The organism is Dyadobacter pollutisoli, from assembly GCF_026625565.1.
Lineage (GTDB): Bacteria > Bacteroidota > Bacteroidia > Cytophagales > Spirosomataceae > Dyadobacter > Dyadobacter pollutisoli.
In genome coordinates this window covers 4,904,576-4,962,246 of the sequence record NZ_CP112998.1, presented here as the reverse complement: position 1 = coordinate 4,962,246, position 57,671 = coordinate 4,904,576, and the positions used below count along the sequence as shown (strand labels likewise).

The following is a 57,671-nucleotide window of genomic DNA, read 5'->3' as shown; positions in this document are numbered from 1 at the left end:
TGCTCTAACCGAATGAGCTATAGGCCCTTATTATATCTACTTCACGTTCAGTAGCTCTAAGCGATCGGCAGACGTTCTGAGGGTAGACGCTTTGTGAGCTATAGGCCCTCGCACCGAAGGCGTGATCGGAGTGCAAAATTAGTGAATCGCGGCAAATCTCCAAATCATAATGATAAGAATAAGTTCTTTTGTCCGTTGGTAGTTTATTACTTTTGGCAAAAAATCAGACTTTGAATAAAAGGAAAATCATTAACGATCCGGTCTACGGGTTTATATCCATATCCTCTGATCTGCTTTACGACCTTGTTGATCACCCCTATTTTCAACGGTTAAGAAGGATCAAACAACTCGGACTTGCGGATATAGTATACCCTGGCGCGTTGCATACCCGCTTTCACCATGCACTCGGTGCCATGCACCTCATGAGCCAGGCATTGAAAGCTTTGCAGGAAAAGGGGCACATGATCTGGGAGCCGGAACTCGAAGCGGCGCAGGCTGCTATCCTGCTGCACGACCTCGGCCACGGGCCTTTTTCACACGTTCTGGAAAGCGTTTTGCTGACCGGCGTCGCGCACGAATCCATTACATTGGTGATGATGAAGGACCTGAACCGGCAAATGAATGGCAGGTTGGATATTGCCATTCAAATGTTTGAAGGGACTTACCCGAGGCGCTTCTTTCACCAGATGATTTCCAGTCAGCTTGATATGGACCGGATGGATTACCTGAACCGGGATAGTTTCTATACAGGCGTTATTGAAGGTTCGATAGGTGCCGACCGGCTGATCAAGATGCTGGATATCAGTAAAGATCAGCTGGTAGTGGAGGAAAAAGGGCTGTTAAGTATTGAGAATTTTCTTCATGCGCGCAGACTGATGTACTGGCAGGTGTACCTGCATAAGACGCTGCTGAGCGCCCAGGCGATGCTTACCCAGATATTACATCGTGCCCGTGAGCTGTCCGTTGCCGGAGAAAAGCTGTTTGCGACACCTGACTTTGCAAGGTTTCTGCAAAATGAATATTCCCTCTCCGATTTCGATACGCAACCCGATTTGTTGCGGGCCTTCAACGGTTTGGATGATAATGACGTATGGGCATCAGTAAAGGGGTGGAAGTCGCATCCTGATCCTGTTCTCTCAACATTGTGTGAAATGCTGCTCAACCGGAATTTGTTCAAAATCAGCTTTTATAGTGCTCCTCCGGGAGAAGAAATCCTCGCGCCGCTGAGAAATCGGCTTCTGGACAATGGAATAGCTGAAAATCAGTTATCCTATTTTATGGTCACCGGCGAGACTACCAATTGGGCCTATGCAAAAGAACAGGACCCGATCCGTGTAAAAATGAAGAATGGGAACTTACTCGACATTGCCGATGCATCCGACATTCCTACCATTGAAGCACTGACTAAGATTGTACGCAAGTACTATGTATGTTGGGGTAAAAATGTATCTTTGCGTGGTTAGTCAGGATCATAACAAGAAAAAGCTTTTTTAAGAATTTGCACTACTTACTCGAATTACATTACCCGAAATTAGCCGAAAAAATATGAAATTTACTGTCAGCGAGATTGCTCAAATGCTTGATGGAACTATTGTTGGAGATGAAAAAATTACAATTAATTCGGCTGCTAAAATAGAAGAAGGGCGTCCGGGGTGTATTTCTTTTTTGGCCAATAGTAAATACGAACCCTTTATTTATACCACACAATCGTCGGCAGTAATTGTTAATCACGACTTTGCCCCGAAAAAAGAAATTGCCGCCACCCTTATATATGTAAACAACGCCTATACTGCCTTCACGATTCTGCTGGAAGAGTATCAGAAACGTCTTTCCAATGAAAAAACCGGAGTAGAACAACCGAGTTTTATCGGTGAAAACAGCCAGGTAGGGCAGCATTGTTATCGCGGAGCATTCTCATATATTGGAAAGAACTGCTCCATCGGCGAAAGCGTTAAAATTTATCCTAATACATATCTTGGAGACAATATCACCATCGGCGATTATTCTGTAATCCACCCGGGTGTAAGGATTTATGATAATACGGTCATTGGTAAAAACTGTACTATTTTTGCGAACACGGTGATCGGAGGTGACGGTTTCGGCTTTGCCCCACAGGCTGACGGAACTTATAAAACCATTCCACAACTGGGTAATGTGGTGATAGAGGACGATGTGAGCATTGGGTCTAATTCAACCATTGATTGCGCTACGATGGGTTCCACCATTATCCGGAAAGGTGTGAAGATTGATAATCTTGTACAGATTGCACATAATGTAGAGATTGGAAAAAATACCGTTATTGCAGCGCAGTCAGGAGTGTCGGGCTCAACGACGGTAGGTGAACAATGCATTATAGCAGGTCAGGTTGGGATTACCGGACATATAACGATTGCAAATAATACCAAAATAGGTGCCCAGAGTGGTCTTGGCAAATCAATAAAAAAAGAAGGCCTTTCGCTTTCAGGCTCGCCGGCAAGGGATTTGACCGAACATTTGCGTTCGATGGCCCTGGTTAGAAGGGTTCCTGCTATTGAGGAAAGACTGAAAGACCTGGAAAGCAAAAGGGAAATATCCGATTTTCAGGAAGAAAATTAACCGCAAAATACCCCATTACGCCTTTAAGTAGAAGAGGATAATATATAATGAACGAAAAACAACAAACCATTTCTAAGTCTGTATCCGTTACGGGAGTGGGTTTACATACGGGTGTAGTTGCAACAATGACATTTGTTCCAGCGCCCGCGAATCATGGATATAAGTTTCAGCGTGTCGATTTACCTGACCAACCCATTGTAGATGCAGATGTTGATAATGTAGTAGATCTCTCACGGGGCACGACCATTGAACAGAATGGCGCCAGGATTCACACCGTGGAGCACACACTTGCAGCATTGGTTGGCTTGCAGATTGATAATGTACTGATCCAGCTGGATGGCCCCGAGCCTCCAATCATGGACGGTAGCTCTATCAATTTTGTAGATGCGCTGCTTGATGCCGGAATTGAAGAACAGAACGCATATCGTAACTACTTTGAGGTTTCGGAATATGTTCATTATATCAATAAAGAAAAAGATACCGAGCTGGCCGCATTGCCGCTCTCGGATTACCGGTTGACAGTCATGGTGGATTACAATTCTACCGTAATCAGCAGCCAGCATGCTTCTTTGAATGACATTACTTTGTTCAAAGATGATATCGCCAAGTGCCGGACATTTGTTTTTCTGCATGAGCTGGAAGCTTTGTACCGACAAAACCTGATCAAAGGTGGTGATTTGACTAACGCGATCGTGATCGTGGACAGGGAGGTGCAGGACGGAGAACTCGATCATTTGTCACAACTTTTAAATAAGCCGAAAGTCAGTGTCAATAAATCAAGAGGCGTGCTGAACAACATTGATCTGCATTACCCGAATGAAATGGCACGCCACAAGCTGCTCGATCTGATCGGGGACCTTGCACTGGTAGGTCGTCCCATCAAAGCGCAGATCCTGGCAGCGAGGCCCGGGCACGCAGCTAATGTAGCGCTTGCGAAAAAAATCAAGAAGCTAATCAAGTCGGGCAAAGGAGATATTCCACAATACGATCCTAACAAAGCCCCAGTTTTTGACATTAACCAGATCGGACAGTTACTAGCCCACCGTTATCCTTTCCAAATGATCGACAAGATCATTGCATTGGACGAAAATAGCGTAGTAGGGGTGAAGAATGTGACTATCAACGAACAGTTTTTCCTGGGCCACTTTCCCGGAAATCCTGTAATGCCCGGCGTCCTGCAATTGGAAGCAATGGCGCAGACGGGCGGTATCCTGGTTCTGACAAGTGTACCTGACCCGGATAATTACTGGCCTTACCTGATCGGTATTGATGCCTGCCGCTTCCGGCGCAATGTTTTCCCCGGAGACACAGTTATTTTCAAATGCGAGTTCACCTCCCCGATGAAAAGGGGGATCGTCAAAATGAGTGGCCGGGGGTATGTGGCCGGACAATTGGTGTGTGAAGCGGACATGATAGCAAGCCTGGTAAAGAAAAAATGACTCAATCATTAGCATATATCCATCCTGACGCTAAGATCGCTCAGAATGTGGAAATCGAACCATTCGCAATGATCCACTCCGACGTAGAAATCGGTGAAGGGACTTGGATTGGATCACACGCTGTTATCAATTCAGGTGCACGCATTGGCAAAAACTGCCGGATATTTCCTGGTGTCGTTATTTCAGCGACCCCGCAGGATTTAAAATATAACAACGAGTATACGCTCACGATCATTGGTGACAATACCACGATCCGTGAGTACGCGACCATCAGCCGGGGAACGGAAGAGCATTGGAAAACAGTGGTTGGTTCCGACTGCCTGATCATGGCATACGCCCACGTAGCGCACGACTGCCGGGTTGGAAACAATTGCATCATTGGAAACAATGTGCAGATGGCCGGCCACGTTCACGTTGGCGACTGGGCGATTGTGAGTGCATTAAGTGCTGTGCATCAGTTTGTTAAAATCGGGCCGCATTCATTTGTATCAGGAGCTTCTTTGGTGCGCAAAGACGTGCCGCCGTTTACGAAAGCCGCACGTGAGCCTATTTCTTACGTAGGTATCAATTCGGTTGGACTAAGACGCAGGGGTTATAGCAATGAGAAAATTGTTGATATCCAGAACGTTTACCGCTACATCTACATGAAAGGGCTGAACAATGCTGAGGCTCTTCAAAAAATAGAACTGGAATTGCCTCCGTCCAATGAAAGGGATGAGATCATTAACTTCATCCGTAACTCGGAAAGAGGAATTATGAAAAGCCCATTCCAGACCAATGGTACTACCGATACAGAGGCTCAGCCCTGATCTGAAAAATATCTGATAAACGAAAAAAGCTCCAAAATTTGGAGCTTTTTTCGTTTGCAATGTCTCAGTAAACAACCAGCTGGTCGCCTTCCTTAATAGTGCCAATGTCCTTTACAACCATATTCTGACCAAACATGACCTTGTTATTGACCCTTCTGTATGAAGCCAGGGTTTTCAGAGGCTCAGACCCTTTTTCAGCTGTTTCAGGATTGATGGTAGTCAAAACACAACGCGCGCACGGCTTTACTATCTCAAAATTCAGATCACCGATCATGACGTTTTTCCATTGATCTTCTGCAAAAGCTTCGGTTCCGGTAACAACGAAATTCGGCCTGAAACGCCTCATGGAAATAGGTTCCGCTAGTCGGGAATTGAGATCATCCAGCGATGCCTGGGAAATGATCAGGTAGGGGAATGCATCGGCGAAACTAACATTCTCCTCATGTTTGGCATATTTTGTATCAGCCTTTCGGAATGAACTATCCGGCATCATCACCAACCGCAAATTTTGATTTAATGTGCTGCTGAGCCACGCGTCGGCCTCTTCACAAACTGTAACTGCTTCCACCACATCGTCCCAGACTGTAACGGTCACGGGTTTCGAAGACACTGGTTTATAGGGTACTATGACTGGGTTTTTCGGTTCGGGCCGGTAGGAAATTCTCAGTCCGTCAGAAAGCAGCTCAACGTCGATCAGCGCCATTTTGGTAAAAACACGTTGGGTAATGAAAACATCGTTTTCGTCGATGATCATCCAGCGACGGTCGTATTGCAAGCCGCGTTCTTCGGTTTTGGCCTCGGCTAACCGGATTCCGCCAAGCGACTTTACCGGATAAACCCATATTTCTGACAATATCATTTTGAAACGTTTTTTTACTCAATAGTTAGTTTACGGATACGGTTATTGAAGGAATCGGTAACAAACAGATTTTCATCCTTATCAAGCGTACTGCCCTGCGGATGCCAAAACCTGGCCACATTACCTGTTCCCTCCACATAACCAGGTACAGTCGGCTGGCCTGCTAGTGTCGTGACCATGCCGTCAGGATAGACGAGCCGGATACAATGGTTGTACAGATCCGTCACATACAAGTTTCCAAGCTTGTCAATCTGGACATTACTCGGTTGATTGAACATAGCTTCGGTAGCCTTTCCGTCCATAAATCCAGCCTTGCCCGGTGTTCCTGCAAAAGTAGTTACCATTCCGTCCGGTGATATCCGGCGAATGCAATGATTATGCTTATCCGCTACAAAAGCATTGCCTGTTTCATCAAAAGTCAGGTGTGCCGGAAAGTAAAATTTGGCCTCCCGAAGTTTCCCATCGGCATGTCCCGGGGTGCTTCCCGCAAAAGTGGTCACCTGCCCGTTCGCGGAGATTTTTCTTATCACCCCATTTTCTGTGTCGCAAACCCATAATGTGCCTGATTTGTCAATTTTTACACCATAGGGTCTCTTAAACTGTGCAGTTGCCAGGTCTCCATCTAAAAGCCCTTCACGTTCAGGACTGCCCGTGATGGTAGTTAAAGTGCCATCGGTCGCTATTTTTCTGATTGCGTTATTTTGATGGTCTGCCACATATATGATACCGTCCGGGCCAACGTCCACGCCGATTGGAAATTTCATAAGTGCCTGGTCACCTTTGCCGTCTTTGAAACCGGAATGCGGGGTACCTACAATGGTTGAAGTGGTTCCGTCAGCTTCTATTTTACGGACCATGCAATTGCCCAGATCGGCGACATACAGAAGTCCCTTGTCGTAAACAATGTTGTAAGGCCCCTCAAATTTAACCGTTTGGGGAGCGCCGTCAGCGTATCCTTTTGTGCCGCCAGCGAAGAAGCTGGTGGTCGCAACATACTGGTAACGAAATTTCTCAGCGGACGTAAATGCTTTTCCTTTTACCGTTAAATCTATCGCTCCCAGGCCGCATTTGTCGGGAACAACAGCTGCTATCTCGCTGTCCCTGACAGATTGAATGGTGGCAGAAAGGCCATTGATTTTAACAGAAATATCTGACACGACCGTGCCAAAGTTTTTACCCTGAATCTTTATCAATGTTCCTTTGCCGCCACTTAATGGGCTGAATCCTTGCAGTTCCGCGATTGGGTCGGGAGTTTTCACAGGATTGTCGCTGCTACATGCCAGCCAGGAAGCAGATATCGCGAGAATCAATGTAAAAATGATACTGGTCCTCATGGATTTACCAGAAATTTGGTTGCTAAATGTAACGACTGAGACTCCACTTTGAGCATATAGATACCACTTTTCAAGGTCGAAATGTCCAGCTCTGTTTTTCCGTCTTTCGCCTTTCGCTCTTCTTTGATCAACAACTTGCCGGCTATATCCAATACCGAAATAACCACTGCTTGTTGCTGCGCTGGAACTTCAATCTGCATTTTGCTTTGGCTTGGATTAGGATAGGCCTTTAATGAACCGGGCTGTGAGATTTGGGTTGAAGTGACAATCTCTTTGGGGAATGTAAGCTCCCAGATCTGACCTCTTCCTTCCAGGACATAGAGCTTGCTATCGACAATTTTCGCGTCCGTTGGCTCCCAGAAATCCATCGCGATACGATGGGCATGGAGAGTGTAGTCATCCCCGGCTGCATTCTTTTTCAAATCCAGCATGAGCAGGTCACGACCTGAATCTTGCATAGGGCCGTAGGATGCGGTTCCTTCCTGAAAGTTTAATACAAAACCTTTTCCTTTATATTCTCCTCCCAAACCTTCTTTCGTGTCAAATACAAGCCCCAATGGAGAACGATGTGCTGTAAAAGTACTGATCGTTTTTCCGTTCTCACTGGCGTCCATGATCTTTCCAGTCACCGCGTCTCTGTACATGTCGGCATCGGGCCCGGCATTTTGAATGGGCTTGCGAAAAGTCAGGTTCTTTGGCTTCGGAGGATATTTGCTGTCATCGTAAAAGGCTCCGATCTGGTAGCCGGTGTAAGCATGGTTAAGTAGTTTGTCATCATCCTGCTTGTACCCGGCAAATTGCATAGGCGTATCGTTACCACCCATTTCCCAGGGAAAGCCGTAATGTGCTCCCGGCCTGATCCAGTTCATTTCCTCAGGATCGTCGCGGTCACCGGAATTTTCTACACTAAAAAGATCACCGTTCGCAGCAAAAGCCAGACTGAATGCATTTCTTACGCCTCTCACATAAATGTAGGGCGCCAGCGCAGAGGAGTCATTTGGTAAAATAAGATTTTCAGTAGATGCAGGAATTTTGAAAATGGCGCTGGTGAGCGCTATCTCACGAAGATTGGGGTAAAGACCATCATTGTCCTTCACTTCGCCGTGGTCTGTCCGGGAGCCGCTGGCGATGAAAATATCCTTCCCATCGGGCGAAAAACAAATGGCGCTGAATGCGTGATCATACAATGTTTTGGAAGAAGCATGCTCAGCGGTCCTGAAAATTTCTGTCCATATAAGCTTGTGATCAGCTGTTATTTTTGCCTTTACAGCCTTGCCGTAACCCGAAACTCCTTGTTTGAGCACGACATTGCCCAGCAGGTAGAGGCTACCCTCGTGCAATGCAAGGCCCTGCAAATAGTTAATGGCATGATCTTCCGCAGTAGCAAGCCGCTGAATGGAATAACTTCCGGAAACTTCTGGCTTCAAATGGTACAATTCACCATTCCAGGCGATGGTGTAAAAAGATTTGTCGGACGGGTCGTAAACAATTCTTGTCTGGGTATCGGTATTTTCAATTTTGACAACCGGACGGATGGTCACATCGTTGCGCAAAACTTTCGGCGTTTGACTGCGGCAAGCTTCACCTGTTGTCATCAATAACAATGTACAAATTAAACAGAGGAGGAAGTGCTTCATGCGCGGCGGTAATATTGTGAATACCTTTTAAAATTCCATTCTGGCCAGCGGACTTACGGTTTGATCACAAAAATCGTTTGCTAAAAATTTGTAATGTGCTGCAATGGCGATCATTGCAGCATTGTCTGTGCAATATTCAAAGGCAGGAATGTACACTTTCCAATCCAGTTTTTCGCCTAATTCTATAATTGATTTGCGTAATCCTGAGTTAGCGGAAACACCGCCTGCGATTGCAATTTCTTTGATACCGGTTTCTCTGGATGCTTTTTTGAGTTTTTTTAACAAAATATCAACCAAAGTGTATTGAATGCTGGCACAAATGTCCTCCTTATTCTGAGCGATAAAATCCGGGTTTTCCCTCACCTGTTTTTGTAAAAAATACATAAACGAAGTTTTGATACCACTGAAAGAAAAATCAAGTCCGGGCATCTCAGGCAGCGGAAAAGGATAAGCGGAAGGGTTGCCCAGAGCTGCATATTTATCGATCAATGGTCCGCCGGGGTAGGGTAAGTCCATGAGCTTCGCCGTTTTATCAAACGCTTCTCCCACCGCGTCATCCCTCGTTTCGCCGATGATCTCCATTTCCAGTGGGCTGGTCACTTTCACGATCTGTGTGTGTCCGCCGCTTACGGTCAGACAAAGGAATGGAAACGCAGGCTTGGGATCGTCGATGAAGTGCGCAAGCACGTGGGCCTGCATGTGATTGATCTCGATTAAAGGGATGTCGAGCCCCAGCGCCATGGACTTTGCAAACGACGTGCCAACCAGCAAAGCGCCCAATAAACCCGGTCCTTTGGTAAAAGCAATGGCTTCCAGGTCTTTTTTTGTTACTTTTGCATCATTCAATGCTTTATCTACTACCGGCAGAATATGTTGTTGATGAGCCCGCGAGGCAAGTTCAGGGACAACACCGCCGTATTGTGTGTGAATGAGCTGCGTAGCAACAACATTGGAGCGGATTTTCCCGTTAGTTATTACGGCTGCGGAGGTTTCGTCGCAAGACGATTCAATGGCGAGAATGTTCATATTGATGAAATATTCGCAAAATTAAGCATTAACAATAAGATAAGCAGTATCCCGCTGCGAAGCTATATATGTTAAAATTCCTGAAGGCGTTTGGCAATGGTCTGATTGTGGTTATTATCTTCGCGCTGCTTGCGCTTGGGATCGCCACCATTGCGCTGCAACTTCCTTCAGTCCAGACCTGGGCCGTCCGCCTCGCTACCAGCAACATTTCAGGAAAGCTGGGTTATCCCATTACCATTCAAAAAGTCAATATCAAGTGGTTCGATGTCGTTTCGTTGGAAGGAATTTCCGTGAAGGATACCAGCAGAAAAGACATGATCGACGTTGGCAGGATCGATGTGAATTTGAATGTCAACAACATCATTGAGAATTCTTCAAAGGAAATATACCTCGACGAAGTAAATATTTTCCAGCCTAATGTACACCTGGTGGTCATTCCCGAGTCCGGATCGCTGAACATCGATGGTTTTATTGAAAAGATCAACGAGCTTACCAGGCCCACAATTCCCCGACCGGCCAATGCGCCTGAAAACAATACGCCGTTTATCATTGGGAAATCAAAAGTCATTGACGGCACATTCCGGTACGATGATCCGCGTCGGGCAAGAGACAAAGGTGCCAGGGTTTTCGACTATTCCCATTTTGAACTGAACAAGCTGTATGGCGATCTGAAAAATTTCCTGGTTCAGGGAGATACCATTTCTTTTTTAGCCAAAAACCTGAAAACGGTAGATAAGCAAACAGGCCTGAACATGCACGACCTGGATACCCGGTTTTTGTTCTGTCAAAAAAAGATGGAGCTGAAAGAACTGGACGCCAGGATCGGGAATTCCCACCTGAAAGACGAAGTCATTTTCTATTACAACCGTTCCGGCGAGCTGGGTGATTTTAACCATAAGATCCGGATGAAAGGACATTTGGTCGGTAGTCATGTGGATTCGAGGGATCTTGGGTTATTCTCCGGCTATGTCGACAGGCTGCATGAAACCTGGCGGATTTCGGGTGATTTTAATGGTAAGGTGGACGATTTTATGCTTTCCAATACGGACCTGCATTTTGGAAAAGGAAGCAGGCTGGTTGGAAATATTGGTTTCAAAGGCTTGCCGACCATTGAAGGCGTTCAAATGGATATCAGTCTATCATTGTCCAGGGTCGATCCGGCCGACATTGTTCAATACTATCCTGAATGGGACATGCATCCGACCATGCAAAAATTCGGGCTGACATTGCTGGATGGTACATTCAAGGGAACGTTGGAGGATTTTGCTGTGAATGCTTCCGCGTCTTCGGCGCTGGGAGAGCTGGCTGGCGACCTTGTTTTTCATATCGCGGACCAGAAAACGACAACCTATTCCGGCGAGGTCAAAACATCTGCATTTGAACTGGGTAAGCTTATTGATAATGAAGAAACATGGCAACAGCTTGATTTTGACGGAAAAATATACGGGAAGGGTTTAGAGCTCCAATATGCTTCCACTGATTTGAATGCGCTGGTTGGTAAAATAGGTTTCCGACACTACGATTATCGTAATATCCGGCTGAAAGGCAATTTACAAAATCAGTATTTCAATGGGCATGTTAGCACGAGGGACAGCAATTTTGTGGTAGATCTGGAAGGAGAATTTGACCTTTCCAAGCCTAAAAATTCATTTGATCTTCAGGGGGTCATTGAAAAGGCAAACTTGAAAGAGCTTGGCTATACCGAAGACCAGATCACACTGCGGACCCAATTGAATGTGAATGTGACCGGAAACACGGTCGATGAGCTGACGGGCGATGCCAAGTTGTTGAATACCTACCTGTTGATGACTAATAAAGAACGTAACCTGGTCATTGATACGCTGGTGTTTTCGTCAAGGCAGCAGCTGGACAGGCGTAGTCTGCATCTTGAAAGTGAGTTTTTGTCCGCAAAGTTGGAAGGTAACTTTCTCCCGACCCAAACCTGGAAAGATGTCAGTCGCGTACTGGAAGAGTATAAGCTGTATTTCTTCGAGAATGCTGCGAACCGTACTGAGTATTATGCCAAAAAGCCGATACAGTCGATTCAAAACCGATATCAGATTGACTATGAAGTTCAGACGAGGAATCTGTCCCGATTTCTCGCGTTCCTGAGCCCGGATATTTACGTGTCCAGAGGCGCCCGCGCTGAGGGTGTTTTTAAAATGGACAATACCGCATTTTTGACTTTAAATGCGATTTCCGACACGGTGCGCTATGGTACCAATCAGTTTGTCAACTCTGAGGTGGATGTGACGACTTCAAAATTTGTCAACAGTGCCGAAGTACTGGCGTCGATATTGGTCACTTCTGATCAGCAGCAAATGAGTGTGCTGGTACCGACTGAAAAACTCGAATTGGAAGGTACGTGGGACGTGGACCACATTGATTTTAACGGTGCTGTGCATCAGGTCAAAAGTACTAATATGGCGAACCTGGCAGGAGAGATCCGGTTCTTGCCTGCCGGGCTGGACATTGGCTTTAAAAACTCAAAACTGAATTTGCTGGACGAGGAATGGAACGTGCCGTCCGAAAGCCTGATATCTATTGTCGGCAAGAACATTACCATGTCGAATGTGGGGCTGGTCAGTGGAAAGCAGCGTATTTTCCTGAGTGGTATGGCTTCGGATGACCCGGATAAGAGCTTGTTGCTGGATATCAGGAATTTTAAATTGGGTAGCCTTAACCCGGTACTAAACACGAAGCTGGCCGGTATTATGGATGGCTCAGCAAAGATGAAGGACATTTATAAAAGTGTGGTACTGGATGCGAATTTCAATATAGAAAGCTTAGGCTACGGCAAGTATGAGTTTGGAAACCTGTCGGGGACCGGAGACTGGGACCAGGTTACCAGTGAGCTTGAAATTGACGCCCAGCTTAACAAAAATGCCAGGCGCGTCTTTAATCTGACGGGATCCTATCGTCCGAAACTGAAAACAAATACTTTGAACCTTCGCGCGATTTTTAATCAGATGGATTTCAAAGCACTCGAACCATTTGCAGAGGGGCTGATTTCTGACGTCGGCGGAACTGCGCAGGGTACGGTGCTCATCAAAGGTGTGGTGAACGCGCCGGTGCTGGAAGGGTCATTAATGGTGGAGAAAGGAAGGATGAAATTCGATTATCTGCAATCTGTATTCACATTCAGCGACAGGGTCAATTTTACGGAAAGTGAAATTACTGCGAACAATATCCTGGTGACTGATGCTGATGGTAATACAGCAACGGTGCGAGGAGGTGTTTTTCATGATGGCTTCAAATACTTTTCGCTGGGTTTCAATGCGGACCTGCACAATTTTAAAATCCTGAATACCACGGCAAGAGACAATACTACCTTTTACGGTACGGCTTATGTTACCGGGCCTGTCGCTGTTTTCGGACCGATTGATAATCTTAACATCGAAGCCAATGTAACCAGTAACAAAGGCACGAGGATTCATATTCCCCTGGATGGAGCGACTGAGGTTGCGACGCAGGATTACATTCAGTTTGTGAGTAAAATGGCGCCGGTCGATAGCACGACTATGAGTTCAACGGATTCACTGAACCGCAGCCAGCTGGCGAGCAGCATCAAAATGGATTTCAATTTCAACCTGACGCCGGACGCGACTTGTGAAATTATTTTCGATAGACAAACTGGCGACATTATCAGAGGAAACGGAAGCGGGCGTTTGAACCTCAACATTGATACCAAAGGCGATTTCACGATGGCCGGTACCTACGAAATTGAAAGAGGGGAGTACAATTTTACCCTTCAAAATATCATTAACAAGAAATTCAACATTAAACCCGGCAGTCGCATCGTTTGGTCCGGCGATCCTTACGGTGCGCAGCTGGACGTGAAAGCAGGGTATACACAAATGGTATCGCTGGCCGGCGTGTTGCCGAACACCAGTAATCTTGGTAGCGCTGGCGGGGACGCATTGTCGCGGAGATATCCTGTGGAAGTGACGATAGGGCTGTCCGAGCGGCTGATGTCGCCGCTGATACGCTATGATCTTAAAATTCTGGATAATCCTTCATTGAGTGCATACCGTGGTCAGCTGGAGGCTTTTCAGAACAAACTGAAATCGGATGAGCAGGAGCTGAGCCGCCAGGTGAGCAGTTTGCTCGTCGTGAATCAATTACTCCCCGAGACCAGTTTGGCGACGGTAGGAAGCCAGAATTTCCTGGGCAGCAGTATCAGCGAACTGGTTTCGAACCAGATCAGCCGGTGGGCTTCGGGGATCAATGAAAATCTGGAAGTAGGTGTGTCCGGTCTTTCTCTGGATCAGAATGCATTGAACAACTTGCAGCTCAGGTTCTCATACCGTTTTCTGAATGACCGTTTCCGGGTGACCAGGGATGGACGTTTCACGTCCGGCACACAAAGCCAGACTGGCGCTACGCAGTACGATGCCGCAAGTCTTCTCGGGGAATGGACGCTCGAGTATTGGCTCAATCCCAATGGTTCAGTGAGGGTCAAGGCTTATAACCGTAACATCCAGAATGGGTTATATCCCAGCACTTTTACTACTGGCGGTGTGAGTATGCAGTTTACCCACAGTTTCAACCGGTTTACGCCAATGCCAAAACCAGTCGTGAAAATCCCGTACCTTATCCCGGTTGACTCCACCCGCCAGGATACGACGAGTGGCAAAAAACTACTCTCAGAAAAGCAATCTACACGTTAGTACCTTCAGACAGCCCATGCTTAATGGTATGAATGCGGTCATTGAATTGCAGATTAGGAAATTCAATGTTAGGTACGCAAGTTGCGGCCAGATAATCCATCACTTCCTTCGGATGGGGAACGCGCTTGCCGGTAGTAATGCTAATGTGCTTTGAAGTTGTCCAAAGCATGGTTTTCAATTCATTCCGGTGATCATTGGTCATGAAATATTCGGTCACCATCGTATCTTCATTGTAATAGATCACCCTGGAAGTGATCCTTACCCATTCGCTGATAAGCGCCGGGCGTACGTATGCGATCTGGTGCTGGTACACAACCCAGCTGGTGCGCAGCTCACGGAACATTGCTTCAAAACTGAAACCATAAAGCTTAGAAACCTGATCCTCCCGGGCATTGAAAAAGTATTCGAAATATTTTGAATTATTTAAATGCATCAATGGATCGCAATCCTGGAACCGGATAATAACCCGCGACTCGGCCTCAACCGGCATGTCAGATAGGTCAGCAGTAAAAAGCATGGTTTTTTAATTTTTGTTTGTTAGAAGTGTTACTCTCCCCGGTATCTCACCGCCAGCCCGCTCAACATATATCCCTCACTTTTGACGCTGGTGTAGTACTTGTATTTGACATTAATAATAGCGTCTGCGCCTATCTTTTGCGCTTTTATTACCAACCGGGCGGTTAAAAGTTCTTTTGTTTTAGCATCATTCCCACGGTACATCATTCTTTTATCCTGCGTCTGGCGGGCAGTAAGAGAATCCTCGCTGCTAATTTCCACCAATCCGATTTCAGAATAGGGGCGTTCCAATGGCTGGTTGTCGTAAAGCAGTTCAATGGGGTATTTGGTGCTTGTGGAGATCGGGATGCCTCCGGCACAGCCAAGAAGCATACAGATCAGGAGGATGGCGGCAAAAGCGCCTGTGTTTTTACTGAAAGTCATTGCTTTAACGGGTGTCATATTTACTAAAACTGCGAATCGTCGTCAAGAATTCCTGCGTATTGCTGAAATATACCTGACTGCTGCAAAACCTATACCTGAAAAGGTACACAAAATGTTGCAATTACTTTTATTTTACCATTTGTCCCTAAGTCATTGCTTCATTTGATAATCTACATTATTTTCAAGGGTTATAAATCTAAACTAATGCATTTTAGTATGGTCATGAAATCTAAAAGAACCAATTTGTTTCGGAGCGCGAACATTTTTGGATTGCTGCTAACTTCCGTGTTAACAGTTCCGGTGTTTGCCCAGGACTTGCCCAAAGGTGTGACGAAGGTAACTTCGGTGGAGGGGATTACGGAGTATAATCTGGAAAATGGCTTAAAAGTGCTGATGTTTCCCGACCCTTCCAAACCTACGATTACCGTGAATATGACTTACCTGGTAGGTTCACGTCATGAAGGTTACGGCGAAACGGGTATGGCCCATTTATTGGAACATATGGTTTTTAAAGGGACGCCAAAGCACCCCAATATTCCTCAGGAGCTGACATCGCACGGCACGCGGCCGAACGGCACCACCTGGTATGACCGTACCAATTATTTTGAGACTTTTTCTGCAACTGACGAGAACCTGAAATGGGCACTTGACCTGGAATCCGACAGGATGATCAACTCGTTTATTGCAAAGAAAGACCTCGATAGTGAGTTCAGTGTGGTACGTAATGAGTTTGAATCGGGAGAGAACAGCCCTTTCCGGGTACTGATGGAGCGTGTGATTTCTGGCGCATTTCTTTGGCATAATTACGGGAAGTCCACCATTGGAAACCGGTCTGACATTGAAAGGGTACCTATTGATAATTTACAGGCTTTTTATAAAAAATTCTATCAGCCCGATAATGCTGTTTTGACAGTGGCAGGGAAAATTGATGAGCCTAAAGTGCTGGCAATGATCAATGAATACTTTGGTAAAATACCCAAACCTACCCGTGTGCTGCCTAAGTCCTACACTGTAGAGCCAACGCAGGACGGAGAGCGTTTTGTAGAATTGAAAAGGACAGGTGACGTACAAATGCTGATAGGCCTGTACCACATTATGCCCGGCTCACATGCGGAATATCCGGCAATGGAGGTTCTTACTGAGTTACTGACGGCGGAACCGAATGGTCGGTTGTACAAAAATATGGTCAATACCAAAAAGGCTTCTTCGCAGTTCGGGGCCAGCTTCCAATTATACGACCCTGGTTTTGTATTGTTCGCGGCGGAGGTATTGAAAGAAAAGTCATTGGATGAGGCAAAAAAGGCTTTTGTAGCCACGCTTGACTCGGTAGCAATCCTGAAACCATCAGCGGAAGATGTAGAAAGGGCCAAAACAACGATCCTGAAAAACTGGGACCTGGAATTCCGTAACGCGGAGCGCGTGGGACTAAGTATCAGCGAAGCGATCGCGACAGGTGACTGGCGCCTGGCTTTCCTTTTCCGTGACAACATTCGCAAAGTGACCGTGGACGACGTTTACAAAGTTGGCCAGCATTACTTCAAACCATCAAACCGGACATTAGGAACATTCGTTCCGGATCCAAATCCGGTGCGGGCTGAGATCCCGGAGGCGCCGAAGATAGAAGACCTCGTGAAAAATTACAAGGGAGAAGCGGTGGTAGCGGAAGGAGAGGCATTTGATCCGTCGCCGCTGAATGTGGAAAGCCGCACTACGCGCATTGAAAAAGCGAATTCAATTGAAACTGCATTGTTGCCCAAAACAACCAGAGGTAATGTGGTAGCTGCGAAAATCACATTGCGGTACGGCGACGAGAAAAGCCTCATGAATAAAGCGATTATCTCGGACCTGACAGGCTCCATGCTGGATAAAGGTACTAAGACCAAGACCCGTCAGCAGCTGAAAGATGAGTTCGACAAACTGAAAGCAAGGGTTAGTTTCTTCGGGGCCAATAATACGGCCGGTGCGAACATTGAAACGACCAAAGAAAACCTTCCTGCCGTTGTAAAGCTTGTCGCAGAAGTATTGAAGACACCTTCATTTGATGAAAATGAATTTGAAAAACTGAAACAGGAGGAATTGGCGGGAATTGAGTCGCAGAGAAGTGAACCACAGGCTATTGCTTTCAACCAGTACCGTCGTATGGTTACGCCATATCCAAAGAGCGACATCCGTTATGTGGGAACATTCGATGAAGATGTGGAGAATATAAAGGCTACTACCATTGCGCAGATCAAGGAGTTCCATAAAGATTTTTATGGAGCGAACAATGCGTCGGCGACAGTCGTAGGAGATTTTGACAAAGCGCAAATTCAGAAATTACTGAATGACGAATTTGGTACCTGGAAAAGCGCTAAGCCATTCACGAGAATTGCGTCGCCATACCAGCCTGTGAAAGCGGAGAATAAATCGCTTGAGACACCTGACAAGGCTAATGCAATGTTTGTAGCAGGCCTGGGGATGCCATTGCAGGACACTGATCCAGATTATCCTGCGCTGATCATGGGCAACTATATGCTCGGCGGAGGGTTCCTGAACTCGCGGTTGGCGACCAGGATCCGTCAGAAAGAAGGATTGAGCTACGGCGTAGGTTCTCAGTTCTCGGCGAGCTCGCTGGATAAAAACGGCACATTCATGTCATACGCTATTTATGCACCACAAAATGCAGAAAAACTGGAAGCAGCATTTAAAGAGGAGATTGACAAAGCACTGAAGGAAGGATTTACGGCCGAAGAATTAGCGGCTGCTAAATCGGGATACCTGCAGTCGCGACAGGTTGCAAGATCTCAGGATGCTTCCCTGGCCACTACATTGACGAACAATCTTTACCTGAACCGTACTATGCAATGGGATGCAGATTTTGAGAAAAAAATCGAGTCGCTGACGCCGGAACAGATTAAAGCTGCATTCAACAAATACATTGATTACAACAAGCTGGTGATCGTGAAGGCCGGGGATTTTGCCAAAGCTAAAAAAGGCGCTCCTGCTGCCGGTGCTCCTGCACCATTGGGCGGAAGCGAGAAAAAGTAAGTAAGAATTAAACTAACAGAAAACCGGATGCAAATTGCAGGCCGGTTTTCTGCTTTTAAACGTAGTACATCTTTATCTTTGCCGAGTATTCAAAATGGAAATCTCTATCACAGCAATAGCTTCACAAATGAAATTGATACCCAACCTGGTCATAAAATTTTTGCTGGCCGCATTGATCCTGAGCCCCTCAATTTATGGTCAGACAAAGCCCAAAGCAGCTTCTAACCCTTCCAAACTGGCCCGACCAAAACTGGTAGTGGGCATTGTAGTAGATCAGATGCGCTATGATTACTTGTACCGCTATTATGATAAGTATAAAGAAGGAGGGCTGAAAAGATTGATGAATGATGGTTTCAACTGCCGTAACAATCACTATCACTATGCATTGACAGTAACTGCGGCCGGACATTCGGCGGTATATACGGGTGCGCTGCCGGCGGTGAATGGAATCGTTGGTAATGACTGGTATGATCGCATTGCTGGTAAAAACGTGTATTGCACCGATGACAGCACTGTGGCCACCGTAGGGAGCAGCAATGTGACTGTGGGCAAAATGTCGCCGCGCAATCTGCTGGCGAGTACTGTAACCGATCAGCTGAGGGTAGCGACCAATTTCAGGTCCAAGACAGTTGGTGTAGCGATTAAGGACCGGGCTTCGATTCTTCCTGCCGGTCATGCCGCTAACGGTGCTTACTGGTTTGACTCCAAAACAGGCAATTTCGTAACGAGTACCTATTATATGCAGTCGCTACCCACCTGGGTAAGTGATTATAACAATAAAAAAATGCCTGCTGCCTTTATGGGCAAAGGCTGGAATACATTACTTCCCATCGATCAGTACACGCAGAGCACGCCCGACGACGTGACCTGGGAAGGCAAGCTGCCCGCTGATAAAAAGCCGGTTTTCCCGCATGACATCACAGGGACCGCCGGAGACGCCTACATGCCGCTCACTACTTCGCCGTGGGGAAATACATTGACCAAAGAAATGGCTATTGCCGCTATCAAAGGTGAAAACCTGGGCAAAGGAAGCGACACCGATTTTCTGGCTGTGAGCTTTTCATCGCCGGATAGGATTGGTCACGCATTTGGCCCGAATTCGGTGGAGCAGGAGGATAATTACCTGAAACTGGATATGGATTTCGCAGAGCTTTTCGGGTTTCTGGATGGCTGGGTAGGGAATGGAAATTATACTGTATTCCTGACTGCCGATCACGGTGCTATGGACGTACCAGCTTTTTGGAAAGACCATAAACTTCCGGCTGGTCTGATGAACTCTACGACACTGACGAGGTCAGTAGTGAAATCGCTGAATGATGCCTTTGGCGAAGGTGAGTATGTTTCCGCTTTTGAAAATTATCAGATTTATTTAAATCACAAATTGCTGAAAGAGAAAAAGATCAGTGTTGCCGACGCTTATCAGGTACTTCGTAATGCATTGCTGCCCATTGAAGGTGTTGCTGATGTGATCAACCTGACAGACATTGGCCGTGCGCCGCTGAACACCTATCAGCTTGAACTTTACAAGAATAATATCAATGCAAAAAGGAGCGGGGATCTGCAGCTGATCGTGCAGCCAGGCTGGTTCGCGGCGTCTTACGGCACAGGTACCGACCATGGTACTCCTTATAATTATGATACCCATGTACCTTTCTTGCTATATGGCTGGGGGATCAATAAAGGTGAAACTTTGCGACGTACTACCATCGCGGACATCGCTCCGACCATATCTGCATTGCTTCACATTCTGCCACCGAGCGCCAATGTGGGTAATCCTGTGGAAGAGGCTTTGAAAAAATAGTATCATTTGTTTTGCCAGGCAGGATTAACAGATCTCCTGCCTGTTTTTGTTTTATTTAAATTCCTAAACCGTGAGAAAATTACCCCTCTGGACATGTTGTTTGCTAGTTTCAGTTCTTTCAGTGAATGCTCAGACTAAAAAAGTTACCCCCAAATCTACCACATTAGCCCGTCCGAAACTTGTTGTTGGCATTGTAGTAGATCAAATGCGTTATGATTACCTGTACCGTTATTATGATCAGTATACGGAAGGTGGTTTCAAACGTATGATGAATGAAGGTTTCAATTGCCGGAACAATCATTATGGTTATGCATTGACGGTTACAGGTCCGGGACATGCATCTGTTTATACTGGCTCCATTCCTGCTATCAATGGTATCGTAGGCAACGAATGGTTTGATAGAATCACCAAGCAGAGCGTCTATTGCGCAGATGATAGCACGGTAAAAACGGTAGGCAGCAATAATCCAACCGTTGGTAAAATGTCGCCGCGTAACATGCTTACCAGTACGGTTACCGATCAGCTGCGGATTGCTACCAATTTTCGCTCCAAAACCATTGGCATCGCCATTAAAGACAGGGGATCGATCCTGCCCGCAGGACATGCAGCAAACGCAGCCTACTGGTTCGACTCCAAAACAGGGAATTGGGTGACCAGTACTTACTATATGGACGACCTGCCACAATGGGCAAAGGATTACAACGCAAAGAAAATGCCCTCGGAATACCTGAAAAAGGGCTGGGACTTATTGTTAACTGCTGACAACTATACGCAAAGCTCTCCCGACGATGTGGCTTGGGAAGGTAAGTTGCCAGGCGCGAAAAAACCAGTTTTTCCTTACGAACTGGCTGGTTTGGCAGGAGATGCATTCGGTGTGGTGACTGACACGCCATGGGGAAATACGATCACCAAGGAAATGGCTATCGAAGCTATCAAAGGTGAAAATCTGGGAAAGGGTAAGGATACCGATTTTTTAGCGATCAGTTTTTCTTCGACGGATAAAATCGGGCATAGGGTAGGGCCTAACTCCATTGAGCAGCAGGACGACTTTCTGCGCCTGGACCGCGAATTTGCAGATTTGTTTAACTTTTTGGATACCTGGGTTGGCAAAGGTGAATACACCGTTTTCCTCACAGCGGATCATGGCGTTGTGGATGTTCCCGGTTTCGCTGCTGCGCATAAATTGCCTTCCGGACTTGTGGACAGAAAAGTATTGACAAATTCTGTGACCAATGCATTGAATGAGGCATTCGGAAAAGATAAATATGTGATCGCTACTGACAACAACCAGCTTTATCTGGGTCACGATCTATTGAAAAAGAAAAGGATCACAGTGGCAGAGGTTACCAGCGTAGTGCGGGAAGCTGCATTGAAAGTGCCGGGAATTGCAGATATTATCGATCTGACGGACATGGGAAAAGCACCGTTGAATGCGTATCAGCTGGAATTGTACAAGAATAATGTCAATGCTAAAAGAAGCGGTGATATCCAGGTTCTTTCGCAACCAGGCTGGTTCTATGGCACATCGACTGGTACCTCTCACGGAACACCTTATAATTACGATACCCAGGTTCCTTTTGTGATGTTTGGCTGGGGGATTAAGAAAGGAGAAACGCTACGCCGTACTTCGGTTTCGGACATTGCTCCGACGATTTCTTCATTGCTGCATATTTTGCCGGGTAGTGGTAATGTGGGAAATGCTGTGGAAGAGGCTTTGAAGAAGTAGTAATGTTTGAATAGTAACGGTAATTACAAGTTCATTGTTGATTGATATTGTTCGGCATAGTTTTGTTGAAGTTTGGCGTAGTCTCGAGTTGGGCGGTCGGAGATTACTACGCCAAACCTTTCAATAATGTATCAATCACAACTATTTACGATTCCTCAACTACCAGCGTAATCCCCTCGGTCTTCATAATCACAACTTTGCTTCCTGCTGAAATCGTGGTGTGTCTGGAAGACAGCGCTTTCCATTCCGCGCCGCGGTAATAAATTTTGCCTTCGCCATTGCCAGGAATATCCTTGATCACCATGGCTGTTTCACCCACAAATTCGCTGTACTCGGGATTACTCCTTCGTTCCAACAGTCTGCGGGCGTGTTTTCTTAGTATTAATAAAGAGATAAGTGAGATAGCCGAAAAGGCCAGGATCTGACTTTCGGTAGTGGGCAGCAGGCCTATTGCTGTAAGAAGAGAGGTAAGTAATGCACCGGTTGCAAAGAATACAAAAACCAGTAAAACACTGACTAATTCTGCCAAAAGCATGATCAGTCCCACGATGAGCCATATTTGCGGCAAAGACAAATCCATACTATTTCTTCGGTTCTGATTTGACAACGGTTAAGGCTGTGGCGATGAGGGAGCCCATATCGGCCAGGTTTGCCGGTAATATGAGGGTATTTCCTGCCTTGGCTAGTTTGCCAAATTGTTCTACATAATTTTCTGCGACTTTCAATTGAACTGCCTGCGCTCCACCATCGAGTTGAATTGCCTGGGCAACCAGTTTGATACTTTCTGCAGTTGCCTCGGCAACAGACCGTAATGCGGCGGCTTCGCCTTCGGCTTCATTAATTTGTCTCAATCTCAAACCCTCCGATTCCAGTACCACTTTTTGTTTTTGTCCTTCTGCCACGTTGATTGCAGCCTGTTTTTCACCATCTGATTGCAGAATTACCGCCCGGCGTTCCCGCTCAGCCTGCATTTGTTTTTCCATAGCATTGAGCACGCTCTGAGGCGGGGTAATGTTTTTAATCTCGTACCGTAATACTTTAACGCCCCAACCAATAGCCGCCTCATCAATGGATTCTACCACCGCACGGTTAATGGTCATACGTTCTTCAAACGTTTTGTCAAGATCCAGTTTTCCGATTTCGCTACGCATGGTAGTTTGTGCCAGCTGTATTACGGCAAAAGTGTAGTCTGCAATTCCATAAGCAGCTTTTTTTGGATCAATAACCTGGATAAAAATCACGCCATCCATACGTACCTGCACATTGTCGCGGGTGATACATATCTGTTCAGGAATATCGATGGCAGTTTCTTTGAGTGTGTATTTGTAAGCGATCCTGTCAAAAAAAGGAATGATAAAGTTGATACCCGGTTGCAGTACGGCATAAAACTTACCGAGTCGTTCCAGGATATACGCAGTTTGCTGGGGAACGACCTTTACGGTCATCAGGATAGTAAGAACAACAAGCACTAGCAGTACCAAAAGAGGAGTCGTCATAATAAGTCAGGTTATGGTCTATTGCGAAAATAGCCATAACCTGTCTGGCTTCCTATATTTCTAGTATCAACGAGACGGAAACTTGCTCGTCGGCTTATCGTTAGGATGGATGGTTATATGGGGATATTATTCTTTCAATATTTCTTTTGAAATAACCACTTTTTGGATCTCGCTGGTACCTTCGCCTATGGTACAAAGCTTGCTGTCGCGGTAGAATTTCTCCACCGGATAGTCTTTCACAAAACCGTATCCGCCGAATATCTGAACGGCTTCGTTGGCCACGCGCACTGCTGTTTCGGATGAGTGATATTTGGCCACAGAGCTCGCCAGGGTCACTTTTTCGCCTGCATCCTTCAAAGCAGCGGCATGAAATGTAAGTAATGTTGAGGCTTGTACATCCGTATACATATCGGCAAGTTTGAACGCGATCGCCTGAAAATCACAGATCGCTTTGCCAAATTGCTTCCTTTCTTTGGAATAGGTCAATGCGGCTTCATAGGCGCCAAGCGCCGTGCCTACTCCAAGGGCAGCGATGGATATTCTTCCTCCATCCAGCACCTTTAATGATTGTATAAAGCCATCGCCTACTTCTCCAAGTCGCTGGCGGTCCGGAATTCGGCAATCCTGAAATAACAGTTCAACGGTTTCAGACGCACGCATGCCCAGTTTATCTTCTTTTCTCCCGCTGGTATATCCGGGTGTTCCCTGCTCTATTATAAATGCAGTAGCACCGTGTTTATCTCCCGGCTCGCCGGTTCTGGTGATCAGGACGGTTACATCGCCGCTTTTTCCATTGGTAATGAAATTTTTGGATCCATTAATGACCCAGTCGTCCCCGTCTCTCACCGCAACTGTACGCATATTGCCAGCATCGGAGCCGGTATTGGGTTCGGTCAATCCCCACGCCCCCACCATCTGGCCGGACGCCAAGCCCGGTAAATAGGTTTGCTTCTGGTCTTCATTGCCAAACATACAAATGTGATTGGTACATAACGAGTTGTGCGCAGCCATGGAAAGTCCAACTGACGGGTCCACTTTTGAGAGTTCAATAATGGCAGTAACATACTCTTTATAACCAAGTCCTGAGCCTCCGAAACGTTCCTGTACAAGCATTCCCATTAACCCAAGATCACCAAGCTTGTGAAAGACTTCCTTGGGAAAGTGCTGTTTTTCGTCCCACTCCCTGATATTGGGTCTAATATAGTGTGCTGCAAAATCCCTCACCGTTTCTTTGATCAGATGGCAGGTTTCCTCCCGCTGGCTCTGAGTTAAATCTGATTTTGCTATGTCCATAATGGTTGATGATTATATTTGTGTTATTCAATGTTACTGAGAAATGGACAAATTCACTAACCGCAAACGAACAAATAAGTGCGGGGGCGGTGAACATTCGTTTAAAAAAATTACTTTTGCAACAGTCCCAATATCATGGACTTGGTAAAGTACAATTCGTCTATTGTAAGCAAATAAGTACCGTAACAGCTATATAATAATTATCACATTTTATGAAAATCGCAGTTGTAGGAACAGGTTATGTTGGATTAGTGACTGGTACTTGCTTTGCCGAAACCGGCAATCAGGTTACTTGTGTTGACATTGATGTCAGAAAAATAGAACGTCTTCAAAAGGGTGAGATACCTATCTACGAACCCGGGCTTGATGTGCTTTTTGACCGTAACGTGGCGGAAGGTCGTCTGGTATTTACTACGAATCTTGCCGAAGGTATTAAAGATGCACAGGTGATTTTCCTTGCATTGCCAACGCCTCCCGGTGAAGACGGATCAGCGGATTTGAAGTACATCCTTAAAGTAGCCGATGATCTTGGATACATATTGGATCAATACGCGGTGATTATCGATAAAAGTACAGTGCCAGTGGGTACTGCTGAAAAAGTACACGCAGCGATCGTGAAAAATGCAAAAGTGGATTTTGACGTGGTTTCTAACCCTGAATTTTTGAGGGAAGGTGTTGCCGTCGAAGATTTCATGAAGCCTGACCGCGTTGTGGTGGGGACCTCTTCTGAAAAAGCTAAGAAGGTAATGGAGAAATTGTATGCGCCATTGGTGAGACAGGGTAACCCTGTCATATTCATGGATGAGCGCTCCGCAGAAATGACCAAGTATGCGGCGAACTCTTTTCTGGCGATGAAAATCACGTTCATGAACGAAATTGCCAACCTTTGCGAAAAAGTAGGTGCCAATGTGGACGATATCCGTCGTGGTATCGGAACGGACAGTCGCATTGGTAAAAGGTTCCTTTTTGCAGGTATCGGATACGGTGGAAGCTGTTTCCCAAAAGACGTACAGGCTTTGGCTAAAACCTCCAGAGACTACAACTACGACTTCCGCATTCTCCAATCAGTAATGGATGTCAATGATGATCAGAAGAAAAAACTGCTTCCGATGGTTGAAACTTACTTCGAAGGTAGCCTGAAAGGAAAAACGATCGCTGTGTGGGGTCTTGCATTCAAACCTTATACGGATGATATCCGTGAAGCTCCCGCCCTTGAAAATATCAATTTCTTGCTCGAAGCAGGTGCAAAAGTGACGGTATACGATCCCGAAGCAATGAACAATGTAAAGGGTATATTAGGAGATAAAGTTACTTTCTGCCATACGCCTTACGCAGCTTTGGATGATGCTGACGCCCTGATGATCTTCACTGAATGGCCTCAGTTCCGTACTCCTGAGTTTGAGAAAATGGGTAAGTTGCTCAAAAATAAAGTAATTTTTGACGGAAGAAACCTGTATGAACTAGAACAAATGAAGGAAATGGGCTATACCTATTACAGTATTGGTAGGGAAAAAGTGATTCCAGCCTGAGAAAATTGAAAATATTGTCTAACCAATCTCATAGTTAATGAAACGTGTACTAATTACCGGAGCAGCGGGGTTCTTAGGTTCGCACCTTTGCGAACGGTTTTTAAAAGAAGGCATGTATGTGATCGGGATGGATAACCTGATTACTGGCGACATGCGCAATATTGAGCACCTGATGCCCAATCCGAACTTTGAGTTCAATCATCATGATGTTACCAAATTTGTGCATGTGCCCGGCGAGCTTGATTATATCATGCATTTTGCCTCACCAGCCAGCCCGATCGATTATCTGAAAATTCCAATTCAGACGCTCAAAGTAGGTGCCATGGGAACACACAACCTGCTTGGTCTTGCACGCGTAAAAAATGCACGTTTCATCATCGCTTCCACTTCGGAAGTTTATGGTGACCCGCTCGTTCATCCGCAAACGGAAGACTATTGGGGACACGTGAACCCGATCGGACCGAGAGGTTGCTACGATGAAGCGAAACGTTACCAGGAAGCGATCACAATGGCATATCATCGCTACCATAACCTGGAAACAAGAATAGTAAGGATCTTTAACACCTACGGACCGAGAATGCGCCTCAATGACGGACGTGTACTCCCTGCATTCATCGGACAGGCATTGCGCGGTGAAGATATTACCGTTTTCGGTGATGGATCGCAGACGCGTGCATTCTGCTATGTGGACGATCTGGTAGAAGGTATTTACCGCCTTTTGATGAGCGATTACGAATTGCCTGTCAACATTGGTAATCCTTCTGAAATTACAATCGGAGAGTTTGCTGAAGAAATTATCAAACTGACGGGAACAGATCAGAAGGTTATTTACAAGCCTCTTCCGCAGGATGATCCGAAACAACGCCAGCCTGACATTACAAAAGCCAAGGAAATCCTGGGCTGGGAACCAAAGGTTTCACGTCAGGAAGGCTTAAAAATCACTTATGACTACTTCCGTAGCTTGCCTACCGAAAGGCTGTATGAAGAGTCTAATCACAGAGGTTTTGAAGGATTCAGTGATAACAAGTAATAGAGATTTATAAATAGAACAGCCCGCAAATTTCAATTTGCGGGCTGTTCTATTTATAAGAAAACCGGAAATTCTAAACTTCCATAATCTCTTTTTCTTTGGCAGAATATATTTGTTCTACTTTCGAAATAAAGCCGTCGGTCAATTTTTGAACACGATCTTCGCTTATTTTTACCAAATCCTCTGCAACACCTTCCTTGGTCAGTTTACGGAGCGAATTGTTCGCATCCTGACGAATGTTGCGAATGTTGATCTTCGCCGTTTCGATTTCGTTTTTAGCACGTTTAGCCAGCTCTTTCCTGCGTTCTTCATTCAGTGGCGGAACCGATATCCGGATCATTTCACCGTCATTCGATGGCGAAAAGCCCAGATTGCCGTTACGGATCGCCTTTTCAATATCATTGATTATTTTTCTTTCAAAGGGTTTGACAGCAATGGTCCTTGCATCGGGCGTGTTAATTGTAGCCACATTTTGCAAAGGGGTCATTGATCCGTAGTAATCGATCTGAAGACCTTCCAGCATCTGCGGCGATGCTTTTCCGGCGCGGATTTTACCTAATTCAATGATAAGGTGTTTGATTGCGCCTTCCATGGTGTCTTTGGCGTCTTCCAGATATAATTCTATTTCTTCCATTGTTTTAAAATAAGATATTGTATTGCTACTAATTCGATATCAGCGTTCCCACTTCTTCTCCCATTACGAGATCATAAAGGTTGCCCGCCTTATTCATATCGAAAACGATAATCGGGACATTATTTTCCTTGCAAAGTGTGAATGCGGTAAGGTCCATGATTTTAAGGTTCTTGGACAATGCTTCATCAAATGTAAGTTGAGAATATTTTACTGCCAGCGGGTCTTTTTCAGGGTCGGCCGTATAAACTCCGTCGACACGTGTACCTTTTAAAACCACCTCGGATTCTGATTCAATCGCCCGTAATCCGGCAGTAGTATCTGTTGTAAAATAAGGGTTACCAGTTCCCGCACCGAAAATAACCACACGTCCTTTTTCAAGATGACGGATTGCCCTGCGACGGATCAATGGTTCGCAAACCTGCTCCATTTTAATGGCAGACATCAATCGGGTGTTCATTCCGTGTTTTTCGAGGGAGCTCTGGATCGCCATACCGTTGATTACAGTAGCAAGCATTCCCATATGGTCGCCTTGAACGCGATCGATACCGGATTTTTCAACTGATGCGCCTCTGAAAATATTTCCTCCTCCAATAACTATTGCAATCTGAACGCCTACATCCGAAATTCTTTTGATTTCTCTGGCGTAATTATCAAGGATGTTAAAGTCAATAACCTGACCTTTGTCGCCTCCGTTAAGCGCTTCTCCGCTCAGTTTAAGTAGTAAACGTTTATATTTTGGTTCCGGCATGATGGTGATGTAGGTGTTTTCGACCGTAAAAATAAGCGTAGGAAGCTCAGATTAACAAGTAATTTATTGAAACTCCAGCAATACCTGATTTTTTTCAACAATTTCACCGGATGATACCTTTAATGATTTCACAACACCGCTTCCCGACGACTTGATCACGTTTTCCATTTTCATGGCCACGAGCACAAGTAATGTATCCCCTTTATTGATCATGTCGCCTTCCGAAACGGCTACCGACTGGATCAATCCCGGCATAGGTGCTTTAATGTTGTTCAGCTTGTGGGTTGCACTATTATGTAGCCCCATTCCTTCCAGCAAAAGATCAAGGCGATCCTTCGATTTGGTATGGTAATGCTGTCCATTAATGAGCAAGTGGGCCGTTTTTTCAGCGGTATTCTGATCGATAACTTCTACATTATAGGATTTGTTTTTCCAGATAATGTGAAACCGGTTTTGACCAATGGCTACCACATCGCCGTCAAACAGATCCTCGCCAATGAACCATTCTTCTTTTTTCTGATGAATATCAAAAGTGTCTTTGGCTCCCGAAGTTTCAACAGAATCGGCAGAATCTGCAACAGCTATTTTTAGCATACAGCTTCACTATAATCGTTGGTGATTTCTTTAAGAATAAAATTCAAATCCTCAAATGTCATGGCTTCCACCAATCGCATTCTGTATGGTTTGAAATGGTCTAACCCCTTGAAATAATTGGTATAATGTCTGCGCATTTCAAAAACACCGGCAACCGGCCCTTTCCAGCGGATCGAGAATTCAAGGTGCCTCCTGCAAACATCCACGCGCTGCTCCATGGTAGGAGGCGCGAGCCTTTCGCCGGTTTTCATAAAATGCTTGATCTCATTGAATATCCACGGATTACCGATCGTGGCGCGGCCGATCATGATGCCGTCCACGCCAAACCTGTTTTTGTATTCCAATGCTTTTTCCGGTGTGTCCACATCGCCATTGCCAAAAATAGGAATGGTGATCCTGGGATTTTCTTTGATTTTGGCGATCAGGGACCAGTCTGCATCACCTTTGTACATCTGAACACGAGTACGGCCATGAACAGAAAGCGCCTTAATGCCAATGTCCTGCAACCGTTCCGCAACTTCCTGTACGTTTTTAGTACTCTCGTCCCAGCCAAGACGTGTCTTAACGGTCACCGGCAAGTGGGTGGATTTGATAACCGCCTCCGTCATCCTTACCATTTTGGGGACATCCTGCAACAATGCGGCACCTGCACCACGGCAAGCTACATTTTTCACAGGACAGCCATAATTGATATCTATAAGGTCGGGATTAACGCGTGACGCGATCTCCGCGCAGGAACCCATCGTCTCCACGTCGCTTCCAAAGAGCTGTATCCCGACAGGTCTTTCATATTCAAAAATATCCAGTTTTTGGACGCTTTTCGCTGCGTCCCGGATCAATCCTTCGGAAGAAACAAATTCGGTATACATCAGGTCTGCACCGTTTTCTTTACAAACAGCGCGGAAAGGCGGATCGCTCACGTCTTCCATTGGTGCCAGCAGCAACGGAAAATCTCCCAGTTCTATATTTCCAATCTTAACCATTTCAAATGCAGAGAAGCTTTCAAGTCAATTTAATGCAGGTTTTAACCCCGGCGGTCATGTTTTACTTGTTAACTCCGTATTTTTAAATTGATAATAAACTGTAAATTTACACCAATTATGCAAAATAGTAACCCGAATCTGGTGGATTCCCGAGTACCTGGCACATGGGGCAGCTTATTAGTATTGATTGGCTTTGTGCTCATTGGAATGGCTGTGGGTAATATTTTGGCTGTAATGATCCTCGCGATTTTTACTTCCTCCGACGCCGACAGTGTTTCAGGTATGCTAAACCTGCTCATTTCTGACCCAGACAAAGTGCCGAACGGCTGGTACGCACTGATGATCCTCCAAGGGACTGTCCATTTCTTCTCGTACCTGTTACCTTCGCTTCTATACTGGTTTTACATCGAAAGAAGCAACATAAGTCATTTTAGTTCGGACCAAAAGCAGCCGCTGAGAGTGTGGATTGAAGCTATTTTTCTGGTTCTGATATTTATCCCGGTCAATAGTAAATTCATTGAATGGAATGCCGCAATGAAACTGCCTGAGGCGTTGTCGGGACTTGAAATGTGGATGCGGGAGAAAGAGGACCAGCTGTCGGTTATGACCGAGTTTCTGACTGGCTATACACAGTTTTCACAACTACTGATTGCGTTATTTGTGGTTACATTGCTGCCTGCATTGGGTGAAGAGGTTCTTTTCAGAGGGATCATTCAAACCAAATTATCGCAGCATTGGGGCAAGATACATCTGGCGATCTGGGTATCGGCCGCTATTTTTAGTGCGATACATTTTCAATTCTACGGTTTTATTCCGAGAATGATGCTGGGTGCCTTGTTTGGGTACCTGTATTATTGGACAGGTAATTTGTGGGTTTCGGTGCTGGCACATTTTGTCAATAATGGATTTGTCCTCGTGATGATGTACCTCCACAACATTGGTGTCGTGAAAACCAACATTGAAGAAACGAAAACACTGCCGGGAATACTGATTATATCATCATTATTCCTTACAATTGGGATTTTGAGATCAATATGGCAGGCCGGCTCCACACGGAAAGTGCAAGTAAGGACGGAACATTAATTTTAATAATAATCAAAGAAAAATAGGAATGGACGAGAATTGGGCCAAAGCGTATCAGAGCGGGCAAATGATCCGCGCCGAAATAGCGCGGGAAATATTGGAACAAAACGGAATTGCAGCTGTAATTGTGAATAAACAGGACAGCAGCTACCCGATTTTTGGAATGTGTGAAGTCCATGTGCCCGCAAGCGACCTGTCTCAGGCCCAAACAATACTAACTAATGAAGAAGCGCTTAAACAATCTGAATAACCTACAGCAACGGACTATCACCGGGCTTGCCGGAGTATTCGTCATCATTAGTTGTATCCTTTACAGTGACTGGACATTTCTACTGCTTTTCTGCGCGATCAGCTCGCTGACCCAATTGGAGTTTTATAAATTGCTCGGATTGGACGGAAACCAGCCTTTAACATATTATGGTACCTTTTGTGGCACAGTAATGATGTTACTTGCGTATCTGATAGAACAAGAGATCGTGGCATTCGAAAACTATTTCATTATCAGTCCTTTGCTGTCCATGATCTTCTTCATCAAGCTGTATAAGAAGAATGATCTGAAGCCTTTTACCAATATCGGGTTTACTTTTTTGGGGATTATCTACGTGGCCTTACCATTTGCATTGATCATCGTAATGGCGATGCGTGGCGGGAAATATAATTATGAAATCGTCCTCGGAAGTCTTTTATTACTGTGGGCTTCGGACATCGGCGGTTACTTTGCCGGGACAAAATTTGGCAAAAGGAAGCTGTTTGAACGCATTTCACCAAAGAAATCCTGGGAGGGAGCGATGGGTAGCGCGGTTTTTGCAGCAGTCATTGCGTTTGCCCTGGGGTATTATTTCCGTACCTTCGAACCGTGGAAATGGTATTGCATCGGAGCGATCATTGTGGTGGTAGGAACTTATGGCGACCTCGTTGAATCTTTATTTAAACGCAGTATTGCCATAAAAGACTCTGGAAGCAGCATCCCTGGCCACGGTGGTTTTTTGGACCGTTTTGATGGGTTGCTACTGTCGGCGCCATTTATAGTTACGTTTTTAAAGTTATTTTCCTGACGTAAACAGCTTTATAGTAAAGTACAGGCAATGCCCGGGTCCGTGGGTCGTTTGTAATTTGGGAACAGATTTTTATATGTTGCTCTCAATGAATGTATTGAAAGGTAAATAGGTATTAATAATCTTGCTAAACTTAATCTTCGCAGGCCGGATTGAAAATTGATAAGGGTCTTGAAGCATAATCTGGAACGAATGAAACGGAGTTTTTTAATTTTTTTCTTAGCACTTGCGGGAATATTGGGTGTCCGGGATTTATATGCTCAGGGTGAACAGAAGGCAATTATATTTTCCGGGGTTGTAGTCGGTGGGAAAACGACCGAGAGGCTCCCTGGTGCCACTATTTTCATTGTGAATGCAGGTAGGGGAACATTGGCGAAAGGCGATGGGTCATTTACGATCCCGGTATTTCCCGGCGATAGTATCGTGTTCAGCTACGTTGGGTTTAAAAAGCAATATCACATTGTGCCAAGAAACTACAATGCGGACATTTATTCTGCGATTGTGGCTTTGAGGGAGGATGTAGTAACTCTTTCCGGTGTTACCATTTATCCATATTCGACCGAGGAAGAGTTTAAGAGAGCATTCTTAGCTTTAAAATTGCCTGATCAGGCGGATCGTGACGCATTGGCAAAAAGTACCGATCCTGACTATATCAACAGAATGGCAGCGCAGGTGCCCAACAATGCACAGACGAATTACCGGTATTCCATGGACCAGCTACTTTTTGGCCGGGAGTCCGCGGCAAACAAAGGTTTTGCTACTACCTTTCCATTCCTGAACCCGTTTGCATGGGCTAAGTTTATCAAATCGGTGAAAAATGGTGATTTGAAACAAAAGGACTGGCGGAAAGAGCTGAATGCCGCTCCCCGGGAAAACATCACCAAGCAGGACTTCTTAGCACCTGTGCCGGTGGATAACGATACCAAGAAAAACGGCGGTAACTAACCGTTTTGCTGATCCTCTTGTATAGCGGCAAATTTCAATAATTGTACTGTTTCTCCGTCAAACACAGCATAATGCTGCTGACTTACCCATTCTCCGAGGTTAATGTACCTGGAATTGGCGTTGACTTCCATATTCAGCACCAGGTGCCGGTGTCCAAAGATGTAATAATCGTGATGCTGCTGCGCCTCAATTTCGCGGCAATACTGGAATAGCCATTCATTATCTTCTCCCAGAAAACGCTCTTCGCCTTTATTGACATTAGCAATCCTGCTTCTTTTCGACCATTCCATTGCGATCCACATGCCCACATCGGGGTGGACAATCCGGAAAATGGTTTGGAAAAATTTATTTTCAAAGACTTTTTTCAGAAACTTGTAAGTATTGTCGCCTGGACCAAGGCCGTCGCCGTGACCGATCAGAATTGTTTTTGATCCCCCATTAGTATTGAATGTAAAATTCACCGGATTTCGGTAAATAGCCGCCCCAATTTCGTCAGTCAGGTAGCCGGACATCCACATGTCGTGATTTCCTGTGAAAATGATCAGTTCAATTCCTTTGTCCGATAGTTCCGCCAGTTTTCCCAACAGCCGTACGAAACCGCGGGGTACAGCCTTCTTGTATTCAAACCAGAAATCAAAAATATCGCCGACCAGGAAAATGGTTTGGGCGTCGTGCTGAATGGATTCCAGCCAGCGCACGATCAACTTTTCCCGTTCCCGGCTCTTGGGCAGGGAAGGCACGCCGAGGTGGTAATCAGATGAAAAATATACACGCCTTCCAGGCCGCAGGTTAATGGATTTTTGCTCGAATTGGGGATTCATGGAATTGCTGCAATTGGGCTGCAATTTACAATGTTCCTGTTAAATGATTTTCGTTAATATCACATCATCATGTGGTGCGCTCTAACCTTTTATTGGTCAGTTTATTATATAGATTTGTGACGTCAATGTGGTCATCTATTAAACACACCGGATATGAAAAATTTACAGAAAAAAGTATGCATTACATTTTTATTGACGACTTTTTCAGTCATTACATTTGCCCAGATTCGTATCAATGATCCGGGTAGGGTAGTGGAAAGGCAGGCAGAGTACAGGGCCAACAGAAAGGTGGATCAGGCGGTTGACAAAGGCTTTGATTCTCTTGAACAGGGGATTGGTAATCTTTTCAAAAAGAAAGAAAAAAAGGACGAAGCAAATAACGGTACAGCTACAAAGGAACCGGGTAAAACAGGGTCGGAGAATGACCAGGCAGCGTCGTCGGGAAATGAGACGGTTGCAGCCAAACCAGAAAAAGCGACGTTGAAATCTTACAGCAAATTCGATTTTATACCCGGGGAAAAGATCGTGGCGGTCGAAGATTTTTCACAAGATGCTGTGGGAGACTTTCCGGCGAAATGGAATACCAATTCGGCTGGCGAGGTGGTGAGTATCGAAGGAACGGAAGGGAAATGGTTGATGCTGGGCCCCGAAGGCGTGTTTTATCCGGAGTTTGTAAGTGGTTTGCCGGAGAATTTTACATTAGAATTCAATTTAGCAACTACTTCTGAATTCAGTTTTTACACGGGATTTCTGAGAACCATCATTGCCGAAGTTGCGAATGCTTCCAAAGATTTCACAAAATGGAAATGGTACGACGGTGATAAGGCCAATGGAATGGAGATCGGTCTTCATCCCTATAATGCAGGCGGAACAGAAGGAATGTCGTTTTTTAATGTTTTTACAGACGAACCAGGTGCGTCGCTGATGAAAAATGACAAGAGCTTTCCTGCATTTCACACACCCGAACATAATGTAGTAAAAGTGTCCATTTGGAGGCAGAAAGCACGATTCAGGTTGTATGTGGACGATTTCAAGGTCTGGGATTTGCCCCGGGCGTTTAATACGGAGAGAAAGTATAACTTCATTGGCTTTTCAACTCACGGTTACGAGGGCTCAGACCGTTACTTTATCAGTAATTTGAGACTGGCTGTAGGTGCACCCGATACCCGTAGCAAATTGATCACCGAAGGGAAGTTTTCGACAACGGGTATTTTGTTTGATGTCAATTCAGCCACAATCAAACCCGAGTCTTTTGGTGTGCTGAAAGAAATAGCGAATGTACTCACTGAAAATGCAGGTATTAAGGTCAAAATCATTGGTCATACTGATTCTGACGGTGAGGATGCAGGCAATTTATCTTTATCCAAAAAGCGTTCAGAGGCGGTTAAAGCAGCATTGGCGAGAGATTTTGGAATAGAAAGTGCCAGATTGGAAACAGACGGAAAGGGTGAAAGCGAGCCCGCGTCGGCGAATACAACGGCAGAAGGAAAGGCAAATAACAGACGTGTTGAATTTGTTAAAATGTAATTCAAATATGGTTTTTAAGGTGTCTCTTTCTAGATTGCGGCCATTAAAACCGATGAAGATGAGAAGTTACCTGAATTTAGTGATAGTGCTTACCATGTTGCTTCCTGCAACCTGGGCTGGCGCGCAAGGCGTGAAAAAAATTGCTGTGGACAAGCAACGTACTGTTCAATGGAAACCTGCAATTGGTCAGTATTATTTCAGCCATTCTCTTGTTTTTGACTATGAAAACAAGGCTGATAAGACAAAAGGAACATTGAAAATCCACGTGGATCCGGTGACCGGTGCCATGTGTTTCAGGAAGGAAAGCAGTTTTGGTCCAAAAGGGAATACGTATGATTTTATTATAGGGTTTCCCGACGGCAAGTACATTTATTGCGGAGTTGATGATAAAGGGAAGAAAATAAAGGTTACCGAACTGGTGAAGGAATTCAAGCCTGATGCTGAAACGAAAACACAGCAAAAAGAGGATTTTATTACTTACTGTGTCCCAACCGGAAACAAACGACAGGATTTTGAGTTGGAAAGTGCCGAGTACGACCTTAGCTACGCTACTTCTGAAACCAAGGATAAACTGTGGCTTGCCAAAACTCCATTTAGCGTTTATGCGCTTTATGGAATTGAATTTGTAGAAGGTACCGTGAGCCTGCCAGTCTCATTTGACTACATGTACCTGCTTCCTTCCAATGAGCTGATCACAGAATTGAATGCAAAAGACGCTGTTTTGAAGCTGACCAGCTTTGGCCGTGATCCATTCACTGCCATCACAAAAGGATATCAGAAAATAAAAGTCAACGATTGATAAAAACATGGAGCAGCATTAAAATGATGCTGCCCTATGTTTCATTTAAGCACTTTCAGCTTCTGAACGTTCGGTCATTACTTCCGACAATGGTCGCATGTTTGCCGGTATGGCTGGTTCTTCCTCCTCGGCTGTATATGGGAACACATCCAGGATAGGTGTAAGTGTAATATCAGTGGTTTCGTAAGGGATCAGGAAATTGCGCATGCTCTCATTGATCCGGTCCAGCGCCTGTTGGATACCCTCGGCATTTACCAGCATGTAATTCACGATCTTCTTCTCTTTTCCACTTTTTTCGTCTACTGAAAAATAGATCACCTTCGCTTTAAACCATTGCTCTCCCTCTTCATACGCGAACAGGTCCGCCAGGCGAAACTTTGTGATACTGCTCACGCTGAAATCGCTGGCGCCGGTCACGATCTGTTTGTATAATCTTGCCTCGGATTCAGTGTATGAAACTGCGTCCACGAGATACACTTCATTGATTGTTTTCAGGCTTCCTGCTTCATCCTCCTTTTGATACCGAATTTTTCCTAAATACCAGCTCGCCATAATTTTTATTGGTTGTTTAATAAAGTCTGCAAATGTAGAAGCTTGGGTGAATGCTTGCAAAAAAATAAAACCTTAAAGTAATAATCCCCGATCCGTGTATGCGTTCTGATACCTACTGTTTAACTTGCGAAAAATACATTTTAGAATGAAAAAGAACATTTGTTTTGTTGCAATCTTCCTGGTAATGGGCGTTTTAGCAGGCTGTGGAGTAGGCCGCCAGGTTTCGGAAGCTAAAACTTTCGGAGATTGCAAATATGATATTGCTTCCGTCGACAGCGTTTACCTCGCCGGAATTGACGTAAGAGAATTCAAAAATATCAGAGGTTTCGGCGACCTCGATTTAGCCAGGTACCCGGGATTGGCGATGGGGCTTTTGCGGAAAAATGTACCGCTCGATTTGCGAGTAAATGTCGACATTACCAACCCGACCAAAAAACGCGCGGCTATCAACCAGTTGGAATATAAAGTGTTACTCTCGGACAGTGAAATTTTTAATGGATATCTGAGCCAGTTGATCGAAGTTTTACCCGGAACCGGAAGTACACGCGTGCCGGTAAGACTGAAAGCAAATGCATACCAGCTGCTCAACGACAACAACACGCGCGATCAGTTTGTGAATATGATTTTGTCGTTAACAGGCCGGTCAGATGCAAAGCCAACGAAATTTACAGTTAAAGTCAGACCAACGCTCGACGTGGCCGGAAAGCAAATTAACTACCCTGGCTACATTACATTCGAAAAAGAAATAACAAGCCAAATGATTTCCGGGTCACGCTGACCGGGCTCACGTTGAGCTCCCGACACCCCTACATTGATAACAAGTACAACGCGCTATTTTGAAGATATTTTTAGAAAACCCTCATTTACTTGAATATTTCGGGCTGGTAGTCGTCCTGCTTCTGCTTTTTGGCGCCACTTTTTTCTTCAAAAATTTGGAGGTAGTCAGGAAGTGGTCGGGACTTGCGCTGATCATCGTTCCGATAGTCTATTTTTATCTGCTTCTTGACGCTTACGTACTCAATATTCCGCTTACCGACGACTTCAATCTCCTTGAAACCATTTACGACTTGCAGCACGCTCCCGACTTTCTGAGCGTGGTCAAGAGTCTTTTTGAACAGGTTAATCAGCACCGATTTGCTTTCGAAAGGATCGTAATGTTGCTGATGATATTCTTCACAGGAACAGTGAACATTAAAGTCCAGATTTTCCTGGGTAACCTGTTTCTCTTAGGAATTCTATACCTACTGTTTCTTTCGTTCAAAAAAGAGAACATTTCGTGGTACTATTTTATCCCGGTACCCTACATGCTGTTCAACCTCATTTACTTCGAAAATGCGTATTGGGGAATAGCGGCTTTGCAAAATACACCACTGATATTCTTTGCCTTTTTATCGGCGTACGGACTGGGTAGAGGAGACCAGAAAGGCTGGTACTTGGGGCTGATTGCGGCTTTGTTTACCACATTTACGAGCGGTAGCGGCTTACTTACCCTCATTATTGGAGTGGTCATATTATTGTTCCAAAAACGGTTCAGGCTGCTGCTTTGGTGGGTGATCGCCATGGTGGCTATCATTCTTTTTTACTTTCTTTTCGACTATGAGTTTGTGTCCTCACCCGGTGAAAAAGTGTGGGTACATCCTATTTTTAATCTGATATCTGTTTTCGGTTTTTGGGGGAATGCACTGTATCTCGACGTCAGGCATCCACTCGTTTCAAGCTTTTACCGCGACCTGATCTGGTGTGTGATACTCGGCGCGGGAATGGGGTTGCTTTTTGCCGGCTGGGTATTCAGGATTTTGGTCAAAAAGAAACTGGTATGGAGCGACTGGTTCTTGTGGGGTGCATTGATGTTTGCGATGGGAACGGGAGCTATGTTCGTGATCAGCAGGCCGATCAACAACTACCTGATGTACGGAGGAAATGTGTTTTCCAGACGTTACATGACATTCGGAGTCGCGTTATTGGCGACTACCTATGTTTGTTTGGTCATCTTGGTGAAAGATTTTAAGAGTTTGAAAAGAATTGTTGCGGGTATCGGCATGCTTGCTTTTCTGAGCCTGAATTTTGTCAGCTATTATTTATCTATTTTTCAAATCAGGAAACTACACGACGAGCTCGCAATAGACAGTTATTATTGGAACAACTACAAGACCTTCTTAACAGTAGGAGAAAAATTTAGCGACATCCCGTTTTGGAACCACCCGACCCGAATGCGTGACCTGATCAAAAACCTGGAACGGACCGGGCTGAGTGATTTTTATCAGAATTATTCAATCCCTGATCACCAAAAGCTGATTGCGGAAACGGGTAAACCGGGCGAACCATTTAAGGGTGAATTTGATGCAAAATTTCAGTATCGCAATGGAGAAAACAATCTTCCAGCCAAGTACTTCAAATTTCAAGTAACTCCCGAGGACGAGAATTTTGAGCCTTCTTATTTTGTGCTGGCTTCGAAACAATATACGATTGTACTGCCAGCTGTGCCGGTAGCAAACTCGCCCCAGAATTTTTTGAAGACAGCCACTTATTATAGTAACAATTATCAGTACTCGCTTTATAAAACAAAGTTGCCCGCCGGTAAATATGACGCCTGGATCATGTCGCCCGATCCACAGCAGCCAGGAAAATGGCAGTCATTATCCACCGGCAAGCAGGTTTTATTTTACTAGGAGAAACCCTACCGTCATCATTTATGCAAATACTCACTTACAATCTGAACGGAATCCGGGCAGCATTAAAAAACGGATTATTGGAATGGCTCAGCTCAAAGTCTGTCGACATTCTGTGTTTTCAGGAAGTAAAGGCCACACCCGACGTAGTCGATCTTTCCGGCTTCGAAGCATTGGGTTATGAACTCATCGGCTGGCACGCGGCTGTCAAAAAGGGGTACAGCGGTGTCGCCATTTTTTCGAAGATTAAGCCTGATCAGGTGATTGCGGGTTGCTCTATTCCGGCATATGATACGGAAGGCAGAGTCCTGAGAGCGGATTTTGGCGACATTACCTTACTGAATTGCTATTTCCCGTCCGGTACCAGCGGAGAGATCCGCCAGTCTGTAAAAATGACTTTCCTGGCCGACTTTTATGATTGGGTAGACGAGCTCCGCAAAGAGCGACCGAACCTGATCATTTGCGGTGACTACAACATTGCCCACACTGAAATTGACATTCATGATCCGGTACGCAACAAGAAGTCATCGGGTTTTTTACCTGAGGAAAGGGCGTGGATGTCGAAATGGTTTGAGAATGGTTATACTGATGCTTTCCGATATAAAAACCCTGATCTGCGCGAGTATTCGTGGTGGACGTACCGGGCTGGGGCGCGGGCTAATAATAAAGGCTGGCGGATCGATTACATTTCTGTGTCCAATACAATTAAAGACCGTATCGTGGCCAGCAGGCAATACAATGATGCCGTGCATTCGGACCACTGTCCGGTATGGCTGGAAATAGAGTAAATTTTGTATTTTTGATAAAAGCAAGGATCAAAAACGCGTAGTTATGGATATGCCAATGCCGGTAACTTTGAAGATGGGCGACCTGATGAGTGAGGAGGAATTCTTTCAGTTTTGCCAAATGAACGACACACTAGAGTTCGAAAGGGACTCGCAAGGAAATATTATACTTATGTCTCCAACAGGATCTTTTACGGGAAATTTTAATTTGAAAGTTTCGATGGAAGTCGGAATTTGGAATAAAGAAAACGGCCTCGGCGAAGTTTTCGACTCTTCTACTGGCTTTACATTACCTAATGGAGCGGTTCGTTCTCCGGATGTGTCCTGGGTCAGACAGGAACGCTGGGATATGCTTTCCCAAGATCAGAAAGAAGGATTTGCACCGATCTGTCCCGATTTTGTAATCGAAATTCGTTCTAAATCAGATGGTCTGAAATATCTGCTGGACAAAATGTTGGAATACATTGCAAATGGTAGTCAACTAGGATGGCTGATCGACAGATTTGAAAGCAAAGTATATGTTTACAACGCTGATAAGTCAGTTGTTATACATGAATCTCTACAGGTAATGCTTTCAGGAGAGAGCGTACTTCCTGGTTTTACATTGAATCTTGGAGCGGTGATCAAATGATTTCTCATTCTTTCGCTTCCTAATAAATCTTTTCCATTGTTTCGTTACTTTCTCATTTATAAGCCTTTTGGCATGCTTTCGCAGTTTAGTCGTGAAGGCGATCATGCTACGCTGGCAGACCTGGATTTTGATTTTCCCAAAGACATTTATCCCGTTGGCCGCCTGGACGCGGACAGCGAAGGTTTGCTGCTTTTAACCAATGACAATTTTCTAAAAACAAAATTGCTCGAACCGAGAAACCGACATACCAGAACATATTACGTCCAGGTAGAAGGAAATGTTACCTCAGAAGCATGCGAGTCCCTGAGCTCGGGCGTGGCAATATCCATTAATGGCAAGCAATACCAGACTCTCCCGGCCAAAGTAATGTCCATTGCAGAACCTGTGCTTCCGGACAGAGACCCGCCCATTCGTTTCCGAAAAAATATACCTACATCCTGGGTATCGCTTACCCTGCATGAAGGCAAAAACCGCCAGGTAAGGCGAATGACGGCTGCTGTCGGTTTCCCCACACTGAGACTTGCCCGCTGGTCGATCGGGAAAATTTCTTTGGCCGACAAAAGTGGAAATTTCCCTAATCCAGGGGACGTATGGGAAGTTACAGCCAAAGAAGCAAGGCGCTTTTACGATTGATCCCACAAAAGAGCACCGCGGTCTTGCCAAACCGGAGAGAAGGGTTAATTTTGTACATAACCTGTTCTTAAAATTAGGCTAATAATTGGCAAAGGCACATAAGGAAACCCCACTTAACAAGCAATACAACGAGATTAAGGCTAAGTACCCGGGAGCATTGCTGCTTTTCAGGGTGGGTGATTTCTACGAGACATTTGGAGAAGACGCAATCAGGGCTTCCAAAATTTTAGGCATAGTCCTCACCCGTCGGAACAATGGCGGTGCGCATGAGGAGCTGGCCGGTTTTCCACATCATTCTCTTGATAACTATCTTCCCAAACTGGTCCGGGCTGGTGAACGTGTGGCGATTTGCGACCAATTAGAAGATCCTGCCACAGCAAAAGGCATTGTCAAACGTGGAGTGACCGAGCTGGTGACGCCCGGCGTTTCGTACAATGATAATGTGCTGGATATCCGTAAAAACAATTACCTGGCAGCAGTTCATGTTGGCCCGGACGATTTATACGGGATTGCTTTCCTGGATATTTCGACGGGTGAATTCATGACTTCGCAGGGTAATGCTGCGTATGTAGATAAAATGCTGCAGGGATTCGGTCCTGCGGAAGTTTTATTTTGCAAAAAACACAGACAGGAATTCAATCAGCTTTTTGGCGGGAAGTACCATACTTACCAGCTGGAAGACTGGTGTTTTGGATATGACTATGGTTATGAGCGGCTTACCACTCATTTTCAAACCACTACATTAAAAGGGTACGGAATAGAGGCACTGCCGATGGGTATCATCGCTGCCGGCGTGATCCTACACTATCTGCACGAAACAGAACATAAGGAAATTGCGCATATCGGTCGTATTACACGTCTGGAAGAAGAAAAATACGTTTGGCTGGACCGATTTACTGTAAGAAATCTGGAACTGGTGTATCCGCAGCAGGAAGGTGGCGTGCCGTTGATACAGATTCTGGATCAAACAGTCACACCAATGGGCGCGAGGCTTTTGCGCAAATGGATGGTACTGCCCCTCAAAGAAAAGCTGCCGATTGAAGAACGCCTCAATACCGTGGAGCATTTCCTGAAAAATGAGGATCTGCACGATTCGGTTATTCAGTATTTGAAGCAAATCGGAGATCTGGAACGCCTTATTTCCAAAGTTGCTGTGAGACGGATCAATCCTCGTGAACTGGTACAGCTTAAAAAATCTTTGAAACAAATAGATCCCATCCAGGATCTGTTATCAAAGCTTTTGGAGGAAGAAGAAACGAAATCCGGAAAGAAAGAGTCCGCCAAAAAAGGCTTGAACCCGGCGCTCGCTATCCTGAAAAAATATGCAGACCAGCTTAATCCATGTGATTTTCTGGTTGAAAAAATAGAAACTGAACTCCGTGAAGACGCTCCTGTACTCTCTAACCAGGGACGTATGATCAAGAGCGGTGTGAATGCAGAACTCGATGAGCTGCATGCGATTTCTTATGAAGGAAAAGATTTTCTTTTGAAACTTCAAAACAGGGAAATCGAGCGTACCGGTATCGGTTCATTGAAAATTGCCTATAATAAAGTCTTCGGGTACTACCTGGAAGTAACGCATGCACATCAAAATAAAGTGCCGACTGACTGGATCAGAAAGCAGACACTGGTGAACGCCGAGCGCTACATTACGCCTGAGCTTAAAGAATACGAGGAGAAAATATTGAATGCGGAAGACAAGATTTCTACGATCGAATTCCGGATTTTTAGCGAAATCATGATGACTGCCGCGGAATATGTCGGCACAATTCAGCAAAATGCGCTGGTCATTTCAACATTGGACGCACTGAGTTCATTTGCTACCACGGCGCGAAAAAATAAATACATTAAACCGGTCATTACCGAAGGCAAAGAGCTTGATATCAAGGATGGGCGACATCCGGTGATCGAGCAGCAGCTGCCGCTAGGCGAGAGCTACGTGCCCAATGACCTTTACCTGGACGATGCAACCCAGCAGATCATTATCATCACAGGGCCTAACATGGCAGGTAAGTCTGCATTGCTGAGGCAAACTGCGCTGATCGTACTGATGGCGCAAATGGGCTGCTATGTTCCTGCGAAATCGGCTTCTATTGGCCTTGTTGATAAAATATTTACAAGGGTAGGGGCCAGCGACAACCTCAGCCGTGGAGAAAGTACGTTCATGGTAGAAATGACTGAAACCGCCAGCATTTTGAACAACCTGAGCGACCGCAGCCTGGTACTCATGGACGAAATCGGGCGTGGTACGAGTACCTATGACGGTGTATCCATTGCCTGGGCCATTGCCGAGTACCTGCACAGCCAGCCGGGCCACAAACCAAAAACGCTTTTTGCAACCCATTATCACGAACTGAACCAGCTGGCAGACGATTTTCCAAGAATCAAAAATTTCAATGTGGCTGTCAAGGAAGTGGATAACAGGGTCATTTTCCTGCGAAAACTAAAACCGGGAGGCAGTGCGCACAGTTTCGGTATTCATGTGGCGCAAATCGCCGGAATGCCCCAACCCATCGTGTTGCGGGCCAGCGAGATCATGCAGCATCTGGAAAAAGACCATGTTGCCCATGAGCACAAGAAGCGCGTGAAAGAAATTCCCAAGAACAACTTCCAGCTCAGTATTTTCGAGCCTGCCGATCCTCGTATGGAAGAGCTGAAAGAGAAACTTACGCTGGTGGACGTGAACACGCTTTCGCCGATAGAAGCTTTGTTGAAATTGAATGAGTTTCAGAAAATTGTGAAGAACTAATCCTATGAATATCCAACTAAATTTTAAATCCAATCTCCTATAACCTTTTATGAAAAATTCGACGCGTTTTCAGTTGATGGCTATGATGTTCCTCCTCTATTTTGTGTGGGGATCATGGTATGGGCAAATGAGTAAATACATGTTCACCGAGCTCGGTGCCACCGGTACGCAGGTAGGAAACGCTTATGCAGCATTCTCGATTGCAATGATCATTGCGCCATTCTTTGTGGGTATGATCGCCGATCGTTACTTCGCAGCACAGAAAGTTCTGGGTGTGCTTAGCCTGGCGGGAGCGGTCATATTGTACGTTTTGTCCGGGGTTAAGGATGCGGATACATTCTTCTGGGTGATCCTGCTTTACTGTATCACATTCGCGCCGACAATGTCTCTTACCACATCCATCGCCATGCAGCAGGTGACGGATTCCGAAAAGGATTTTCCTGCTATCCGGGTAATGGGTACGGTGGCCTGGATCGTGGTGACGAACATCATTGGTTATTATGGCTTCGGAGATAATGTGATGATCTTTAAGATCTCCATGTTTTCTGCTGCATTCCTGGGTGTTTATTCTTTCTTCTTGCCTAATACGCCTCCGAAACCTAGCTCTAACACCACTTTTGCGGACATTCTTGGTCTGGATGCGTTCAAATTGTTTAAGGACAGGTCATTCGCAATTTTCTTTATTTCATCTCTGCTGATCTGCATTCCTTTGTCATTCTACTATGCGATGGCGAACCCTTCTCTGACCGATTCGGGCATGACCAATGTGGAAAACAAGATGTCGCTTGGTCAGGCATCCGAAGTGGTATTTATGCTTCTTATTCCCTTTGCTTTCAGTCGTTTTGGTGTGAAATGGATGCTGGTAGTGGGTCTTATTGCATGGATCGTACGTTTTATCGGCTTCGGTTACGGCGACGCTTCCAGCGAATGGTTGCTGTATCTTGCAATTGTTCTGCATGGCGTTTGCTATGATTTCTTCTTTGTTACAGGCCAGATTTATACCGATAGCAAGGCTGGCGAGAAGTACAGATCTTCTGCACAGGGGCTTATTTCAATTGCCACTTATGGTATCGGAATGGGTATAGGATCGTGGTTGGCCGGTGTGGTGGCTGATATTTATACTGTTGACAATGTGAAAAACTGGACGAGCATCTGGATGGTCCCTGCGGGAATCGCAGCGGTCGTACTGGTTCTTTTTGTATTATTTTTCAAAGACAATAAAATCAAGGCGACTGCATGAAGTCATTCCTGACCATTGCTTGCTGATTCAGGAAATAAAAAAAATGCCTGCAAGTATTCGCTTGCAGGCATTTCCTATTTTAATATAAATCGTCGTCATCGTCATCGGCGCGGCGGCTGTAATTTTTGGAGCCACCTCCACCTTTCTTATAGTCCCCTCCTCCTTTTCCGAAACGATCGTCAGATCTTGGTTTTCCACCGCGATCGCCACCATGTCCACGGTCACCTCCGCTGCTTTTGTAACGGTCGCCACCGCCTCCACCACTATATCCACCGCCACCCCCGCCGCTGTAACCTCCGCCACCGCTATATCCGCCACCTCCGCTGTAACCACTTCCTGAGCTGCCACCGGTTGATCCGGCGCCGCTTGGTCTGTCGCTACTTCCGCTGTCGGAAGGTCTTGGTCTGCTAAATCCTCCTTCTTTTTTGAAGTCGCCTCTCGGGGCTGCGCCAGCTTCCTTCTTCTGAGACTCATTCACCACCAACGGTCTTCCATACATTTCTGCTCCGTTCAATTGACTAATGGCCAGTTTTGCCTCATCTTCATCAGGCATCTCTACAAACCCGAAACCTTTGCTTTGACGTGTAATCTTGTCAATGATAATTTTCGCGGAGCTCACTGTGCCGAATTTTTCGAAAGCTTCACGCAGTTCGCTTTCCTTTAACTTAAAAGAAAGACTCCCAACAAAAATGTCCATGGAAACGCCTGTGTTTAATTGATTTTTAGGTTATAAAGATATTTATTTTAGCTGATAAGCTACAACACTGTTCTTCATGAAAGTAGGCACATAGACGATTTTTTTAACCGAATCATAGCCTATATCCGCAGAGTTTGTCTTATCGGCGCTGGTATCCAGCAGTTTTTCCGTTGTTCCGTCCGCTTTGATATAGTAAACGTGCCCAGCCCAGCAAGAAACAATGTACTCGCCTGGTTTTACCTGTTCTATGCCGTCGGTACTTTTATCCATACCCTCAGCAAGAACGGTAACTTCCTTGGTTGCACTCAATTTTTTCAATGTTCCACTGTCCGCGATCAGCAGATCCGATCCTACTGCCAGCAATCCGTTCGGGCGGGTGAGGTCTTCAAAATAAGTAGAAACTTTACCGTCCTTAATCAAATGTACCTTTTTCGTGTCTGAATCAGAAACATAAATATTGCCTTTGGAATCAATAGTAAGGTCATTTAAGAATTTTGAGCCTTCCACTTCATGTTTTTTCAGGATTTTACCTGATTTTATGTCAATTTCTACCACGTCGGTAACGTCGGCCACGTATAGTTTCGAACCCATGATCCCCATCCCTTTCGGAGCGTTGAGGCCGGTCACCCAATCGTTGGCAATAACCTTACCGTCCAATGCTACCTTTGCAATGCCGCCTTTTCCGTCTTTTTCGCCTGGTTTTCCGTCAATCAGGGCCACATAAAGCACTTTATTTGGAGCGCTGTACAATACAGATTCGGGAATTGGCAACGAAGCCTCCGTAGACCAGGACTGGGTTAATGTATGCTGCGCCTGAACAGTTGCCAGGCTAAAAGTTGATAATAACGTTGAAAATAAAATGTGCTTGATTTTCATAAAGGTCGAGTTTGGAACAGATCAGATACAGGATATTTCCCGATCATTAAATCAAAGCTAAATAAAAATGCCCAAACTGATTAAGCCGGGCATTTTTTAATTTTTTTTACTATTTTAATCCGGTTTCATATCAAATTTTTTTCATTCACTATTTGATGTAATTACCGGCTTCTGATCACTTCTTTTTCTTCGATTTTTTCTTGGTAGTAACCACCGGCGCTTCCACAGTTTTCGTCAGATCATTGATCCGGATGTTCCTGAATTTCAGTTCCGATCCGTGTCCCAAAAATCCAAGGTGTCCGGTTGTGCGGCTCAGTCCGGGATGTTCCTTATGGTCCACTGTGCCGTTTTTGCTTGCTTCTGCCAGGTCACCATCCAGGATTACCGTTCCGTTCAGCGTAACTTTTATTTTGGATCCCTGAACGCGTACCTCTTCATAATTCCATTCACCAAGGGGTTTCAAAAATCCTCTCTTGGCAGGAATAATGCCGTAAGCCGAGCCGTGGTACTGGTATTCGTGCAGGTCTTTGTAGATATCCGCGTCATTGTCCAGGATCTGGATTTCGGTTCCTACATAAGCAGCATCTCCTTCCATCGGCGTTCTGATCCCTAATCCATTGTTGGCGCCAGGCGTAAGCTGGAATTCAAAACGGAAATCGAAATCACTGAACTCATCTTTGGTGTAAAGGTTGCCTTTTCCACCTTTTTTAGGGTCAACTACCAGCTCACCGTTTTCGATGAAATAGTCAGTTTTGTTTCCTACCCATTCAAACATATTGGTACCGTCGAAAAGAAGTTTGAAACCCTCTTTCTTTTCAGCTTCGGGTAATGTGAACTCAGGACGAGGGATTTCACGAACGTAAATGTCCCGGTAATTGATCTGGTTGCCATGGGCCTGTAACTCGATCTGCTCCTTTGCGAAAATCGGCAGGTTACGGTCCCAGTAGTTTTCCAGAACCACATTGTCCACCACATTTTCACCATTCAAATCCACCGAAACACGGTCGCCGATCATGGTAATGTGGAAAGTATTCCAGTCACCAATTGCGTTGTCGGCCAGTTTGCTAGGTTTACTTGGGTTTTTCTGATTGTTGTAAAGGCCTCCCGAGCCTACCTGCGCACCGACGCTCACACGCGACGTATCCCAGATCTGTACCTGCGGTGTACCGCGCAGATAAATTCCGGCGTCACCATCTTTCAGGATTTTCCAATCTACATACATTTCAAAATCTCCGTACTGCTTCACGGTCGCCAGGTTGTCGCCGTGGCCAGAGAATACCAGTTCTCCGTCTTTCGCGTACCAGTCTTTGTTAGCAGCTTCGTCTGCTTTTTTCTGTTTTGCAGCCAAAGTATCGGGGCTCATTTTGCTGCGGGCTATCGGGTTTTCAACTAAACCTTTCCAGCCAGACAGGTCTTTTCCATTGAACAAAGGAACAAAGCCTTCGCCCGTTGGTAGTTCCGACAAATGTTTGCGGATTGATTCTTTTTGGTAGTCGCTGTCCTGACCTTTCAAAACCGTGGCAGTTTTGGTAAGCAACTCACGGATTTCAGCACTGTACAGGTTCTTGTTGGCCAATGCAATGGTCATCACAGCTTGTGCGGCTGCCTGTTGAGTACCTGCATTGTCAAGATATTTGCCTGCAAAAAGCAATGCATTGAATGTTCTGTATTTAGGAAGTTCTTTCAGGATCAGTTCTTTCTGGGCATCGGTTTTGGCAAGGGCCATTGCGTCGCGCAGCATAATGACCTTGATAGCTGCTGGCTTCGCAGACTTAGCGGTAGCAGCAACATATCCCGACAATGCTGCATTGAAATCATCAGCATCGCCTGTTTTCTTCGCAATCGCCAGCAATTCATTGGCCGCGCTGGCGTCCGCCCAGGAAGACAATGACTGAATCGCTGACTTTTTAATACCCGCGTCGCCGCTTCCGTACGACGATACCACGGAAGCTAATGCTTTTTTACCACCGATACTGGCCAGTACTGCCAGATAATTCGCTTGTTTATCGGCTGGGGAAGCCTGCATTTGTTTCAGGATCAGGTCGCTTTGCGCTGTCATGTCGCCGGAGCCTTTCACTCCTGCACTGATCGCCCTTTGAACCGCAGTAATTTCCTCAGCGCTTCCACCGGCATTCAGTAATGTAAACAGCTGAGGCAGGTCATTGCTCGTGGCAAGCGATTTCAATGCATCATATGCCGACTTTTTCACCTCAGGATTTGTACTTTTCAAAAGCGCAGATACCACCGATAGTTTAGAACTAGCAGCTCTTGCCGCCAGCACATCTATAACAGCTGGCTGAGCAGTAGCTGGCAAACCTGGCAATGCTGTCGCAAGCTGATCCACGAGTTTGTCGCTTTTGATAGTCAACAAGCTGCTTTTAACAGTCGCAATGTCCTCGGCAGTTCCTGTTTTCAAAACCGATAGCAAACCTGCAACACTAGCTTCCTGGCCAATTTTACCAGCAGCCCAGATAGCCGCCTTCTTTACTTTCGGATCTTTTGCATTCAATGATTTCAGAACAACCGGCAATGCATCTTTCGATTCAGCGCGGCCCAGCATTGTAATGATCTCGGCCTGTACTTCCGGCTTTGCCTTTTTCAATGCATTCAGCCAGGGCGTGGTACCATCGGCCATCAGGTATTTCTGGCCCAGTTTCAAAGCCGCCGCCCGGTATTGAGCATCCGTACTTTGCAATGCACTCACTAGTACCGGAACGGATTCACGCTTTTTAATGTCAGAGTAAACTTTCAATGCAGACGAGCGGGTAGCGCTTTGCTTGGCGTCCGGTGTATTTTTGATCAATGCCAATGCTGCCTTTTCTGCTGCGGGAGCACTTCCATTTTCTGCAAGTCGTGCGAGATATTTAATGTAAACCGCGGTAGCATCAGCTTCATCGTAGCTGTAAGCTACTTTTTGAGCTGCGGCTGCTAGAATAGGCTCAGAAGAAGGAACCCCGATTTCGGAAAGAGCGTACAAGCTTACTTTACGCAAATTCAGGTCAGCGCTGGTTGCCGTTTTTTCAATGGTGGCTGCTGCTTCTTTGTAACGGCTTCCTCCCAATGCTTCCGTAATGGCGATCTGGCTGGTGCCCGAAGCTCCGCTCAATGCTTGTAACAACGCTGCTCCGGCAGCTTGTGAACCTATTCGTGCCAAAGCCCTTGAAGCTGGCCCTGCCAGTCTTTCGTCCGTCAGATAGGATTTCAAAACATTGACAGACTCGTCTTTACCAACAGTTTGAATCTGATAAATAAGGAAATTTTTGCTGTCCGGGTCATTTACTTTTGATAGTGCCTCTCCATAAGCCTCGGCCGCTTCCTGACGCAATGATTCTTTGCCTGCCTGGGACGCATAGTAGGTAAAACCGCCTAATGCATACTGGATTTTGGTGTTGTCTCCTTTACCAAGCGGCGTCAGCATGGAAGCGATCTGCACCAGGCCTGGCTTTCCGAGCTGGGCAAGCTCTTCCATGTTCTTTTTTAATGCGGCTTCATTCTGCGAAGGGAATTTTGACAATAGTCCCGTCACCTTTGCGGTCAGCGAGTTGTCTGTCTGGGCCGTTACCTGCATTACGATCAGGCAGAGGGCCAGTATGGTATATAATTTTCTTTTCATTTGGGTTGTAGCTAGTAGCACACAGCTTTTAGCGGTTAGCTTTTTTGGGTTCGGTTTAATGAATAGGATGTTCTCTACATCGTCCAGGGACCACGCATGGGCTGGTTGATCAGACGGTTCGCGCCTTCATCGTCAATGAACTCCTGTTTTTCAGGGTCAAATTTCAATGAACGTCCCAGTCGCAACGCAGCAAGTCCCATGTTGACGATCGTGCAGGAGCGGTGACCGTTTTCTTCATTAAGGGCAAACTTTTTGCGGTTTTTAACAGCATCCACAAAGTCAGTTACCTGTGGCTCCGGGTCTGGGAAAGCAGCCAGTTTCTTTTCAAGATCAGGAATGTCGGATTTGAAATTCTGATAAAGCTTTCCTTTTGGTCCCTCAATGTATGCTACCTTTTCATCTTTGGCTTCGCCGTCGAGTACGATCTGGCAACCGTCCGCATAGGTGTAGGTAATGCGTCTCCACGTGCCTACGGCTTCGGTATGCTGCTGTGGAGCGTCAATTTCAACACTAACGGGACTGGTATCGTCTTTACCAAGGAAATATTGAATAGGGTCAATGTAATGCTGGCCCATATCGCCAAGCCCGCCGCCATCGTAATCCCAATATCCGCGGAAAGTCTGGTGAACACGGTGCTCGCTGTATGGCTTGTAGGGAGCAGGGCCGAGCCACATTTCGTAGTCCAGTTCTGCGGGAACGGGCTGGGGAGTATTATTGGTTTTGCCAACCCAATAAAATTTCCAGTCGAAACCGGTATGCTTGCTCACCGTCACTTTCAAAGGCCAGCCAAGCAGGCCGCTCTGAACCAATTTTTTAATGGGTTTTACGGTCGTTTTCATTCCGTAAAAATTATCTTCAAACCTGAACCAGGTATTGAGACGGAATATTCTGCCATGCTGCTGCACGGCTTCTACCAAACGCTTGCCTTCTCCAATGGTACGGGTCATTGGTTTTTCACACCAAACATCCTTTCCAGCGCGGGCAGCATCTGCGGCAATAATCCCGTGCCAGTGCGGGGGAGTCGCCACGTGGACGATATCCACCTCGGGAAGCTGGATCAGTTCACGGTAATCCGAAAAGGTCTTTACACCCTTGTCCACCATGCCTGCGGCAATGTCCAAATGCTTTTTGTCCACGTCACAAAGCGCTACAACTTTGGTACCTGCATAAGGAATGTGTCCGCGGCCCATGGAGCCGGTTCCTACGATAGCCTTGGTCAACTGGTCGCTGGGAGCGATATAGCCTTTACCGAGGACATGACGCGGTACAATTGAAAATGTGGCCAGCGTTGCCAGTGAGCCCTTGATGAACTTTCTCCTGGACGCAGAGGTGCCTTTCTTTTCTTTCATTGGTTAAGGATATTTAGGAAAATTGTTATTGAATATAAATACGAGATTTTAGAAAGCTATTGGCAGTCGGCTGTCGGCCATCGAATTGACGATGTAAACTAAATTATGGTCAAGAATACCCCTTGATTGCCGACTGCCGATAGCCGACTGCGATTTGATATACCATTCTACGTTGATCAGGCTTCGTAAGCAGTTGTGAAATTATGACAATATTTAGAATGTAGCAAAACAAGCCGTGTGTTCGTGAACATTAATTGAAAATTACCAAATAATGCCTATCATTTCCTCTCACATTCCTATAAAATCAATGGTTGATCAAAGCGGGATATTGCCATGCTTTTTGCGCGGCAGAACGTCTACCTTGTTTTCGAGCATTTCAAAAGCCCTGATCAGTTTTTCACGGGTTTGCTCCGGATAAATCACCTCGTCGATATAGCCGCGATGTGCCGCGCGATAAGGATTGGTAAATTTTTCGGTATAGTCTTCAATTTTCTCCTGAAGCTTTTCTTTCGGGTTTTCAGCCTGCGCAATTTCCCTTTTAAAAATGATTTCGGCAGCGCCGCTGGCACCCATCACAGCGATTTCTGCACTAGGCCAGGCAAAATTCATATCGGCGCCAATGTGCTTGGAGTTCATCACATCGTACGCGCCACCGTAAGCTTTGCGGGTAATGACGGTAATGCGCGGAACCGTCGCTTCGCAAAATGCATAGAGCAACTTCGCTCCATTGGTAATGATCGCGTTCCACTCCTGATCGGTACCGGGCAGGAAACCGGGTACATCTTCCAATACCAGCAACGGAATGTTGAAGCAATCACAAAAACGCACAAATCTGGCTGCTTTCTGGCTGGCATGAATGTCGAGGACACCAGCCAGGACCGCGGGCTGATTGGCAACGATACCAATGCTCCGGCCTGCAATGCGCGCAAAACCGACGACGATATTATCTGCAAAATGCTCATGTACTTCAAAGAAACTATCTGTATCAGTTAATTCTGAAATCACGTCGCGCATATCATACGGCTGATTGGCGCTGTCGGGGATAATGGTATTTAATGCTGGCCGCAGCTCGTTTCCAATGGTATATGGATATCTTGGCGCATCGTTTTCGCAGTTTTGCGGGACGTAGCTCAGTAATTTTTTGATGGCCAAAAGGCATTCTACCTCGTTAGGCGAAACAAAATGGGTGACGCCGGATTTGGTAGCATGTGTCATCGCCCCGCCGAGTTCTTCGGAAGTCACTTCCTCATGCGTCACGGTTTTGACCACATTAGGCCCTGTCACGAACATATAGCTCGTGTTTTCAACCATTAATATAAAATCAGTAATAGCAGGGGAGTAAACCGCTCCTCCCGCGCACGGCCCCATTACCGCCGATATCTGCGGAATGACACCGCTGGCCAATGTGTTTTTATAAAAGATATCAGCGTACCCAGCGAGTGAAAGTACGCCCTCTTGAATCCGGGCACCGCCCGAATCATTCAAACCGATCAATGGGGCACCGTTTTTCATGGCGAGGTCCATAATCTTGCATATTTTTTCGGCGTGAGTTTCAGAAAGTGAGCCACCGAAAACGGTGAAGTCCTGTGCGAAAATGTATATCAGGCGGCCATTCATCTTGCCATAACCGGTTACCACGCCATCGCCGAGGTAATGTTCCTTATCGAGTCCGAAGTCTTTGCTCCGGTGCATGACAAACTTGCCAATTTCTTCAAATGAACCTTCGTCGAGCAATACGGCTATGCGTTCGCGGGCGGTTAATTTTCCTTTGTCATGCTGTGCCTGTATTCTTTTTTCACCACCGCCTAAATCGGCTTCTGCGTTTTTTTGATCTAAAAGTTCTTTTTTTGAAGTCGCGGCAGATACTGATTCCATGTAATACGGACGATATGGTTACATTTGTTTTTGTACAGATTATAAATATAGCGTCATTTTACTGATTCGGGAAATTATTGCATTCTTATGAGGCCGATTGGAATGTGTGTTTATTTGTGGGCAGCGCTTCTGTTTGGATGTCAGGGGTTTGTACTGGCGCAGGCTACCGGCGGGAGAAGCAAACTGGATTTTCTACAACTGCCGACACAGGCAAAAAGCACCGCGATAGGAGCCAATCACCTTACCTTACCCGGTAATGATCCTGCATTATTTCTTCAAAACCCAGCGTTGCTGGACTCTTCCAAAATCAATAACGTATCGGTGAATATGATGCCTTATCTGGCTGATACCAGGTTTGTTAACGCGGCATATGCACATGGTCTCAAAAAATCAACGGGCGTGTGGGCCGTGGGTTTGCAGTATCTCAATTACGGCACAATGGTGGAAACCGACGACATTGGAAATGTGATCGGGGAGTTCAGGGCGGCTGATTATGGTTTGTCGGCGGGTTACGGACATACGATCGGCGATTTCACTTTGGGCGGTACATTGAAGTTGGCCGGAGCATCTGTGGAGGCCTACAATATTTGGGGGCTGGCTTTGGACTGGGGCGGGGTTTTCAAGCATCCGAAAAAGGATTTTACAGCTGGCTTTGTAGTTAAAAATCTGGGGTTTTTGAAGCAAAATTACAATGGCGCCAATGACCCGGTGCTGCCTTTGGACGTGCGGTTAGGGCTGACATTCAAACCGGAATATATGCCTATCCGTGTCTCCGTGACGGTACATCATCTCAACCAATTTGATATGGTTTACAATGATCCCAACCTGTTTTTTAAATATGATATCAATGGAAAAAGGATCCCCCGAAAAATTGGTGTTGCCGAAAAGCTGGGCCGGCATCTTTCGTTGGGAGCTGAGGCATTGATACATCCAAATTTTCGGATCCTGCTCGGGTACGATCATTTGCGGAGACAGGAATTAAGGCTTACGAACAGAGGAGCATTGGCCGGATTTTCGTTCGGGGCATGGCTGAGGATTAAAAGGTTTGAAGTAGGCTACGGTCGGGCGCAGTATGTTCCGGGTTTTGGAAGCAGTTCGCTATCTGTTGTGATGAATTTGAAGAATGGGTTTGTGAAAGAGCCTGTGAGTAAAATTCAGAAGTAGATAGTCACCTACTTGGTTATGTTGATGTACTTTTCCAGCGCTTTTACGTAGTTTTCAAATGCAGCAATGCCTTTTTCGGCAATCTTGCACATGGTTTGGGGATAGTTTTCTTTGAAGCTTTTTTGAACATCAATGTATCCGGCATCTTTCAGTTTCGAGATCTGTACACTGAGATTACCAGCCGTTGCCCCCGTTTTTTCTTTGATATAAGTAAATTCAGCCTCCCGAACATTCATCAGTAAGGATATAATCGCCAATCGCAGTTGCTGGTGAAGCAATGGATCAAGTTCTTCAAACATTTTGTCTTTTAAAATTCGCCCTCAATAGATAGCCGGGCACAATATAGCTGCAAATAACCGCTAGTCCCAATAAAAGCAGCTGCTGCGGGAAAGGAGCAAAGAATGCGACCAGGGCAACAGGCCAGTTGAGCGCGCCGCCGATGATAAGCGGACGAAAACGCAATGCACCGCCGGAAGCAAAGGTGCCAATCCCGTAAAACAATATCAAAACCGGGTACACTTTGTCCATTCCGACCTTTGGCATCACCAGAAGCATAACCATAATCGAAATCAGGAACCCGCCCCAGAGGTAGGACATAAACTCATCGACGTAAGTTCTAACCCGCCTTTTTTTTGACCTGCTACTGAAATATATTCCTGCAATGACACCAGCCACGGGCATGCTCATCCAGGTAATGAACGGATATTTGAAATCGGTGAAAGTCATCAGTATGTAATGTCCGAGACTGGCGAAAAGGACCAGCCAGCCCCACAACAGATATAGGTACCCATCTTCGTTAATGCCCTTTTTGGTGGCAGTTATCATTTGGTGAATGACCAGAAAACTTTCTTTTTCTGTCATGGGGCGTTCGGTTTCCATCGTTTTCGAGAGTAGGGATTACTGGGTTATATTGTTTTGTCCAATGTCATTTCAAAGTTCTTGTACCATTTGTTACCGTCCGGGCTGAACTCACCGACCTCGTGCCATTGCCCCTTTTCGTTGATCCGGATGTTGTATTTCACCTTCGCTCCATTGCCGATATCAAAGCCCCATTCAATCCATTTCTCACCTTTTGGAATAAAATAGGCGTCCACACTCAGGCCAGTCTCCCGGTATGCACGGAAGTTATACTTTTCCGTCTGTTTATTATATGAAATAATCCCCAAAGCGTGAAAAAGTACCTTGCCGTTTTCGGAGCCGATACCTTCCACGTGCAGTACGTTTTTGTTGAGCATGAGCTGAACATCTTCCTTTTGAGTCAATGTTTTCGAATTGTTTGGCCCCAACGAAATCCAGGCGGGGCCGGTCCATTTACCTTCCAGAAAGGCCAATTTTTCAATGGCTGGATTTGAGGTTTCCTGAGCATTAGCCGGAGAGACACTGCCAAGCAAGATGCAGATCAGTAATAAGTTTTTCATTTGTAAAGAGAGTTGATTTGAATAATAATTTTTCAAATGTAAACTAGTTTATAATATAAACCAAATTCATGTAAAATATCCGACAGGCATTTTACAGACATCATATTCGGATTATCTTTTGTTCACAATTGCTTAATGATGAGGTAAAATGGGTGAAAGACGGCAGGGTTAGCTTTGTAACCTTTCAAAACTATCTCACCATGAACAAACATTATTCTATCATTCAAAAGACAGCCGCGGCCGTGTTGATTTGCGGTTCGATGACTTTTACCAGCTGCATTAAAGACCATGAGCCGCCTGTAACTTCTGCGAAATTAATCAACAGATCGGTTAACCCTTCATTGATCAGGACATTACCTGGCTTTGAAGACCTGAAAATCACTACGTTGATTAGCTCGGACGACAAATTGCAGGACTCTCCGGATTTCATTTACGGTGCCCAGCCTGACGGTGGTGCATTCGTGAAAAACCCGAATGGAGAGGGTTATGTGATGATCAACAACCATGAAATTCTCTTTTCGGTATCAAGGGTTTATTTGGATAAAGAATTGAAACCCATTAAAGGAGAGTACATTGTGGACGCGGAGGGCGGGCAATGGCGCTTGTGCTCGGCTACGTTGGCCACACCTCAGGAGCACGGTTTCGGGCCTGTTTTCCTGACAGCCGGTGAAAGTAACTCGGAGTCAATGACACATGCTATCGATCCATTTGCTCCTGCTGACAAAAAGAACAAAACCAGAACCGTCAGCGCATTTGGTAAATGGAATGCTGAAAATGCGGTCCCGCTTCCGAAGGATGCTTTCCCTGGTAAAACTGTGATTATCATCGGTGAAGATGATACCAATGGTCAGCTTGTAGCTTACGTTTCGGACGTGGTAGGCGACCTGAACAATGGTAAATTGTACGCGCTCCGCCGGACAAATCAGGAAAGTGTGGAAACTGATATGGTGAAAGGCCAGGTTTATGATGTTGAATTTGTTCCTTTTGATGATGTAAAAACGAGTACCGGTACGCAATTGCA

General features: G+C 45.6%; 48 protein-coding genes and 1 tRNA gene (2 of these 49 running past the window's edge). 25 read left to right on the top strand and 24 right to left on the bottom strand.

Features of this window, described 5'->3' with window-relative positions; genetic code table 11:
- Positions 1-27 (bottom strand) — tRNA-Ile (locus ON006_RS20220); it reaches 47 nt to the left of the window's first position.
- A 203-nt stretch (positions 28-230) separates the two neighbouring features.
- On the opposite strand from ON006_RS20220, the gene ON006_RS20215 reads away from it, so the two are divergent.
- The 4 genes from ON006_RS20215 to lpxA all read left to right on the top strand — a co-directional run bounded on the left by ON006_RS20215 (position 231) and on the right by lpxA (position 4,843).
- Positions 231-1,463 (top strand): HD domain-containing protein, encoded by a 1,233-nt coding sequence (locus ON006_RS20215; RefSeq protein WP_244823669.1) that lies wholly within the window; start codon positions 231-233, stop codon positions 1,461-1,463.
- Between the two features lie 82 nt (positions 1,464-1,545).
- The gene (gene lpxD, locus ON006_RS20210) at positions 1,546-2,595 is read left to right on the top strand and encodes a UDP-3-O-(3-hydroxymyristoyl)glucosamine N-acyltransferase (protein WP_244823668.1); all 1,050 of its coding nucleotides are present in this window, start codon (positions 1,546-1,548) and stop codon (positions 2,593-2,595) included.
- Between the two features lie 47 nt (positions 2,596-2,642).
- Positions 2,643-4,034: a bifunctional UDP-3-O-[3-hydroxymyristoyl] N-acetylglucosamine deacetylase/3-hydroxyacyl-ACP dehydratase gene (locus tag ON006_RS20205; protein ID WP_244823667.1), complete on the top strand. Its 1,392-nt coding sequence runs from the start codon at positions 2,643-2,645 to the stop codon at positions 4,032-4,034.
- Entirely contained in the window at positions 4,031-4,843 is an 813-nt protein-coding gene (gene lpxA / locus ON006_RS20200) for an acyl-ACP--UDP-N-acetylglucosamine O-acyltransferase (protein WP_244823666.1), read from the top strand. The genes ON006_RS20205 and lpxA overlap by 4 nt, the downstream gene beginning before the upstream one ends.
- A gap of 64 nt (positions 4,844-4,907) precedes the next feature.
- Here lpxA and ON006_RS20195 read toward each other — a convergent pair whose 3' ends face one another.
- The 4 genes from ON006_RS20195 to tsaD form a co-directional block, all read right to left on the bottom strand.
- Positions 4,908-5,702 (bottom strand): MOSC domain-containing protein, encoded by a 795-nt coding sequence (locus ON006_RS20195; RefSeq protein ID WP_244823665.1) that lies wholly within the window; start codon positions 5,700-5,702, stop codon positions 4,908-4,910.
- A gap of 14 nt (positions 5,703-5,716) precedes the next feature.
- Complete coding sequence (locus ON006_RS20190; RefSeq protein WP_244823664.1) at positions 5,717-7,036, bottom strand: IPT/TIG domain-containing protein; 1,320 nt, start codon at positions 7,034-7,036, stop codon at positions 5,717-5,719.
- Positions 7,033-8,631, bottom strand: a complete 1,599-nt coding sequence (locus tag ON006_RS20185; protein ID WP_267609891.1) for a T9SS type A sorting domain-containing protein — start codon at positions 8,629-8,631, stop codon at positions 7,033-7,035. Before ON006_RS20185 ends, ON006_RS20190 begins: the two co-directional genes overlap by 4 nt.
- A gap of 69 nt (positions 8,632-8,700) precedes the next feature.
- Positions 8,701-9,699, bottom strand: coding sequence for a tRNA (adenosine(37)-N6)-threonylcarbamoyltransferase complex transferase subunit TsaD (tsaD, locus tag ON006_RS20180; RefSeq protein ID WP_244823662.1), 999 nt, complete (start codon positions 9,697-9,699; stop codon positions 8,701-8,703).
- A 68-nt stretch (positions 9,700-9,767) separates the two neighbouring features.
- Between tsaD and ON006_RS20175 the strand changes: the two genes are divergently transcribed.
- Complete coding sequence (locus ON006_RS20175) at positions 9,768-14,369, top strand: translocation/assembly module TamB domain-containing protein (protein ID WP_244823661.1); 4,602 nt, start codon at positions 9,768-9,770, stop codon at positions 14,367-14,369.
- Here the strand turns inward: ON006_RS20175 and ON006_RS20170 are convergent.
- Positions 14,359-14,886, bottom strand: a complete 528-nt coding sequence (locus tag ON006_RS20170; protein ID WP_244823660.1) for an acyl-CoA thioesterase — start codon at positions 14,884-14,886, stop codon at positions 14,359-14,361. The genes ON006_RS20175 and ON006_RS20170 overlap by 11 nt on opposite strands.
- Before the next feature lie 29 nt (positions 14,887-14,915).
- A complete protein-coding gene (locus ON006_RS20165; protein WP_244823659.1) occupies positions 14,916-15,326 on the bottom strand; it encodes a hypothetical protein in 411 nt (136 codons plus the stop codon).
- Between the two features lie 198 nt (positions 15,327-15,524).
- On the opposite strand from ON006_RS20165, the gene ON006_RS20160 reads away from it, so the two are divergent.
- The 3 genes from ON006_RS20160 (at position 15,525) to pafA (ON006_RS20150) (ending at position 21,862) form a co-directional block, all read left to right on the top strand.
- On the top strand, positions 15,525-18,335 hold the full coding sequence (locus tag ON006_RS20160) for a M16 family metallopeptidase (RefSeq protein ID WP_244823658.1): 2,811 nt from the start codon (positions 15,525-15,527) through the stop codon (positions 18,333-18,335).
- Positions 18,336-18,462: 127 nt separating this feature from the next.
- A complete protein-coding gene (pafA, locus tag ON006_RS20155; protein ID WP_244823657.1) occupies positions 18,463-20,136 on the top strand; it encodes an alkaline phosphatase PafA in 1,674 nt (557 codons plus the stop codon).
- Positions 20,137-20,206: 70 nt separating this feature from the next.
- Positions 20,207-21,862, top strand: a complete 1,656-nt coding sequence (pafA, locus tag ON006_RS20150) for an alkaline phosphatase PafA (protein WP_267609890.1) — start codon at positions 20,207-20,209, stop codon at positions 21,860-21,862.
- A 145-nt stretch (positions 21,863-22,007) separates the two neighbouring features.
- On the opposite strand, the gene ON006_RS20145 is transcribed toward pafA (ON006_RS20150), so the two are convergent.
- The 3 genes from ON006_RS20145 to ON006_RS20135 form a co-directional block, all read right to left on the bottom strand.
- Entirely contained in the window at positions 22,008-22,442 is a 435-nt protein-coding gene (locus ON006_RS20145) for an NfeD family protein (RefSeq protein WP_244823656.1), read from the bottom strand.
- Position 22,443: 1 nt separating this feature from the next.
- On the bottom strand, positions 22,444-23,358 hold the full coding sequence (locus ON006_RS20140) for an SPFH domain-containing protein (protein WP_244823655.1): 915 nt from the start codon (positions 23,356-23,358) through the stop codon (positions 22,444-22,446).
- Positions 23,359-23,484: 126 nt separating this feature from the next.
- Entirely contained in the window at positions 23,485-24,651 is a 1,167-nt protein-coding gene (locus ON006_RS20135) for an acyl-CoA dehydrogenase family protein (RefSeq protein WP_244823654.1), read from the bottom strand.
- A gap of 212 nt (positions 24,652-24,863) precedes the next feature.
- On the opposite strand from ON006_RS20135, the gene ON006_RS20130 reads away from it, so the two are divergent.
- Positions 24,864-26,180: a UDP-glucose dehydrogenase family protein gene (locus ON006_RS20130; protein ID WP_267609889.1), complete on the top strand. Its 1,317-nt coding sequence runs from the start codon at positions 24,864-24,866 to the stop codon at positions 26,178-26,180.
- Positions 26,181-26,217: 37 nt separating this feature from the next.
- Positions 26,218-27,210 carry a UDP-glucuronic acid decarboxylase family protein gene (locus tag ON006_RS20125; protein ID WP_244821170.1) on the top strand — a complete coding sequence of 331 codons (993 nt, stop codon included), beginning with the start codon at positions 26,218-26,220 and terminating at the stop codon, positions 27,208-27,210.
- 73 nt (positions 27,211-27,283) lie between these two features.
- On the opposite strand, the gene frr is transcribed toward ON006_RS20125, so the two are convergent.
- From frr to dusB, 4 genes are all read right to left on the bottom strand, one after another.
- Entirely contained in the window at positions 27,284-27,844 is a 561-nt protein-coding gene (frr, locus tag ON006_RS20120; protein WP_244821169.1) for a ribosome recycling factor, read from the bottom strand.
- 28 nt (positions 27,845-27,872) lie between these two features.
- Complete coding sequence (gene pyrH / locus ON006_RS20115) at positions 27,873-28,592, bottom strand: UMP kinase (protein WP_244821168.1); 720 nt, start codon at positions 28,590-28,592, stop codon at positions 27,873-27,875.
- 63 nt (positions 28,593-28,655) lie between these two features.
- On the bottom strand, positions 28,656-29,186 hold the full coding sequence (locus ON006_RS20110) for an acyl-CoA carboxylase biotin carboxyl carrier protein subunit (protein WP_244821167.1): 531 nt from the start codon (positions 29,184-29,186) through the stop codon (positions 28,656-28,658).
- Complete coding sequence (gene dusB / locus ON006_RS20105; RefSeq protein WP_244821166.1) at positions 29,180-30,169, bottom strand: tRNA dihydrouridine synthase DusB; 990 nt, start codon at positions 30,167-30,169, stop codon at positions 29,180-29,182. The genes ON006_RS20110 and dusB overlap by 7 nt, the downstream gene beginning before the upstream one ends.
- Before the next feature lie 117 nt (positions 30,170-30,286).
- Here dusB and ON006_RS20100 point away from each other — a divergent pair, with 117 nt between their 5' ends.
- From ON006_RS20100 to ON006_RS20085, 4 genes are all read left to right on the top strand, one after another.
- A complete protein-coding gene (locus ON006_RS20100; protein ID WP_244821165.1) occupies positions 30,287-31,252 on the top strand; it encodes a CPBP family intramembrane glutamic endopeptidase in 966 nt (321 codons plus the stop codon).
- Between the two features lie 28 nt (positions 31,253-31,280).
- Entirely contained in the window at positions 31,281-31,502 is a 222-nt protein-coding gene (locus ON006_RS20095) for a putative signal transducing protein (RefSeq protein WP_244821164.1), read from the top strand.
- Positions 31,474-32,307 carry a phosphatidate cytidylyltransferase gene (locus ON006_RS20090; RefSeq protein ID WP_244821163.1) on the top strand — a complete coding sequence of 278 codons (834 nt, stop codon included), beginning with the start codon at positions 31,474-31,476 and terminating at the stop codon, positions 32,305-32,307. The genes ON006_RS20095 and ON006_RS20090 overlap by 29 nt, the downstream gene beginning before the upstream one ends.
- Before the next feature lie 192 nt (positions 32,308-32,499).
- Positions 32,500-33,252: a carboxypeptidase-like regulatory domain-containing protein gene (locus tag ON006_RS20085; protein WP_244821162.1), complete on the top strand. Its 753-nt coding sequence runs from the start codon at positions 32,500-32,502 to the stop codon at positions 33,250-33,252.
- Here the strand turns inward: ON006_RS20085 and ON006_RS20080 are convergent.
- Positions 33,249-34,073, bottom strand: a complete 825-nt coding sequence (locus tag ON006_RS20080; RefSeq protein WP_244821161.1) for a UDP-2,3-diacylglucosamine diphosphatase — start codon at positions 34,071-34,073, stop codon at positions 33,249-33,251. The two genes, ON006_RS20085 and ON006_RS20080, sit on opposite strands and share 4 nt — an antisense overlap.
- 153 nt (positions 34,074-34,226) lie before the next feature.
- Between ON006_RS20080 and ON006_RS20075 the strand changes: the two genes are divergently transcribed.
- Together ON006_RS20075 and ON006_RS20070 are read left to right on the top strand one after the other, a co-directional pair.
- Positions 34,227-35,600, top strand: a complete 1,374-nt coding sequence (locus ON006_RS20075) for an OmpA family protein (RefSeq protein WP_244821160.1) — start codon at positions 34,227-34,229, stop codon at positions 35,598-35,600.
- Between the two features lie 58 nt (positions 35,601-35,658).
- Positions 35,659-36,399, top strand: coding sequence for a hypothetical protein (locus ON006_RS20070; protein WP_244821159.1), 741 nt, complete (start codon positions 35,659-35,661; stop codon positions 36,397-36,399).
- A 45-nt stretch (positions 36,400-36,444) separates the two neighbouring features.
- Here the strand turns inward: ON006_RS20070 and ON006_RS20065 are convergent, their stop codons facing one another.
- Positions 36,445-36,951 carry a DUF4494 domain-containing protein gene (locus tag ON006_RS20065; protein WP_244821158.1) on the bottom strand — a complete coding sequence of 169 codons (507 nt, stop codon included), beginning with the start codon at positions 36,949-36,951 and terminating at the stop codon, positions 36,445-36,447.
- Positions 36,952-37,096: 145 nt separating this feature from the next.
- Here ON006_RS20065 and ON006_RS20060 point away from each other — a divergent pair, with 145 nt between their 5' ends.
- The 7 genes from ON006_RS20060 (at position 37,097) to ON006_RS20030 (ending at position 45,658) form a co-directional block, all read left to right on the top strand.
- A complete protein-coding gene (locus ON006_RS20060) occupies positions 37,097-37,729 on the top strand; it encodes a hypothetical protein (RefSeq protein ID WP_244821157.1) in 633 nt (210 codons plus the stop codon).
- A 58-nt stretch (positions 37,730-37,787) separates the two neighbouring features.
- Positions 37,788-39,620, top strand: coding sequence for a glycosyltransferase family protein (locus ON006_RS20055; protein ID WP_244821156.1), 1,833 nt, complete (start codon positions 37,788-37,790; stop codon positions 39,618-39,620).
- 23 nt (positions 39,621-39,643) lie between these two features.
- On the top strand, positions 39,644-40,408 hold the full coding sequence (locus ON006_RS20050) for an exodeoxyribonuclease III (RefSeq protein ID WP_244821155.1): 765 nt from the start codon (positions 39,644-39,646) through the stop codon (positions 40,406-40,408).
- 43 nt (positions 40,409-40,451) lie between these two features.
- Entirely contained in the window at positions 40,452-41,036 is a 585-nt protein-coding gene (locus ON006_RS20045) for a Uma2 family endonuclease (protein WP_310590200.1), read from the top strand.
- A gap of 36 nt (positions 41,037-41,072) precedes the next feature.
- Positions 41,073-41,669 carry a pseudouridine synthase gene (locus ON006_RS20040; RefSeq protein WP_255772904.1) on the top strand — a complete coding sequence of 199 codons (597 nt, stop codon included), beginning with the start codon at positions 41,073-41,075 and terminating at the stop codon, positions 41,667-41,669.
- Between the two features lie 85 nt (positions 41,670-41,754).
- Positions 41,755-44,418 (top strand): DNA mismatch repair protein MutS, encoded by a 2,664-nt coding sequence (gene mutS / locus ON006_RS20035; RefSeq protein WP_244821153.1) that lies wholly within the window; start codon positions 41,755-41,757, stop codon positions 44,416-44,418.
- Positions 44,419-44,467: 49 nt separating this feature from the next.
- Complete coding sequence (locus ON006_RS20030) at positions 44,468-45,658, top strand: nucleoside permease (RefSeq protein ID WP_244821152.1); 1,191 nt, start codon at positions 44,468-44,470, stop codon at positions 45,656-45,658.
- A gap of 79 nt (positions 45,659-45,737) precedes the next feature.
- On the opposite strand, the gene rbp is transcribed toward ON006_RS20030, so the two are convergent.
- The 5 genes from rbp to ON006_RS20005 all read right to left on the bottom strand — a co-directional run bounded on the left by rbp (position 45,738) and on the right by ON006_RS20005 (position 54,068).
- Complete coding sequence (gene rbp / locus ON006_RS20025; protein WP_244821151.1) at positions 45,738-46,355, bottom strand: RNA-binding regulator; 618 nt, start codon at positions 46,353-46,355, stop codon at positions 45,738-45,740.
- Positions 46,356-46,397: 42 nt separating this feature from the next.
- Complete coding sequence (locus tag ON006_RS20020; protein ID WP_244821150.1) at positions 46,398-47,231, bottom strand: SMP-30/gluconolactonase/LRE family protein; 834 nt, start codon at positions 47,229-47,231, stop codon at positions 46,398-46,400.
- Between the two features lie 175 nt (positions 47,232-47,406).
- On the bottom strand, positions 47,407-50,844 hold the full coding sequence (locus ON006_RS20015) for a 3-keto-alpha-glucoside-1,2-lyase-like domain-containing protein (RefSeq protein WP_244821149.1): 3,438 nt from the start codon (positions 50,842-50,844) through the stop codon (positions 47,407-47,409).
- 74 nt (positions 50,845-50,918) lie between these two features.
- Positions 50,919-52,193, bottom strand: a complete 1,275-nt coding sequence (locus ON006_RS20010) for a Gfo/Idh/MocA family oxidoreductase (protein WP_244821148.1) — start codon at positions 52,191-52,193, stop codon at positions 50,919-50,921.
- 315 nt (positions 52,194-52,508) lie between these two features.
- Complete coding sequence (locus tag ON006_RS20005) at positions 52,509-54,068, bottom strand: acyl-CoA carboxylase subunit beta (protein WP_244821147.1); 1,560 nt, start codon at positions 54,066-54,068, stop codon at positions 52,509-52,511.
- Between the two features lie 87 nt (positions 54,069-54,155).
- On the opposite strand from ON006_RS20005, the gene porQ reads away from it, so the two are divergent.
- Entirely contained in the window at positions 54,156-55,232 is a 1,077-nt protein-coding gene (gene porQ / locus ON006_RS20000) for a type IX secretion system protein PorQ (RefSeq protein ID WP_244821146.1), read from the top strand.
- Positions 55,233-55,240: 8 nt separating this feature from the next.
- On the opposite strand, the gene ON006_RS19995 is transcribed toward porQ, so the two are convergent.
- The 3 genes from ON006_RS19995 to ON006_RS19985 are packed head-to-tail and all read right to left on the bottom strand — an operon-like array spanning position 55,241 to position 56,650.
- Positions 55,241-55,531, bottom strand: a complete 291-nt coding sequence (locus tag ON006_RS19995) for a winged helix-turn-helix domain-containing protein (RefSeq protein ID WP_244821145.1) — start codon at positions 55,529-55,531, stop codon at positions 55,241-55,243.
- Positions 55,524-56,111 carry a hypothetical protein gene (locus ON006_RS19990; protein WP_244821144.1) on the bottom strand — a complete coding sequence of 196 codons (588 nt, stop codon included), beginning with the start codon at positions 56,109-56,111 and terminating at the stop codon, positions 55,524-55,526. Before ON006_RS19990 ends, ON006_RS19995 begins: the two co-directional genes overlap by 8 nt.
- Before the next feature lie 26 nt (positions 56,112-56,137).
- On the bottom strand, positions 56,138-56,650 hold the full coding sequence (locus ON006_RS19985) for a hypothetical protein (protein WP_244821143.1): 513 nt from the start codon (positions 56,648-56,650) through the stop codon (positions 56,138-56,140).
- Positions 56,651-56,850: 200 nt separating this feature from the next.
- Here ON006_RS19985 and ON006_RS19980 point away from each other — a divergent pair, with 200 nt between their 5' ends.
- A protein-coding gene (locus tag ON006_RS19980; protein ID WP_244821142.1) for a PhoX family protein crosses the window boundary here: on the top strand, positions 56,851-57,671 show its 5' portion. Its footprint extends 643 nt past the window's final position; 821 of the gene's 1,464 nt are visible here — the first part of the coding sequence; it begins with the start codon at positions 56,851-56,853; its stop codon lies off the right edge, out of view.

Coding starts and splice junctions, on each gene's coding strand:
- pafA (WP_244823657.1), top strand. CDS start 18,463: ATGAAATTGATACCCAACCTGGTCATAAAATTTTTGCTGGCCGCATTG.
- ON006_RS20165 (WP_244823659.1), bottom strand. CDS start 15,326: ATGACACCCGTTAAAGCAATGACTTTCAGTAAAAACACAGGCGCTTTT.
- ON006_RS19990 (WP_244821144.1), bottom strand. CDS start 56,111: ATGGAAACCGAACGCCCCATGACAGAAAAAGAAAGTTTTCTGGTCATT.
- ON006_RS20190 (WP_244823664.1), bottom strand. CDS start 7,036: ATGAGGACCAGTATCATTTTTACATTGATTCTCGCGATATCTGCTTCC.
- ON006_RS20085 (WP_244821162.1), top strand. CDS start 32,500: ATGAAACGGAGTTTTTTAATTTTTTTCTTAGCACTTGCGGGAATATTG.
- ON006_RS20100 (WP_244821165.1), top strand. CDS start 30,287: ATGCAAAATAGTAACCCGAATCTGGTGGATTCCCGAGTACCTGGCACA.
- ON006_RS20045 (WP_310590200.1), top strand. CDS start 40,452: ATGGATATGCCAATGCCGGTAACTTTGAAGATGGGCGACCTGATGAGT.
- ON006_RS20060 (WP_244821157.1), top strand. CDS start 37,097: ATGAAAAAGAACATTTGTTTTGTTGCAATCTTCCTGGTAATGGGCGTT.
- ON006_RS20170 (WP_244823660.1), bottom strand. CDS start 14,886: ATGCTTTTTACTGCTGACCTATCTGACATGCCGGTTGAGGCCGAGTCG.
- ON006_RS20050 (WP_244821155.1), top strand. CDS start 39,644: ATGCAAATACTCACTTACAATCTGAACGGAATCCGGGCAGCATTAAAA.
- ON006_RS19985 (WP_244821143.1), bottom strand. CDS start 56,650: ATGAAAAACTTATTACTGATCTGCATCTTGCTTGGCAGTGTCTCTCCG.
- tsaD (WP_244823662.1), bottom strand. CDS start 9,699: ATGAACATTCTCGCCATTGAATCGTCTTGCGACGAAACCTCCGCAGCC.
- ON006_RS20075 (WP_244821160.1), top strand. CDS start 34,227: ATGAAAAATTTACAGAAAAAAGTATGCATTACATTTTTATTGACGACT.
- rbp (WP_244821151.1), bottom strand. CDS start 46,355: ATGGACATTTTTGTTGGGAGTCTTTCTTTTAAGTTAAAGGAAAGCGAA.
- ON006_RS20175 (WP_244823661.1), top strand. CDS start 9,768: ATGTTAAAATTCCTGAAGGCGTTTGGCAATGGTCTGATTGTGGTTATT.
- ON006_RS20205 (WP_244823667.1), top strand. CDS start 2,643: ATGAACGAAAAACAACAAACCATTTCTAAGTCTGTATCCGTTACGGGA.
- ON006_RS20095 (WP_244821164.1), top strand. CDS start 31,281: ATGGACGAGAATTGGGCCAAAGCGTATCAGAGCGGGCAAATGATCCGC.
- ON006_RS20030 (WP_244821152.1), top strand. CDS start 44,468: ATGAAAAATTCGACGCGTTTTCAGTTGATGGCTATGATGTTCCTCCTC.
- ON006_RS20090 (WP_244821163.1), top strand. CDS start 31,474: ATGAAGAAGCGCTTAAACAATCTGAATAACCTACAGCAACGGACTATC.
- ON006_RS20145 (WP_244823656.1), bottom strand. CDS start 22,442: ATGGATTTGTCTTTGCCGCAAATATGGCTCATCGTGGGACTGATCATG.
- ON006_RS20140 (WP_244823655.1), bottom strand. CDS start 23,358: ATGACGACTCCTCTTTTGGTACTGCTAGTGCTTGTTGTTCTTACTATC.
- ON006_RS20020 (WP_244821150.1), bottom strand. CDS start 47,231: ATGAAAATCAAGCACATTTTATTTTCAACGTTATTATCAACTTTTAGC.
- ON006_RS20015 (WP_244821149.1), bottom strand. CDS start 50,844: ATGAAAAGAAAATTATATACCATACTGGCCCTCTGCCTGATCGTAATG.
- lpxD (WP_244823668.1), top strand. CDS start 1,546: ATGAAATTTACTGTCAGCGAGATTGCTCAAATGCTTGATGGAACTATT.
- ON006_RS20110 (WP_244821167.1), bottom strand. CDS start 29,186: ATGCTAAAAATAGCTGTTGCAGATTCTGCCGATTCTGTTGAAACTTCG.
- ON006_RS20080 (WP_244821161.1), bottom strand. CDS start 34,073: ATGAATCCCCAATTCGAGCAAAAATCCATTAACCTGCGGCCTGGAAGG.
- ON006_RS20005 (WP_244821147.1), bottom strand. CDS start 54,068: ATGGAATCAGTATCTGCCGCGACTTCAAAAAAAGAACTTTTAGATCAA.
- lpxA (WP_244823666.1), top strand. CDS start 4,031: ATGACTCAATCATTAGCATATATCCATCCTGACGCTAAGATCGCTCAG.
- ON006_RS20160 (WP_244823658.1), top strand. CDS start 15,525: ATGGTCATGAAATCTAAAAGAACCAATTTGTTTCGGAGCGCGAACATT.
- ON006_RS20065 (WP_244821158.1), bottom strand. CDS start 36,951: ATGGCGAGCTGGTATTTAGGAAAAATTCGGTATCAAAAGGAGGATGAA.
- ON006_RS20135 (WP_244823654.1), bottom strand. CDS start 24,651: ATGGACATAGCAAAATCAGATTTAACTCAGAGCCAGCGGGAGGAAACC.
- ON006_RS20125 (WP_244821170.1), top strand. CDS start 26,218: ATGAAACGTGTACTAATTACCGGAGCAGCGGGGTTCTTAGGTTCGCAC.
- porQ (WP_244821146.1), top strand. CDS start 54,156: ATGAGGCCGATTGGAATGTGTGTTTATTTGTGGGCAGCGCTTCTGTTT.
- ON006_RS20195 (WP_244823665.1), bottom strand. CDS start 5,702: ATGATATTGTCAGAAATATGGGTTTATCCGGTAAAGTCGCTTGGCGGA.
- frr (WP_244821169.1), bottom strand. CDS start 27,844: ATGGAAGAAATAGAATTATATCTGGAAGACGCCAAAGACACCATGGAA.
- ON006_RS20130 (WP_267609889.1), top strand. CDS start 24,864: ATGAAAATCGCAGTTGTAGGAACAGGTTATGTTGGATTAGTGACTGGT.
- ON006_RS20010 (WP_244821148.1), bottom strand. CDS start 52,193: ATGAAAGAAAAGAAAGGCACCTCTGCGTCCAGGAGAAAGTTCATCAAG.
- ON006_RS20070 (WP_244821159.1), top strand. CDS start 35,659: ATGAGAAGTTACCTGAATTTAGTGATAGTGCTTACCATGTTGCTTCCT.
- pyrH (WP_244821168.1), bottom strand. CDS start 28,592: ATGCCGGAACCAAAATATAAACGTTTACTACTTAAACTGAGCGGAGAA.
- ON006_RS20185 (WP_267609891.1), bottom strand. CDS start 8,631: ATGACAACAGGTGAAGCTTGCCGCAGTCAAACGCCGAAAGTTTTGCGC.
- ON006_RS19995 (WP_244821145.1), bottom strand. CDS start 55,531: ATGTTTGAAGAACTTGATCCATTGCTTCACCAGCAACTGCGATTGGCG.
- dusB (WP_244821166.1), bottom strand. CDS start 30,169: ATGGTTAAGATTGGAAATATAGAACTGGGAGATTTTCCGTTGCTGCTG.